The sequence below is a fragment of the Gemmatimonadota bacterium genome, assembly GCA_026705765.1.
Classification (GTDB): domain Bacteria; phylum Latescibacterota; class UBA2968; order UBA2968; family UBA2968; genus VXRD01.
This window is the reverse complement of record JAPPAB010000007.1, coordinates 1-57671: the sequence shown is the minus strand read 5'-3', so window position 1 is coordinate 57671 and position 57671 is coordinate 1. Positions and strand designations below refer to the sequence as shown.

The 57671-nt window shown below is 51.8% G+C and carries 45 protein-coding genes; 27 read left to right on the top strand and 18 right to left on the bottom strand.

Annotation, left to right across the window (positions count from 1 at the left end; genetic code table 11):
* Window position 1 precedes the first annotated feature (1 nt).
* The 3 genes from OXH16_00930 to OXH16_00920 all read left to right on the top strand — a co-directional run bounded on the left by OXH16_00930 (window position 2) and on the right by OXH16_00920 (window position 6445).
* On the top strand, window positions 2-1030 hold the full coding sequence (locus tag OXH16_00930) for a cobalamin-independent methionine synthase II family protein (GenBank protein MCY3679929.1): 1029 nt from the start codon (window positions 2-4) through the stop codon (window positions 1028-1030).
* A gap of 87 nt (window positions 1031-1117) precedes the next feature.
* Window positions 1118-5815 carry an FG-GAP-like repeat-containing protein gene (locus tag OXH16_00925; protein ID MCY3679928.1) on the top strand — a complete coding sequence of 1566 codons (4698 nt, stop codon included), beginning with the start codon at window positions 1118-1120 and terminating at the stop codon, window positions 5813-5815.
* Between the two features lie 6 nt (window positions 5816-5821).
* Window positions 5822-6445: an L-threonylcarbamoyladenylate synthase gene (locus OXH16_00920; protein MCY3679927.1), complete on the top strand. Its 624-nt coding sequence runs from the start codon at window positions 5822-5824 to the stop codon at window positions 6443-6445.
* Between the two features lie 55 nt (window positions 6446-6500).
* Here the strand turns inward: OXH16_00920 and OXH16_00915 are convergent, their stop codons facing one another.
* Both OXH16_00915 and OXH16_00910 read right to left on the bottom strand, forming a co-directional pair.
* Window positions 6501-7700 carry an alginate export family protein gene (locus OXH16_00915; protein MCY3679926.1) on the bottom strand — a complete coding sequence of 400 codons (1200 nt, stop codon included), beginning with the start codon at window positions 7698-7700 and terminating at the stop codon, window positions 6501-6503.
* 98 nt (window positions 7701-7798) lie between these two features.
* Entirely contained in the window at window positions 7799-9973 is a 2175-nt protein-coding gene (locus OXH16_00910; GenBank protein ID MCY3679925.1) for an ATP-dependent RecD-like DNA helicase, read from the bottom strand.
* A gap of 572 nt (window positions 9974-10545) precedes the next feature.
* On the opposite strand from OXH16_00910, the gene OXH16_00905 reads away from it, so the two are divergent.
* Entirely contained in the window at window positions 10546-11166 is a 621-nt protein-coding gene (locus OXH16_00905) for an arylesterase (protein ID MCY3679924.1), read from the top strand.
* 7 nt (window positions 11167-11173) lie between these two features.
* On the opposite strand, the gene OXH16_00900 is transcribed toward OXH16_00905, so the two are convergent.
* Window positions 11174-13735 (bottom strand): FtsX-like permease family protein, encoded by a 2562-nt coding sequence (locus OXH16_00900; protein ID MCY3679923.1) that lies wholly within the window; start codon window positions 13733-13735, stop codon window positions 11174-11176.
* Between the two features lie 81 nt (window positions 13736-13816).
* On the bottom strand, window positions 13817-14506 hold the full coding sequence (locus tag OXH16_00895) for an ABC transporter ATP-binding protein (GenBank protein MCY3679922.1): 690 nt from the start codon (window positions 14504-14506) through the stop codon (window positions 13817-13819).
* Between the two features lie 99 nt (window positions 14507-14605).
* Between OXH16_00895 and OXH16_00890 the strand changes: the two genes are divergently transcribed.
* The 10 genes from OXH16_00890 to OXH16_00845 all read left to right on the top strand — a co-directional run bounded on the left by OXH16_00890 (window position 14606) and on the right by OXH16_00845 (window position 24473).
* Window positions 14606-15790, top strand: coding sequence for a CinA family nicotinamide mononucleotide deamidase-related protein (locus tag OXH16_00890; protein MCY3679921.1), 1185 nt, complete (start codon window positions 14606-14608; stop codon window positions 15788-15790).
* A 24-nt stretch (window positions 15791-15814) separates the two neighbouring features.
* Window positions 15815-16858, top strand: a complete 1044-nt coding sequence (purM, locus tag OXH16_00885; protein MCY3679920.1) for a phosphoribosylformylglycinamidine cyclo-ligase — start codon at window positions 15815-15817, stop codon at window positions 16856-16858.
* A 74-nt stretch (window positions 16859-16932) separates the two neighbouring features.
* The gene (locus OXH16_00880) at window positions 16933-17808 is read left to right on the top strand and encodes a TauD/TfdA family dioxygenase (protein MCY3679919.1); all 876 of its coding nucleotides are present in this window, start codon (window positions 16933-16935) and stop codon (window positions 17806-17808) included.
* A gap of 9 nt (window positions 17809-17817) precedes the next feature.
* The gene (locus OXH16_00875; protein MCY3679918.1) at window positions 17818-19260 is read left to right on the top strand and encodes a sulfatase; all 1443 of its coding nucleotides are present in this window, start codon (window positions 17818-17820) and stop codon (window positions 19258-19260) included.
* Complete coding sequence (locus OXH16_00870; protein ID MCY3679917.1) at window positions 19257-20507, top strand: mandelate racemase/muconate lactonizing enzyme family protein; 1251 nt, start codon at window positions 19257-19259, stop codon at window positions 20505-20507. Before OXH16_00875 ends, OXH16_00870 begins: the two co-directional genes overlap by 4 nt.
* A gap of 23 nt (window positions 20508-20530) precedes the next feature.
* The gene (locus OXH16_00865) at window positions 20531-21745 is read left to right on the top strand and encodes a hypothetical protein (GenBank protein ID MCY3679916.1); all 1215 of its coding nucleotides are present in this window, start codon (window positions 20531-20533) and stop codon (window positions 21743-21745) included.
* A 41-nt stretch (window positions 21746-21786) separates the two neighbouring features.
* Window positions 21787-22545, top strand: coding sequence for a hypothetical protein (locus OXH16_00860; GenBank protein ID MCY3679915.1), 759 nt, complete (start codon window positions 21787-21789; stop codon window positions 22543-22545).
* 35 nt (window positions 22546-22580) lie between these two features.
* On the top strand, window positions 22581-23939 hold the full coding sequence (locus tag OXH16_00855) for an SAF domain-containing protein (protein ID MCY3679914.1): 1359 nt from the start codon (window positions 22581-22583) through the stop codon (window positions 23937-23939).
* Complete coding sequence (locus OXH16_00850; GenBank protein MCY3679913.1) at window positions 23939-24268, top strand: hypothetical protein; 330 nt, start codon at window positions 23939-23941, stop codon at window positions 24266-24268. The genes OXH16_00855 and OXH16_00850 overlap by 1 nt, the downstream gene beginning before the upstream one ends.
* A complete protein-coding gene (locus OXH16_00845) occupies window positions 24249-24473 on the top strand; it encodes a type II toxin-antitoxin system HicA family toxin (protein ID MCY3679912.1) in 225 nt (74 codons plus the stop codon). The genes OXH16_00850 and OXH16_00845 overlap by 20 nt, the downstream gene beginning before the upstream one ends.
* Window positions 24474-24587: 114 nt before the next feature.
* On the opposite strand, the gene OXH16_00840 is transcribed toward OXH16_00845, so the two are convergent.
* From OXH16_00840 to OXH16_00820, 5 genes are all read right to left on the bottom strand, one after another.
* Window positions 24588-25487: a dihydrodipicolinate synthase family protein gene (locus OXH16_00840; GenBank protein ID MCY3679911.1), complete on the bottom strand. Its 900-nt coding sequence runs from the start codon at window positions 25485-25487 to the stop codon at window positions 24588-24590.
* A 30-nt stretch (window positions 25488-25517) separates the two neighbouring features.
* Complete coding sequence (locus OXH16_00835; GenBank protein MCY3679910.1) at window positions 25518-28187, bottom strand: TonB-dependent receptor; 2670 nt, start codon at window positions 28185-28187, stop codon at window positions 25518-25520.
* 163 nt (window positions 28188-28350) lie between these two features.
* Window positions 28351-29250, bottom strand: a complete 900-nt coding sequence (locus tag OXH16_00830; protein ID MCY3679909.1) for a creatininase family protein — start codon at window positions 29248-29250, stop codon at window positions 28351-28353.
* Between the two features lie 33 nt (window positions 29251-29283).
* A complete protein-coding gene (locus tag OXH16_00825) occupies window positions 29284-31647 on the bottom strand; it encodes a hypothetical protein (GenBank protein MCY3679908.1) in 2364 nt (787 codons plus the stop codon).
* 20 nt (window positions 31648-31667) lie between these two features.
* Window positions 31668-32714, bottom strand: a complete 1047-nt coding sequence (locus OXH16_00820) for an alanine racemase (GenBank protein MCY3679907.1) — start codon at window positions 32712-32714, stop codon at window positions 31668-31670.
* A gap of 225 nt (window positions 32715-32939) precedes the next feature.
* Between OXH16_00820 and OXH16_00815 the strand changes: the two genes are divergently transcribed.
* Window positions 32940-34019: a Gfo/Idh/MocA family oxidoreductase gene (locus OXH16_00815; GenBank protein ID MCY3679906.1), complete on the top strand. Its 1080-nt coding sequence runs from the start codon at window positions 32940-32942 to the stop codon at window positions 34017-34019.
* Here OXH16_00815 and OXH16_00810 read toward each other — a convergent pair.
* The 3 genes from OXH16_00810 to OXH16_00800 form a co-directional block, all read right to left on the bottom strand.
* The gene (locus OXH16_00810; protein MCY3679905.1) at window positions 34016-35335 is read right to left on the bottom strand and encodes a metallophosphoesterase family protein; all 1320 of its coding nucleotides are present in this window, start codon (window positions 35333-35335) and stop codon (window positions 34016-34018) included. The two genes, OXH16_00815 and OXH16_00810, sit on opposite strands and share 4 nt — an antisense overlap.
* A 33-nt stretch (window positions 35336-35368) precedes the next feature.
* The gene (locus tag OXH16_00805; GenBank protein MCY3679904.1) at window positions 35369-36682 is read right to left on the bottom strand and encodes a metallophosphoesterase family protein; all 1314 of its coding nucleotides are present in this window, start codon (window positions 36680-36682) and stop codon (window positions 35369-35371) included.
* 91 nt (window positions 36683-36773) lie between these two features.
* A complete protein-coding gene (locus OXH16_00800) occupies window positions 36774-37523 on the bottom strand; it encodes a phytanoyl-CoA dioxygenase family protein (protein MCY3679903.1) in 750 nt (249 codons plus the stop codon).
* A gap of 212 nt (window positions 37524-37735) precedes the next feature.
* On the opposite strand from OXH16_00800, the gene OXH16_00795 reads away from it, so the two are divergent.
* Window positions 37736-38902: an ATP-binding protein gene (locus OXH16_00795; protein ID MCY3679902.1), complete on the top strand. Its 1167-nt coding sequence runs from the start codon at window positions 37736-37738 to the stop codon at window positions 38900-38902.
* Here the strand turns inward: OXH16_00795 and OXH16_00790 are convergent.
* Window positions 38897-40243: an adenosine deaminase gene (locus OXH16_00790; protein MCY3679901.1), complete on the bottom strand. Its 1347-nt coding sequence runs from the start codon at window positions 40241-40243 to the stop codon at window positions 38897-38899. The genes OXH16_00795 and OXH16_00790 overlap by 6 nt on opposite strands.
* A 187-nt stretch (window positions 40244-40430) precedes the next feature.
* Between OXH16_00790 and OXH16_00785 the strand changes: the two genes are divergently transcribed.
* The 10 genes from OXH16_00785 (at window position 40431) to OXH16_00740 (ending at window position 51480) form a co-directional block, all read left to right on the top strand.
* Window positions 40431-40661 carry a hypothetical protein gene (locus OXH16_00785; GenBank protein ID MCY3679900.1) on the top strand — a complete coding sequence of 77 codons (231 nt, stop codon included), beginning with the start codon at window positions 40431-40433 and terminating at the stop codon, window positions 40659-40661.
* 168 nt (window positions 40662-40829) lie between these two features.
* A complete protein-coding gene (locus tag OXH16_00780) occupies window positions 40830-41957 on the top strand; it encodes a membrane dipeptidase (GenBank protein MCY3679899.1) in 1128 nt (375 codons plus the stop codon).
* 1 nt (window position 41958) lies between these two features.
* Entirely contained in the window at window positions 41959-43044 is a 1086-nt protein-coding gene (locus OXH16_00775; GenBank protein ID MCY3679898.1) for a membrane dipeptidase, read from the top strand.
* 12 nt (window positions 43045-43056) lie between these two features.
* Window positions 43057-44514, top strand: coding sequence for an arylsulfatase (locus OXH16_00770; protein ID MCY3679897.1), 1458 nt, complete (start codon window positions 43057-43059; stop codon window positions 44512-44514).
* Between the two features lie 14 nt (window positions 44515-44528).
* Window positions 44529-45008: an EVE domain-containing protein gene (locus tag OXH16_00765; protein ID MCY3679896.1), complete on the top strand. Its 480-nt coding sequence runs from the start codon at window positions 44529-44531 to the stop codon at window positions 45006-45008.
* 63 nt (window positions 45009-45071) lie between these two features.
* Entirely contained in the window at window positions 45072-45665 is a 594-nt protein-coding gene (locus OXH16_00760) for a peroxiredoxin family protein (GenBank protein ID MCY3679895.1), read from the top strand.
* Between the two features lie 124 nt (window positions 45666-45789).
* The gene (locus OXH16_00755; GenBank protein MCY3679894.1) at window positions 45790-46965 is read left to right on the top strand and encodes an oxygenase MpaB family protein; all 1176 of its coding nucleotides are present in this window, start codon (window positions 45790-45792) and stop codon (window positions 46963-46965) included.
* Between the two features lie 167 nt (window positions 46966-47132).
* Window positions 47133-49415: an MMPL family transporter gene (locus OXH16_00750; GenBank protein MCY3679893.1), complete on the top strand. Its 2283-nt coding sequence runs from the start codon at window positions 47133-47135 to the stop codon at window positions 49413-49415.
* A complete protein-coding gene (locus OXH16_00745) occupies window positions 49412-50221 on the top strand; it encodes an outer membrane lipoprotein-sorting protein (protein MCY3679892.1) in 810 nt (269 codons plus the stop codon). Before OXH16_00750 ends, OXH16_00745 begins: the two co-directional genes overlap by 4 nt.
* Window positions 50221-51480 carry a hypothetical protein gene (locus OXH16_00740; GenBank protein MCY3679891.1) on the top strand — a complete coding sequence of 420 codons (1260 nt, stop codon included), beginning with the start codon at window positions 50221-50223 and terminating at the stop codon, window positions 51478-51480. The genes OXH16_00745 and OXH16_00740 overlap by 1 nt, the downstream gene beginning before the upstream one ends.
* A gap of 80 nt (window positions 51481-51560) precedes the next feature.
* On the opposite strand, the gene OXH16_00735 is transcribed toward OXH16_00740, so the two are convergent.
* The 5 genes from OXH16_00735 to OXH16_00715 form a co-directional block, all read right to left on the bottom strand.
* The gene (locus tag OXH16_00735; GenBank protein MCY3679890.1) at window positions 51561-52880 is read right to left on the bottom strand and encodes a sulfatase; all 1320 of its coding nucleotides are present in this window, start codon (window positions 52878-52880) and stop codon (window positions 51561-51563) included.
* Between the two features lie 76 nt (window positions 52881-52956).
* A complete protein-coding gene (locus OXH16_00730; protein ID MCY3679889.1) occupies window positions 52957-54774 on the bottom strand; it encodes a DUF3604 domain-containing protein in 1818 nt (605 codons plus the stop codon).
* Between the two features lies 1 nt (window position 54775).
* Window positions 54776-56089, bottom strand: a complete 1314-nt coding sequence (locus tag OXH16_00725) for a sulfatase-like hydrolase/transferase (GenBank protein MCY3679888.1) — start codon at window positions 56087-56089, stop codon at window positions 54776-54778.
* Between the two features lie 23 nt (window positions 56090-56112).
* Window positions 56113-56520, bottom strand: coding sequence for a VanZ family protein (locus tag OXH16_00720; GenBank protein ID MCY3679887.1), 408 nt, complete (start codon window positions 56518-56520; stop codon window positions 56113-56115).
* 13 nt (window positions 56521-56533) lie between these two features.
* Window positions 56534-57274: a hypothetical protein gene (locus tag OXH16_00715; protein ID MCY3679886.1), complete on the bottom strand. Its 741-nt coding sequence runs from the start codon at window positions 57272-57274 to the stop codon at window positions 56534-56536.
* A 12-nt stretch (window positions 57275-57286) separates the two neighbouring features.
* Between OXH16_00715 and OXH16_00710 the strand changes: the two genes are divergently transcribed.
* The coding region (locus tag OXH16_00710; GenBank protein ID MCY3679885.1) for a tRNA (pseudouridine(54)-N(1))-methyltransferase TrmY at window positions 57287-57671 on the top strand (385 nt) is incomplete at its 3' end.

The following is a 57671-nucleotide window of genomic DNA, read 5'->3' as shown; positions in this document are numbered from 1 at the left end:
TATGTCTGAAAACCCGAATACAATTCTCACCACCACTGTTGGGTCTTATCCGTTACCCGACTGGCTCGTGGCAGCACCGAGTGAAACCGCTGTTGTAGATGCCACGCGCGTTATCTTTGATACGCAGCGCCAGGCAGGAATTGATCTGCCTACCGATGGCGAACTCTACCGATTTGACATCAACCATCCCGAAACCAATGGCATGATCGAATATTTTGTGCGTCCTATGGGCGGTACGCGCGCCGATTTTGGGCGTACTGAGGTCGAGGCGTTTCGCCAGAGACAATCCATGGACTTTCGCGCCAAACCTGCAGCGGTTGTCGATGAGGCCCTCTCAGAGGGGTCACTCAATCTGTTATCCGACTGTTTGCGCGCGGCAACCGTCGCAGGTGGTCCCTTCAAATTTACGCTTACCAGTCCCTATATGCTTGCCCGCACCTTGCTCGACAATTACTACGGCGATTTTGAAGCTCTGCTCCTGGGGGTGGCCGATGTGTTGGCCGATCAGGTACGCGGCCTGCCATGCGCCTGTGTACAGGTCGATGAAGCCAATATTCCGGGCAATCCTGGGGACGGGCCTATCGCTGCGAAGGCGATTAATAGGGTACTCGATGCGGTTGATCCCGATACTGAAAGAGCTGTTCACTTTTGTTTTGGAAATTACGGGGGGCAGACCATCCAGCGCGGTACCTGGCGCGCGCTTATCGATTTCCTCAATGATCTGCACACCGATCACCTCGTCCTCGAACTCGCCCATCGCCCCGATGATGATCTGGTTGCTCTGAAAGAAATTGATCCGCGTATCAAACTCGGTATTGGTGTGGTTGACATCAAAGTCAATCATGTTGAAACTGCCGAACAAATTGCCCGACGCCTTGATCACGCCGAAAAAGAACTCGGCCCGGGACGCATCGCATTTATTCATCCCGATTGCGGATTCTGGATGCTCAAACGCTCGGTAGCAGACCATAAAATCGCAGCCCTTGCGCAAGGCAGAGATCTCTATTTGGGAAGTGTGATCCGCAGATGACGCAGATGAACGCGGATGAAAAAGGGGTGAAGGGTGAGGCAACTAAAGCATAGGCAGGCAGTTGTATCCCGTTCCGTACATTCTACCATGCGATATATTTATATATTTTTTTTTAGTCTTCTGATCTCGGAAGCAGGTGTTTTCGCTCAGGCACGAGGCGAGATTATCACCATTGCCGGTGGTGGCCTGGAAGATCGCGATAATGTGCTGGCAACGGATGTTGCGCTCAATCGTCCGCTTGGGATTGCACTCGATACACGAGGTCATCTCTATATCGCGGATACGGATAATCACCGCATTCGACGAGTGGATGCTCTAACGGGTATCATCACTACAGTAGCGGGTACTGGGGAACCGGGGTTCTCGGGTGATGGGGGGGCGGCGACAATGGCATTGCTCAATACTCCCAGGGCTATTGCGGTCGATAGCGCGGGTAATATTTATATCAGTAGCGGTGGTGCGAGTGAAAGTGATGTTCACAATCGACGCATTCGGCGTATTGATGCTTTTGGTATTATCACTACGGTCGCGGGTACTGGCGAAGGTGGTTTCAATGATCTGGTACCCGCGCTGCAAGCCACGTTCCACGAAATTGTCGCACTGACGATGTTGGGCGATATAGCTCTTCTAATCTCTGATGCCCTCGATGAGAATGGACAGGGCAACAACCGCGTGCGGCAATTCAATCTGGCGAATAATACCATAGGCACAATTGCGGGCAATGGCAGTGCTCAGGCGTCGAATATTCAGGATGACGGGTTGGCAACTCGGGCGGGTTTAACCCCTGGACAATTGGCTGTGACGGGTAATGGCGATCTCTTGATTGCGGATTTTAATAATGGACGCATTCGCCGCATTAGCAGGGCAACGCGAGATACGACAGTTGTTGTCGTGATCAATACTGTAGCCGGGCGGGGAGCGACCTCTGCGGAAAATCTGTCAGAGGACCTCTACAAGGGCGATGGTGGACCGGCGACAGGTGCTTTATTTTTTTCTCCTTCGGGCGTTGCTATTGATGGAACTGGCAATATCTATATCGGCGATACGGGCAATAATCGCATTCGCGTGGTTGAAACGGAAACGGGCAATGTGTTGACTATCGCGGGAACGGGTGTTGCGGGTGCAGGTCCTGAAGGTACACTTGGTCTTCTGTCTGATCTGGGGCAGCCCACACATTTGCTGATTGATGGCGATGGGGACCTCATCTTTATCGATACTTTCAACAATCGCATCCGGAAACTGCGCGATCCTGGGTTCCGAATGCCTCTTTTCAACGCTATTTCCACGGATATCATCTTTGGTAGAGTTAGCGTTGGTGATCCGGCTGTGCGCCATTTGCGCGTTGAAAATCGAGGCAATTTGTCCGTTCGCATTGAAACAGCTATTTCCGATAACCCCGGGTTTCGCGTTTTGTCGGAATTGCCCTTCGAAGTCGGCATCGGGCAAATCGCTGAACTTGAGATTGTATTTGATCCTGTACAAACAGGTGTGGCAAGAGGTGTTATCACTATTACCACCAATGACTCGCGCACACCTTCTGCCACGGTCAATGTGCGGGGATGGGGAGATGCCGCCAATATCGGACTTTTTCCATCCGATGTTTTAATTTTTGATCGCACCTCTATTGGGCAATCTCAAACCTTGTCGGTACGCATTTCCAACCTCGGTGCTGGCGTGCTGGTGGTTCCCAATGCTACTACGACCGACTCGCAATTTGTTGTCGAACAAACAGATGTCCTCCGCATTGAGTCTGGACAAAGCCAGCGACTTCCCATTATTTTTCGCCCGCAGTCCGAGGATCTCCAACAAACCGTGCTGACCATTTTTAGCAATGCGCCAGGAACTCCTGCTGTTAGACTTCAATTACAGGGCATTGGGCAAAGTGCCCAGCCAGGCGGATTTGTCGATGTGTCAACCAACATAGGTTTGGGGGATACAGGTGCGGGATTTGGTGCGGCCTGGACAGATTTTGACAACGATAATGATCCCGATTTCTATCTCGTACGCAGCAGAGAACCCAATCGCTTATATCTCAACGACGGTACGGGGTTCACAGATATCGCGCCAGCACTGGGTATCGACGATTCCGGCGATGGCAGTGCTGGGATATGGGGGGATGTGGATGGCGATGGAGATCTCGATCTTTACGTCACCAAATTTGGCGAACCCAATCGCTTATATCGCAATGACGGTGTGAGATTCACAGATATTGCCACCATTTTTGGGGTTGACGATTCCGGGGACGGGTATGGCGCGGCCTGGGCAGATTATGACCGCGATGGGGATCTCGACCTCTATGTCGCTAATTTTGGCGCGAACCGCTTTTACCAGAATAATGGCAATGGTTTTTCCGAGCGTGCCGATAGTCTGGGCATAGGCGATATAGAGAGTGGGATTCAACCTACCTGGGGCGATTTCGACAATGATGGGGACCCGGATTTGTTTTTGGCGAATAGCGGACCCAACCGCCTTTTTCGAAATGATGGCGAGCAATTCACATCCGTAGAAAATGTTTTTAGCCCGGTTGATACCGGGCCGAGTTTTGGCGCGACGTGGGGCGATTTTGACAACGATGGAGACCTCGATCTGTTTATCCCTTATTTTGGTGCGGATAATAGATTTTATACCAATGAAGGCAATGGCGTGTTCAGAGATCGCGCACCTGAGATGATGCTCAATCACGATGGACGAGGCAGAGGTGCTGTATGGGGCGATTTTGACAGCGATGGTTTTCTCGATCTCTATGTGACAAATAGCGGTCAGCCCAATTTGTACTACAAAAATGAGAATGGTCTTTTTGTAGAGATGTCCGATTCTTTGGGCGTTGCCCTGAATGCCGATAGCCGCGGTGTTGCCCTTGCCGATTACGACAACGATGGGAAACTCGATTTGTATGTTGCAGTGCAGGATGGCCCCGATGCTCTTTTTCGCAATCGCGAGGCTGATGGCAACTGGATAGCAATTCGGCTTCGCGGCACAGATAGCAGCACCGATGCGATTGGCACGCGCCTCAAAATTGAGTTCAAAGATGGGGGTGGCAATAATCGCCAGGCCGTTCGAGAAATTACAGGAGGTGCTTCCTTTTTATCGCAGGATGTGCTCTTGCCCACATTTGGCGTGGGCAAAGCCGAAAAAATCGAAGTGCTCTCCCTGCGTTGGCCCAGTGGTATTGTGCAGCAATTTCGCAGTGATAGAGACGATTTATCGGTCAATCGCGTTATAGATATTACCGAACAACCATCTCTACCCCCTGCTCGCGTTTTTTTGTTTGCAGGCGCAGACAATTTGCTGGCCAATGGCATCTCCGAAATTGAACTCACCGCACAGATCGTCACGATAGACAACAGACCTTTGCCCACCAGTGATCAGGCGGTTAAATTCCGCATTGAGAGCGGTAGTGGTCTCATCATTTCTTCTCAGAGGTCAGAAGCAGCGGGCGGAGATTCCGTTGCGGTGCGAGATGGCGTGGCGTATGCGCGTTTTCGAGCAGGGCGAGATCATGGGCGCGTTGTCATCGTTGCCGAAAGTGCGGGTCTGGAATCCGGGCGCGTTGAGATAGAACTCCTCAAACCTTTTGGAGAAGATGCCCTGACCATTCGCACTATCGCCGGTTCGGGCGATGAGGGCGGTGGGTTTCAAGGCGATGGCGGCGCAGCTATTGAGGCACTTCTTCAGCGACCACAAGGCGTATTGGTCGATCCGTCGGGCAATATTTATATTGCGGATACAGAGAATCACCGCGTTCGCTTCGTGAGTGTGGAAACAGGTATTATCCAGACCATTGCGGGGACAGGAGTAGCGGAAGATCTCGCTGCGCCTCGAGGTATGGTTCTTCACGGCGATTTGCTGATCAGCCAGATGGGCAATCACGTTGTGAGCACGATGGAAGATGAGATATTGTTCGCCTTTGCCGGAATTGGAATTGGTCAGTTTGGTGGCGATGGGGGGCGTGCTTTGGACGCCAATTTGAGAAGTCCCACAGGGCTTGCAGTTGATCAGCGTGGCAATATCTATATCGCGGATACGGATAATCATCGCATTCGCAAAGTCGATGCCAATGGCATTATCACGACGGTTGCGGGCAGTGGCGATCCAGATCAAGGTGCATTTTTTGGCGATGGTGGCTTGGGCACACAGGCGCGCCTAAATCGCCCCAGTGCTATTGCTATTGATCAGAGGGGTAATGTTTATATCGCGGATACGGATAATCACCGCATTCGCAAAGTCGATTCTCGCGGTGTTATTGCGACGGTTGCGGGAATGGGACAGAGTGGGTTTGCTGGCGATGGCGGTGCAGGTACGCAGGCGCAACTCAATTCTCCGAAGGGCATTGCCGTTGATGCGCGGGGATATCTTTTTATTGCAGATACAAATAATCACCGCATTCGCTTGCTTGATTTGAACAGCGGTCTGATCCAGACTGTCGCGGGCACGGAAGTGGGGCAACACGATTTCGAAGAAGGTGGTGCCCTCGCCATAAGTCTCAATGCCCCGCATGGCTTGGCTCTTAGTCCAACGGGCACCCTGTTAATTGCGGATGCGGCAAATCACAGAATACGAGAGCTGTCCGTTCTATTTGATTTGGCCCTCTCATTGCCTGCTGTTCCGCGGGAAAAATCCTTCGATTTCAATGCCGATGGTCGGGTTGATTTCAATGATTTTCAGATCTTTGTCAATGCTTTTGACTCTGTCGATACGCGCTTTGATCTCAATGCCGATGGTCGGGTTGGTTTCGGCGATTTTCTGCACTTTGCCAGGGTTTATGAAGTGAGAAGTGTGAAGTGAGATGCCATGATCGCACTGCCAACACCTCAAAATATCAATCAGGCTGCCGATATTATTAAAAACGGCGGCCTGATTGCCTATCCGACCGAGACCGTGTATGGCCTGGGGGCTGATCCCCACAACGATGAGGCTATTCAGAAAATTTTCATTGCCAAAGGGCGCGCGGAGGACAAGGGGTTTATTCTCTTGATTCGCGGTGTAGATGATCTTTCAAGGCTTGTTCGCGCTGTATCTCCGATAGCTCAAATACTTATCGAGGCATTTTGGCCAGGACCGCTTACCCTTGTTTTTCGCGCCAATCCCGATCTTTCTCCCGCCTTGCTCGGCGGACGCGATACAGTGGCTCTCCGCCATTCGAGTTCGCCCATTGCTACCCAGTTGCTCACTGAACTCGGCGGTCCCCTTACGAGTACGAGTGCCAATCGTTCTACAGAGCCTCCGGCGCGTTCGGCTTATGAGGTGGAGAACGCACTGGGCGATCATCTCGATCTCATTCTCGACGGTGGACCTTCCGACAGTACGCTTCCTTCTACGCTTGTCGATGTTTCTACCGACCATGCAATTCTCCTGCGCGAAGGTGCTATTCCTGCCCAAAAACTCAGGGCGCATATTCACCTTGAAAAAAAATAAAAGGCGAGAAGAAAAATCTCCTCGCCTGATCGCAAATACGGGAAACAATATTTGCTTAAAATGAAACATTGCTCATCACATAAGCCCAGTGCATGTCCTCGTTCAATCGACCCAATGCCTTGATGGCATCTCGCGCCAGGGCAATTGTATAACCGGTGACAAAGGTTACATTTTCGCTGTATTGATATGAAAGTGTTAAATCGAGTTCATCTGCCAGATGACCCGATTCCATATTGCCTTTTTGGGCGAGGAAGAACACATGTCCGTCCGCTGCCAAACGCAACTGCTCTTCCCCATCCAGTGGTACGGATACTTTTATCGCAAAGTCCTGAAGGCCGAGATTTTGAGTGTGGACGGGAATGTTGAGAAATAAATCGGCAAATCCGTAGTATTTGTGATTGGTTGCAAAGAGCGTATCGAATGATTTCCATTTGCTGTCTTTCTCATTGCCATCGCCAGACAAATAATCATACCACAGGGTCAGGCTACCTTTGCCCAGTGTTGTACCCAGTCTGCCACCAAACATAAATGCCGAGCCATTCGGCCCACGCCGTTCGCCTGTTTGGAAAGAGCCTTCTGCGCGGTAGGTCCAGTTCGATTTTTCGCCGTAAATGCGTGCGCCGAGTGTCCATAGCCGCGTATTATCACTTCTGTTGAAGCCTTTGGGAGATACGTGGTGGTAGATGCCGTAAAAATCTGCTGATGTGTTCGTTCCCGATGCAGTAGCATACAAAGCGGCCAGATAGGCATTGCCGTTTATACCTTCGGCTGTGGTATCGGATAGGCGAACGCCAACGCCTTGAACTGTGCCCCATTGGGGTCTGGCGGTCGCGATAACGCCATCGAAGGCACGTCCTTGTTGTGCCCATTCAACTGCGCCGATTATTCGTTGCCCGCCCAATCCTATCGCTTGGCGTCCAATACGAAGGGATAGGGCTGTGTCGCCCATATCATTGATATCCATATACGCTTGATGAAAGTCGAAATTGTCGGCATTATAATCGGTGAATGTGTTGCTTTCTTCGCCCCACAGCCGCACATCTTGCAATTGGATAAACACATTTACATCTTGATCTAAATTCGCTGTGATATTCAGCCGGGCGCGCATGGATGTGAATACGTCGTGCCCATTGCCAACGGGATTTCGAAATTCCGTGCGAGGCCGAACTTGCCCTCCAAACTCGATATCTGTGGCTTCAACACTACTTGCTATAACGACAATTATCGCTATACCAACCAACCATCTCGACAGCATATTAGCCTCCTGGATACAAATCTTTCAATCGGAGATCACCTAAGTATAATATACGATAAACATTTAGACAATATAAGCTATAAAAAACAACCTGCTTATCACAGCAAAGTTCCCTGAACGGGTTCTTCGACAATTCCAGTTCGGATGCGCTGAGATAGGGTTGTGTGTCGCTCTGCAACCCGGTTGTTGCGAACAGCCATTCCCAGAGCCTGTTTTGTGCCTACGAGTATGACCAGTTCTCGCGCCCGCGTAATGGCTGTGTACAATAAGTTGCGCTGTAACATCATATAGTGTTGCGTGGTCAAGGGCATTACCACGGCGCGAAATTCTGCACCCTGGCTTTTGTGGACACTCATGGCATAGGCCAGCACCAATTCGTCTAATTCCGAAAACTCGTATTCTAAGACGCGGTCCTGAAACCGCACGCGCAATATATCGTCCTCTATTCCCTGGACGCGCCCAATATCACCGTTAAAAACATCGCGGTCGTAGTTATTTCGCACCTGCATTACTTTGTCGCCCACCCGAAAGCGGATACCGCCCCGCGTCATCTCCTGTCCTTTGGGATTCAACTCGTCTTGCAAGACTCTGTTGAGATTGTTCGCGCCGGTCTCCCCTCGATACATCGGGACGAGTACTTGAATATCTTCAATACCGTCCAGACGATATGTGCGCGGCAAACGCGAGGTACACAATCCACAAACCGTCTCTACGACCTGATTGGGTTCCGAGACTTCGAGAAAAAAGAAATCCGCATCGCGATCATTCTGTAAGTATGGCATTTCGCCGCGATTGATCGCGTGGGCATTGGTAATGATGCGGCTCGTTTGTGCCTGCCGAAAGATCTCGTTGAGTTCCACGACTTCGACAATGCCAGATGCAATGACATCCTTCAACACATTTCCTGCGCCAACCGATGGCAACTGATCGACATCGCCTACCAGGACCACCGAAGCACTGATTGGTACAGCGCGCAATAGACTGTTCATCAGAACCGTATCGACCATGGATATTTCATCGACAATCAGGGCTTCGATCTCCAGGGGATTCTCAAAATTTTTCTCAAACACCATTTCAGATGGGCTAAATTTTAGCAATCTGTGGATGGTTTTGGCCTCATGCCCGGTCGCCTCAGACATCCGCTTGGCCGCGCGTCCTGTTGGCGCTGCCAGTGCGATTTTTTTGTTTCGCGCCTCTAAAAGTGCGATCAGCCCTTTAATAGTCGTTGTTTTACCCGTTCCCGGCCCCCCCGTCAATACCAGCAAATTGTGCGATAATGCCTTTTCTAAGGCTAATTTTTGACGGGGCGCGAATGTGACCCCGTCGCGCTGTTCTATGGCTCTGATCTCCGCCGGGATATTGCCCAGTTCAATGCGTTGTACCTGGGATAATTGATAGCACCGCGTTGCCGCGCCCTGTTCGGCATAGTACAAATGCGGCAAATACACCCGCTTGTCATCTACCACAATTGATTCTTCGGAGAGCAATTGCGCCACGCACGGTGCGATTGCATCAATAGGGACATCGAGTGCTTCGGCACACGATTCAATGAGCGCTTCTTCGGGCAAGAAAACATGGCCTTCTTTGTCTGCGGCTTCATTGAGTACATGCAAAAGACCGGCCTGGATGCGCCGGTCTGAATGTGCGGGTATGCCCATTTTTTGCGCGATGCGGTCTGCCGTCAAAAAGCCAATGCCCCAAACATCTACAGATAGGCGATAGGGATTTTCCCGAATCAATTCAACGGCTTTCTGCCCGTACTTCTTCCATATTTTTACGGCGTATCCCGTGCCCACTTCGTGCGATTGCAAGAATAGCATGACATTGTGGATCTCGCGCTGGTCTTCCCAGGCTTTGATAATCCACTTTGCGCGTTTTGCTCCCAATCCCTCGACTTCGACCAGTCGTTTGGGATCTCTTTCGATGACATCGAGCGCTTCTTTTCCAAAGTGATCCACAATCCGCTTTGCCGTGACTGGCCCAATGCCTTTGATCAATCCCGAACCCAAATACCGCCGCATTCCCTCTACTGTAGATGGATGCACGGTCTGGTAGGATTCAATTTTGAATTGTGCCCCATATTGCTTATGGGTTGTCCATTCGCCTTCCAAAACCACGGTCTCACCCGGGTTGATAGACAGCATTTCGCCCACAATGGTCGCCGGACGGTTGTTGTAGGCGGTGGATCCCTCTACCTGCAAACGGGCAACCGTGTATCCATTCTCTTCGTTTTGAAATGTAATGCGATCTACAATTCCGCGAAGCTGAGCCATGTAAAACCTCGGCGAACATGTTCTCCCATCACACAATCGGAGTGGTAGAGGAATTATACGACACTTGCCGCGGTTTTACAAGTTGTATCAAATTTGCAGTACACAAAATGTATAAAATCCGTATATTGTTGAAACACAACATTTAACGGCTACGTCACAACGGAAAGAGGTTGGCCCAAAAGCTATTGACACACCGCCTGTACCTGTCGGTGTGATCTGGGGTCCTCGCGCCGTCCCGCCAAGAACTCGCGCGAGGGCCTTTCTTTTTTGGTACACGAGATGGTTGCCCTTGGGCCAACCGCGTCACAACTTAAATTTTTTTGTGAAAAACAAAAAGCACCTACTCGTCCCTTCACCAAATCGTCAAATTTGACGCAAGGAACAAGCAGGTGCCTCGTGGACTGGTATGGCAACGCTGCTGAAACGCTGTGCGTTTCGAAAATATTGTTTTTTTCACAGGCCAGTCGGCGAAAAATATAGCCAATCTTATATTTGAGGTCAAGGGGGAAAATGGACTGGAGCGGGTAGAAAAGTTATAGCCTGATTTTAATTGCGTATAAATGAGGAGAAAAATGAAGCGTTTTCTTGTCGTTGTTTTACTCGGATTGATATGGACGGCTCATGCTGAAGAGGACCGCAAGACGGTTTTGTTTTTGGGAGATAGCCTGACTGCGGGTTATGGTCTGGATAAAACGCAGGCTTTTCCCGCGCTGATTCAGGCAAAGATCGATTCGCTCGGGTGGGCGTTTGATGTGGTCAATGGTGGTCTGAGTGGCGAAACATCGGCGGGTGGGTTGCGGCGGGTCAACTGGTTGCTGCGGCGAAAAATCGATGTGCTGGTGCTGGCATTGGGGGGCAACGATGGTTTGCGGGGGATTCCCACGACTGAAATGCAGCAAAATTTGCAGGGGATTATAGACCGCGCAAAAGAGAAGTATCCAGATATTCAGATCATACTTATGGGTATTGAAGCACCACCAAATTTGGGAGATATCTATACGACGGCTTTCCGTGCGGTGTTCCCTGCTCTATCTGAAAAGAATCGCGTGCTTTTGATACCCTTTTTATTGGAAGGTGTTGGCGGGATTCCAGAGCTGAATCTGCCAGACCGCATTCATCCCAATGCTGCGGGACATCGGATTATAGCGGAAACCGTGTGGCGCGTGCTTAAACCGGTTCTGGAAAAGAAGTGAGAGGGCCTCACACTTCGCTTCGCAAAATTTCGAGTGGAGGGCGGTCGGCTATGCCGCGGCTGTTGAGCATGCCGACAAAGATAGTGAGCGCGGTGACGAGGGCAAAGACGCCGACAATGGCCGCAGTGGGCAGGGCAAAGTGAATGTCGAAAATAAAGACGGTGACAGCCCAGGCACCGCCAATAGAGAGTATGAGTCCAGTCAGGGTAGCGAGTGCGCCCAGGAAGGTATATTCCAGCAAGAGTATGCGGCGAATCTGTTTTTGAGATGCCCCCAAAGTGCGCAGCAAAACGGCTTCACGAATGCGTTGATAACGGCTGGTGGTGACTGCGGCAGTTAGCACAATGAGTCCGGTAATCACACTAAAAAGTGCCATGAAGCGCACGACAAAGGCGATTTGCGAGAGTACATCGTCAACGGTTTTGAGAATGAGGCCAAGGTCAACAGCCGAGACATTGGGATATTTCTGAACCAGTGTGCGTTGCAACATAGCGGATTGTTCCGTGGTGTTGATGCGCGTGGTCAAGACGTGAAACTGGGGGGCTGTTTCGAGTACGCCTTTGGGAAAGACGATAAAAAAGTTTGGCTGAATGCGTTGCCAATCAACTTCTCGCAGGCTTTGTACTGTGGTCTGAACGGGCACACCCTGGATGTCGAAGGTCAGGGTATCGCCGAGCGAGACGCGAAGCGAGCGGGCAATGTCGCGCTCAAAAGAGATGGGGATGGGTTCTTCTGTTCGTTCTGCATCGATCCAGGTGCCGCCTACGAGACGTTCTGAATCGAAGAGGTGATTGCGATAGGTCGAGCGGTATTCGCGTTGTATTGCCCAGCGTCGCACGTCGTGTATTCTGCCGTAGGAACGCGCCTCTTGACCTTTGATGCTCTTCAGACGCATGGTGACGATGGGAGCGTGGTGAATGACGGGTAGGCTCTGTTTGCGGAGCAACGCGCTTACGCCTTCAATCTGATCGGTTTGCACATCGACGAGCACAAAGTTGGGGCGGTTGTCGCTCCCCGCGATAGCAATTTGAGCGAGTAGAGCGTGTTGAACAATATAGAGCGTGGTGATGAGAAAGGTCCCGAGGCCCAGCGCGAGCATGAGAATTACGGTTTGATTGTGTGGGCGGTAGAGGTTGGCCAGACCCTGTCGCCACACGTATTGCCAGGTTGTGGGAAAGAAGCGGCGAACGGTTTTGATGATGAGCCACGATGCGCCTATGAGCAGTCCAAAGGCAATGCCAAATCCGATGGCAATGCCAATACCAATGAGGATACTGCTGGTTTGCAAAATGCCCAATCCCGCGACAATGAGACAGATCCCGCCGATGGTCATCATTTGCAGAGGATCTATTTTGGATCGCACATTTTCAAAAGATGCCCGCAAGGTGTGCAGGGGCGATGTTCGACGTATCGGCAATAGGGGGAGCAGGGCGAAGAGTAGGGATAGGCTCAGGCCAATGCCTGTGCCCTGAATAATCGCCCAATAAGAAAATTGAATATCGAGTTCGATGGGGAGGATTTGTGCGAACACACCGGGCAAGAGATATTGAATACCCACACCGAGGAGAGAACCGCATCCCGTGCCAATAAGACCCAGTGCGATGGCCTGGATGGCGTAAATGCAGAGGACCTGATTCGATTGCGCGCCCATGCAGCGCAAGATGGCGACGGTTGTTATTTTTTGGCGCGTATAAACGTGAATGGCACTGGCAACGCCGATACATCCGAGCAAGAGGGCGGCAAAGGCGACCAGACTGAGGAAGATATAGAGATTATCCAATATGCGATTGAGGCGTCTTTGACGGCTGGCAACGGTTTCGGTACGCAAATTTTGATCTCCGCGATAGGGGCGAAGTTCGCGCTGGATAGATTCGATTCTCGTGCTGCCGTCAAACTTAAAATAGGCCTCATAAGACGCCAGACTGCCAAATTTGATGAGGCCCGTTTTATCGAGATGCGATAAAGGGATGTACACACGCGGTGCCACTGTGGCAAAGGCCATGGCCTCGCCCGATATGTTTGTGATGCGTCCGCCTATGACAAAGGTGTGGTTGCCAATTCGCACGGAATCGCCGACCTGAACGCCAAATTGGACGAGCAAGCCGTCGTCGAGTAGCGCGTGATGGGTACGCTGAAAGGTCTTCGACGCTTGTAGTGGATTGGTTTCAAATGTGCCGTAATAGGGAAAGTCGCCTTGTAGCGCGCGCACCTGTACCAGGCGGGTTCCGCCGTTTTTGGGAAAGAAGACCATTGAGGCAAAGCGCACTTCTCTGGATTGCTCCCCACCCCATGAGTTGAATAAGGAGTCAACCGCAGGCGCAAAAGCGCGCTGGCTGCTGACGCGCAAATCAGCGCCCAAAAGTGTGCGCGCTTCGCTTTCGACAACGCGTTGCAGGTTATCGCCCAGGGCGCGAATAGCTACGAGGCCACCCACACCGAGCAATATGCAGGAAATAAAGAGCAACAGTCGGCGGCGATACGTGCGGCTATCGCGCCAGGCCATGCGCCAGGTCCAGGCGTTGAAGAGTGGGCTGGAGGTCTGATTTTTAATGCTGGTGATTCGATCCATGAGGCAAATTAAGAATTAAGAATGGGGCTGTTTGGGTGAACTGACCACTGGTTTTGGGTGGCGGGGTATCCTGTTCATCCTTTAATCCTGCACATCCTGATCCACTTTGCCACCTTGCAGATGGATGATGCGCTGCGTACGTGCGGCGATATCGTGATCGTGCGTGACGAGGATGAGGGTTGTGCCCGCTTCGCGGTTGAGGTCAAAGAGCAGATTGGCAATGGTATGGCTGGTGTCGGCGTCGAGGTTGCCCGTAGGCTCATCGGCAAATAAAATGCGCGGTCGGTTGATAAAGGCGCGTGCAATGCCCACGCGCTGTTGTTCGCCACCCGATAGCTGGGTGGGATAATGGGTCAAGCGATCGCCCAATCCCACGCGGTCGAGCAATTCTCCCGCTTCGCCAAACACACCGTTTTTACCGCGTAGTTCGAGGGGAACCGCGACATTTTCAATGGCGGTGAGGGTGGGGATGAGTTGAAAGCTCTGAAAGACAAATCCCACGTATTCATTTCGCACGGCTGCGCGTTGATCTTCGTCAAGGCTGTCGAGGGCCATGCTGTGAAGGGTGACTGTGCCCGATGTTGGGCGATCAAGGCCAGCACACAGACCAAGTAGCGTGGTTTTTCCACTGCCCGAGGGTCCTACTATCGCACAGGTTTGGCCTTTGGGTATGGTAAATGTGACGTTGTCTAAAACGGTGAGCGGATGCCCTCCGCTCGTGTAGGTGCGGGTGAGGTTTTGAACTGCGAGTGCTGCGTTTGGATGGCTCAACTGATTACTCCTTGCGTCTCTGGTTGTAATTCTTACCTTTGTGAGACTTCAAAACATAACATAGAGTTCCATTATGTGCAAAAAATGAGTGGAGGAGACATGCAAGCTGAGATTGTGATGATTGGAACGGAGTTGTTGTTGGGTGAAATTGTAGATACCAATGCCACGATGTTTGCCAAAGCGCTGCGCGATATTGGAATGGATTTGTTGTATAAAACGACTGTGGGAGATAATGAAGATCGGATTGCCGGCGTTTTGGATATTGCGCTGGATCGGTCAGATGTGATTCTGACATCGGGAGGGATTGGTCCTACGGTAGATGATATGACGCGGCAATGCGTGGCGCGTGCAACGGGACGCAAGCTCGTTTACAGTAAGGTATTGGAAAATCAGATTGCGTCGCGGTTTCGCAATTTTGGCCGTGAGATGGCAGATAATAACAAGCGACAGGCGTATATTCCCGAAGGCGCTATGCCATTGGAAAATCCCATGGGCACAGCGCCCTGTTTTTTGAGTGAAGATGCCCAAGGGCGCGGCTGTGTGATTTCGCTTCCGGGTGTGCCGAGAGAATTGGATTATATGTTGCACAAGGTCGTGATTCCGATTTTGATTGATCGCATGGGCGGTCGCAAAATTACCAGGGTGCGCGTGTTGCGAACCTGTGCGGTGGGCGAGAGCAATATTGATCGCACAATTGGAGATTTGATGACGGGAAGCAATCCAACGGTAGGATTGGCGGCACATGCAGGGCAGACGGATGTGCGCGTGGCGGCGAAAGCAGATACAGAGGAGGATGCCGATGCGTTGATTGCGCCGATGGAAGCGGAACTCAGAAAGCGGTTGGGAGTTGCGATTTACGGTACGGGGAAGGAGACAGTAGCCGAGGTCGTGGGCGGTTTGTTGAGGGAAAACGGGCTGACAATTGGGGTGGTAGATACGCTGACAGATGGTCAGGTCGTGCGGGAGTTCGAGGAGAATGGCGCAGGTGATGTGGTGATTGCGCAAGGGGAGGCCAATATGGACGGTCAGGATGATCCTCGCGCTTTGACGGAAGCGATGGCTCAGGAGGTTGCGCCCGAAGGTGGCGTGGGGCTGGCAATGGTTGGTCCTTATGAAGGTGGTGCGACGTTTATGGCTGTTTATGGCTCTGATCCGCGAGCGCGAACATGTATTGAGAGCCGCCGCTTTCAGGATTCAGATCATATCCGCCGATGGTTGGTGATTCAGGGGTTGGATCTGGTGCGCCGGGCGGTGTTGGGCAAGTTGGCTTCGCCAGCAGATTGAGTTTGAACAAATGGGAGGACTGTAGTGCAAAACGATGTGTCTTTATCTTATTCGAAGAGTGGCGTCAATATCGATGAAACAGATGCTGTTAAAAGAGATATGGCTTCAAATATCGGGCGCGGGGATTCGAGAGTGCTCAATAAATTGGGGGCCTTCGGCAGTCTGGTTGATGGCCGTTTTGAGGGGTATGATCACCCCATTCTCGTGCTGAAAACCGAGGAGCCTGGTTCAAAGCAAAAGTTGGCGTTTGAACACGGAAGCGTCACGTCTATTGCCTATGATCTGGTCAATCATTTGATCAACGATATTATTGTTATGGGTGCTGATCCTTTTTATGTGCAAGATTGTATTGTCTGCGGCAAACTCGATCCCCCTGTAGTCAAAGCACTCGTTGGTGGGATTGCCGATGCTTGTGAGGCACAGGGATGTACTTTGACGGGGGGAGAAACATCTGTTCAGCCAGGGGTTGTCGAAGATGGGGTGTATATTTTAAGTGCTTCGGCTATTGGGGTTGTCGATAGGGACAGTATTATTGATGGTTCTGCGATTGAGGAGGGGGATGCGGTTCTCGCGCTTGCTTCCAATGGGCTTCATACCAATGGCTATACACTTGTCAGGGCGTTGTTGAAGAATAAGCCGGAGTTGATAGATCGGGATATTCAAGGGGTGTCTTTTCTCGATATGATTTTGCGCCCACACCAGTGTTATTATCAACCTCTAAAGGGTCTATTTAAGGAAGAGAGTTTGAAGGGTCTAGCACATATTACAGGTGGCGGTATCCAGGATAATTTATCTCGCATTCTTCCCGAGACCTGTCAGGCTGTGATTGATCTCGGACTAATCCAGGTTCTCCCCATTTTCAAAACGATTCGCGCCGAGGGCCTGGTTCCAGAAGACGATATGCTGCGGACTTTTAATATGGGTGTGGGGATGACGCTTGTGTGCGCCCAGAATTCTGTGGCGAGGATTAACGCACATCTGCAAAGTGCGGGATGCCATGTGTATCCAATCGGGCGCATTGCCAAAGGCGAGGAAGGCGTTGTGTTCACGGGAAAAGTTCGGTGGTGAAGGGATAGGATATGAGATCTAAAACTTTAGAACGAGCGGTTCCCTTTGCGTGGGATAATTGAGAAAGGACATACATGGACACACCATATCGCATCATTGACGTAAAGCCCCTATCTGGGGCACTCGGCGCTGAAATTGAAGGCGTTGATATTGCGTCGGAGATCAGTGAGGAACAATTCGCTGAAATTCATCGGGCCTTTGCGGATTTCAGCGTGATTCTCTTTCGCAATCAGTCCCTCACGCAGGAACAACACATCGCATTTGCCCGACGCTGGGGGGATATCAATGTCAACCGGTTTTTTACGGGCGTAGCGGAAAATTCCATCATTGCCGAGGTGCGAAAAGAACCCGATCAGGAAACCAATATTGGGCGCAACTGGCATACCGATCATTCTTACGATACCATTCCCGCACTCGGCTCGATTCTCTATGCACGCGAGGTTCCCGAGTTTGGTGGCGATACGATGTTTGCCAGTATGTACAGAGCGTACGAAACCCTCTCGCCGGGGATGCGGAAGACGCTTGAAAACTTAAACGCTCTACACTCCAGCCGACATGTTTTTGGAGCTATGAACGGCAGAAAGCCCGATCAAAGCGGTCGCATTGGCAATCCCGAACTCGCCACGCAGGATGCTGTTCATCCCCTGATCATAAGGCATCCCATTACAGGTCGCAAAGCACTTTACGCAAATCCCGTGTTTACGGTTCAAATTGAGGGATGGACAAAAGAAGAATCCCAACCTCTGCTTCAGTATTTGTACCAGCACGCTTCCCACCCGGATTTTACATGCCGCATTCGCTGGGAAAGAGATACTCTCGCTATCTGGGATAACCGCGCGACCTGGCATTGCGCTCTCAATGATTACCAGGGACAGCGACGCCTCATGCACCGCATCACGATTGAAGGTGTGCCGTTGAAGCGGTGTACAACTGCGACAGCAGTTCATTAGGAGTAGCTCATGCAAACGCGCCGCGATTTTTTATGTACTACCTTTACGAGTACTGCTGCTGTACTCGCCGCAAGTGCATTTCCCTCATCGCTTTTCGCACAACAAAAACCCAATGTGCTCTTTATTGCTGTGGATGATCTCAATGATTGGATTGGCTGTTTGGGGGGACACCCTGATTCTGTAACGCCAAATTTAGATCGCCTGGCGAGTCGTAGTACCTTATTTACCCGTGCGTATTGCAATGCGCCTGCGTGCAATCCTTCGCGTGGTAGCCTGGTGACTGGCAAATTGCCCACGACAACGGGGGTGTATGAAAATGCCCATTCATTCCGGCAGCAAGATCCGGATGCCGTGACTCTGATGCAGCATTTTATGGGCAATGGATATTATGTTGCGGGTAGAGGTAAGATCACGCGGCAAGGGAGACCTGCTGATGTGGTATCCTATCACGACTATGTTCCCCAGGGACGGGACCCACTGCCTCCCAATCCTCCGCTGAATGGTTTTTCACAAGGCAGGTTCGATTGGGGACCAATAGATGTGTCAGTGGAGGAAATGGACGATTGGAAAGTGGTGCAGTGGGGCAAGGAGGTGCTAAATAAAAAGCATGACAAACCCTTCTTTTTGGCCTGTGGACTCTACCGCCCGCACCTGCCGTGGTACGTGCCCCGAAAGTATTTTGATTTGTATCCTCCGGATGAGATCACATTGCCCAATATAGACGAAAACGATCTCGACGATGTGCCTCCCATCGGGCGATCCTTTGTCACGCGGCGGGATGATCACAAAAATGTGACTGAGACGGACAATTGGCGGAGGGCTGTTGCGGGGTATCTCGCCTGTATTCGATTTGCCGATGATATGATCGGGGAATTATTGGATGCACTCGACAATAGTTCTTATGCCGATAACACGATGATTGTTCTGTGGGGAGATCACGGCTGGCACCTGGGCGAGAAACTCCATTGGCGCAAATTTGCTCTTTGGGAAGAGGCCACGCGCGTGCCTCTTATGATTTCAGCACCGGGTATGGCACCCGGACGATGCGACCGCACGGTCAGTCTGGTCGATCTGTATCCAACATTTATTGACGTTTGCGGCTTGCCTCAAAGAGATGGTCTGGATGGTGTGAGCTTAAAATACCTGATGGAGCAGCCAGACCGAGAATGGGATCGTCCCGCGCTGACCACGCATATTCGAGGGAATCACAGTGTGCGCTCTGAACGCTGGCGATATATTCGCTATTCAGATGGAACAGAAGAACTCTACGATCACGAAAATGACAGCCTCGAATGGACAAATCTCGCAGGAGATGCGCAGTATAAGGACATCATAGATGCACACGCAGCCTGGATACCCAAAGTGGAAGCACCTACCGCAGAACCTCTGCGCCGCCAGTACGGATTGAGCGATGGACAATCCCTCTCAAAACCAGGAGAAAATCCGTCATGAAAATCGCAAGTGCAACCCGTCGTAGCCTCAATATTCCCTTTTACTGCAAACGGGTCGAACGCGCCATGCACCGCGCGCAGACTCACGACGAACGGGTCTATCTCTACCGCATTGAAACCGACGAGGGTATCGTGGGCTATGGAGATAGTCTGTCTGTTAGTGATGTACATACACTGATCGGTCAGAACCCCTTCCAGATCATGCACAACGACGCCATCGGTTTTGGTCCACAGCTCGCTGTTCTGGACGCTGTTGGAAAGGCCGCTGATGTGCCCGTTCATGCCCTGCTCGGCACCAAATTGCGCGACCGATGCCCCATCTCCTGGTGGGACATTGACATGTCACCTGCCGACTGGGTCGCAGAGGCCAGAGAATCTCTCAAACGCGGGTACACTTCTTTTAAAATGAAAGCCCGTCCCTGGCGAGACATCCTCCAACAGGTCGAAGTCGTCGGCAAAGTCGTACCCGCAGATTACAAATTCGACATAGATTTTAACGGTTTTCTGCTCAACCAGGCAAAGGCGGAAATTATCCTCCAGCAGCTCGACAATCACCCCAATGTCGGCATCTACGAAAGTCCCTTCTACCTTTATGGCGATCTCACCGGCGCGCGAATTCTTCGCGAACGCGTATGCAAACCCGTCGTCGAACACTTCCGGGAAGAATATTTGCTCGCCCACGCCTGCGATGGATTTGTCATTGGTGGCGGCGTTACAGAAGTCCGCCGGCAGGCCGCACTCGCCGCTGCTTTCAACAAACCTTTCTGGTTGCAACTGGTCGGCACTGGAATTACCACTGCCTTCGCCGTACACCTCGGCTCTGTCCTCTCCCACGCCCAGTTGCCCTATATTACCTGTCACGAACTCTGGAAACACGATTTGCTCAAAAAACGCCTCGACGTGATCGACGGTCACATCCAGGTCTCCGATGCTCCTGGCCTGGGCATTGAAGTCGATGAAAAAGCTGTCGAAAAATACGCGGTCGATCCCGATACACCCACACCTAAAAGGCTCTACCGCCGCAAAAAACGCATCCTGCGCATCTCGTGGCCCGGTGCGGCCAAACAGAAACGCATCTGGGAATTTACCGATGAAGCCATCTACCAGAAGACCTTCTACGCAGGTAGCATCCCCGGATTTGAACGCGGTGTTACCCTGGAAGTCATTGAAGACGACCACAGCGCGACTTTTAAAAAAGCCCATGCCACGCTGGCAAAACGCGAGGCAACTATACCCGCCCTGATGTGAATTAAAGTTAGGAGGATTCGATCATGAAAATCATCGACATCGACATCATCCCCATCTACCCCAAAATCGCCGACCGGAATGCCGATCAGAAAGCCCGGTTTTTCAATATAAACCATCGTACCATTTTTAAAATTACGACTGACAATGGCATTGTGGGCTATGGTGATGCACGCTGTGAGGCCCCTTCTAAATCCATTGTAAATCACCTGATCGACCGCGATCCGTTTGACTTTATCAACGCCGATCTCAACAGTGGCCTGATGGGCGCACTCTACGATACCATGGGCAAATACCTTGAAATTCCCGCGTACAAACTCATGGGTCAGAAGATACGCGACCGCGTACCCGTAGCTGCCTGGACCCGCCCTGCCTCCCCGGAAGACCTGGCCAAAGAGGTTCAGCGAGCCGTGGAAGAAGGGTATATGATCTTTAAAATCCACACTTGCGCCTATTACGACGTGTACGAACAAACCAGAGCTGTTGAGGAGGTTGCTCCGCCCGGTTTCAAGATGCATTACGACTTCAATCACAATCGGCCGCTTGCCGCTGTCCTGCGCATCTTACAGGAACTGGAAAAGTCCCCCGTCGTAGGTATGATCGAAGATCCCCTGGTCTTATCCGATGTCGAAGGCTGGCGCCTTCTGAGAGAGAAAACCAGTTTGCCGCTGCTCATGCATGTCCCTCAACTCGGCGGCGGTCAGGAGATTATTCGCGGTTGCGCCGATGCCTACATGATCGGCGAAGGCGGCATTGGCTCTACCCTCGTGCGTGGATTTGCTACTGCCCTGGCCAATGTCTCCTCTGTCATCCAACTCACAGGCGGTACCCTCACCAAAGCCCTGGCTCTGCATATGGGCGCCGTGATTCCCAACGTGGCTCATTCTACCAACCTGGACGACCAGTACGGTGAAGACGTTGTCAAACAGCGCATCGAAGTCGCAGGCGGTTCCTCTCCGGTACCCAAAGGCCCCGGCCTCGGCGTAGAAGTTGATGAAGACGCACTGGCCAGATGCGCCGCCAACAAACCCACTGTTATTCCCCCCACTATTGGCATCCTGCATCTACCCGACGGCCACAAGCTCTATACGAGAGGATTCCCGAACGTTGCTCGCCTCACTGGTTTCCCCGAAGGCAACATCCGGGGCATTCGCCTGGATGTCTGGGAAGACGACGATTCCGACGAGTTCAAACAAACTCTGCAACGCATCGAACAGCAGGGGCCGTTTATGGAAAAATAGATGTTCTGTGTGGCGTAACCCTTCTATCAGGTCTTTATATTATGCACACCAGCACCCTATTAGTCTCTCGGGACTTTGAATATTGGCAATCTGGCGAAAACGGCCTCACTTGCGTCGATTTTGAGACCTTCTGTCCGGACTACCACGAATTGGACCGCACGGGAGTCATCTCTCCCCATCTCGAAGACGGCATACTGCACGCCGGATATGCACTTCTGGCACTGACTACCGCCTTTTACGATATCTGGCGCGCACGCACGGATGATTTTTTTATCTATCCCCAGCACTTTGCCATCCTGGACATCACCAGAGAAGGCGTCAACACGGGATGCGGGCGCCTACCACTTGAGAAAAATACGCTGGGCGGTCCCTGGGGCAACTTAGACGTCTGGCCCAACTCAAAATGGATTCCCGCCCAAGGCAGCGTTTCCGGCATGCTCAAGAAAGCATTTGACCTTCAGATCAACCGCCTATTCTGGCCCGAAGACTTCCGCCCAAGCCGCGAAGAAAAATCTCTACCTGCTTATGCGGTCAAAATGCTCCGTACCCACTTGAAAGCTGTCTATTATTACAATACCTCCGAACCCAATATCGAAATCCATTCCGCTCAAAACGTGCAAGATCTCCTTCAGACGAGCCTCAATAGACTGTCCGACATAGATGGCCTATCAATACAACACTCTCTTCAGAGACATGTTCTCGAAAACCCACCGACCGATCATCGTTATGTCGAACAGTATCGCAAAGTAGATCTGGATCATTTTCTCAACGACATGGCGGATTGCTTTGAAAATGCCTGATTGAGACTCGCATAATTTTCTCCTGGGGGAATTCTTTGGCTAATGGTCAACTCCTATACCTGCTAACCGCCCGCGCCGAGTCTAAAAATCCTCTTCGCGTGGGCCTCATCGGCGCTGGAAAATTCGGCACCATGTTTCTGGCACAGGCCCGTCGCGTTGCGGGTCTGCACGTCCTGGGTGTGGCCGATCTATCCCTGCACCGGGCGCGAGAAGCCCTCACGCGTGCTGAGTGGTCGCCCGAACAATTTGCCGCAATCGACTTTGATCACGCCCTCAAAACCGGCGCCACCCATCTCACTGATGACAGCGAGGCCCTCATCCGGGCGGATGGTCTGGACGTTCTGGTCGAAGCCACTGGCAATCCTCTCGCGGGCATCCACCACGCCCTTCAGGCTATCGAACACGGGCGACACCTGGTCATGGTCAATGTCGAAGCAGACGTTCTGGTCGGTCCCATTCTGGCTCAACGTGCAGCATCTGCTGGCCTCGTGTACACCCTCGCCTATGGCGACCAACCGGCTTTGATCTGTGAACTGGTTGAATGGGCTAAGACCAATGGCTTCGACATTGTCTGCGCTGGCAAGGGCACCAAATACCGGCCCGAGTACCACACATCCACTCCTGATACTGTCTGGGAGCACTACGGTTTCGATGCTGAAACCGCTGCAAAAGGCGGTCTGAATCCCCATATGTTCAATTCCTTTTTGGACGGCACAAAATCCGCCATTGAAATGGCCGCTGTCTCAAATGCCACTGGCCTGAATCCCCAGCCCGAAGGCCTGAAATTCCCGCCCTGCGGCATTGACCAACTGCCCGATATTTGCCGGCCTCATAGCGACGGGGGGCAGCTTTCTCACAAAGGAACCGTCGAGGTTGTCTCCAGCCTGAAACCAGATGGAATCCCTGTAGATCGGGATCTGCGCTGGGGAGTTTACGTCACCATTGAAGCTCCCGGCGACTACATCCGCCGCTGTTTCTCCGAATACGGCCTTCCCACTGATTCCACTGGGCGTTACACGGCCATCTACCGCCCCTACCACCTGGTTGGCATGGAACTCACCACCAGCGTCTTGCGCGCTGGCTTACGCGGCGAAGCCAGCGGCGCGCCCGTTGTTTTTAATGCAGACGTTGTCGCCACTGCAAAACGCGATCTCTCCCAGGGAGAAGTCCTTGATGGCGAAGGCGGCTACCGGGTGTACGGCAAACTCAGGCCTGCTAATCAGGCTCGTACATCTAACGCCCTGCCCATAGGCCTGGCTCACGATCTCAAGCTAAAACACAAAATCGCCGCAGGGCAATCCATACACCAATCCGACGTCGATTTGGACGAAAACAACGCCATTCTCCGTCTCCGCCGGGAAATGGTACAACGCTTTGTGGAAAGGAGCGAATAATGAACAATGAACAATCGCTTTTGCCACCGAAAATTTCATTTTTTGAAAAACGATTGACAATAATTCTTGCTCGAGATGACGCGATGGTATGCGCTTTCTGTCCCGAATTGGATTTGGTGACTGAAATGGCAACGCCCGATGAAGCGCTGGAAGATATGCTGGAAGCCATGCAGGATTATGCTGAGGAATATTTAGAGGACTTAGAAATTTATGAAAACAGTCCTAATCGCGCCCATCATTTGCCTTATATCCAGGCGATTGATGCATGTAAAGATGTCTGGGATATTCGCATGCTAATTGAAATTCACCATGGCCGTGTACAGGTTTGATCAATTTCGCAAAGTATTGCGCGTTTTGGGATTCGCAAAAATTCGATCTCGGAAACACGAGACTTGGCGCAAAGTGCTCGTAAACGGAACGATTTTGCGCGTTCGCATTAGCCACAAACATGGACGAGATATTCCGCGGTGGCTATTTTATGAAATGCTGCGGCAGGCGGGAATTAATGAAGAAAAATTTCGGAAATTGATGTAGAATGGCTCCTCTTAAAAGATCCAAGCCCTGCTCGGTACCAAATTGCGCGTCCGGGAAGACTGTTTGCACGCCTTTTATCGAATCAAAGTCATCAACATGAAGGTGCATTCCTATCTATGACGCCTCTGTGCGGAATAGAGGGCGAAGTTTTTTGAGGATGGCGTCGAGTTCGCGGTGGTCGTCGTCGTCCAATTGTGTGCTGCCGGGCGCGCGCATGCCGCTCGTTTTGAAGATGCCTCGACGAATGAGTACTTCTTTAACCAGGCGGAGACCGAGGATCTGGATCAGGTTGGTGAGTGGCAGGAGTTGATCGAAGAGATCGCGTGCTCTGTCTTCATCGCCTGCTTGAAAGGCATCCCAGATATCGACGTGAATATCGACAACCGGGGCGCCGGGCATAAAGCCGCTGGCGCCTCGTCGCATTTCTGAGATCATCCAGCGGCACCAGGCCCCGCCAAAAACGCCCTGACAGTGATCACCTGCTTCGGCGACAATGGCGCTGATGTGATGTGCGCTGGGGTTGGCTTCTTCCTTGACGTAGATGAGGTGCTCGACTTCGGTGAGCAGGCGCACGAGTGCGGGAGGTTGCATGCCTGCACCTGCGTTCTGGATGAAAATGGGCAATTGTCCCGCGCTGGAAATGGCCTCGAAGTAGCGGAGGTTTTCATCGGGTCCACCGCTGCCCATATAGGGGGGCATGGCGATGACGGCATCGGCGCCTGCGCGCCCGGCATGGGCGGCGTGTTCGGTGGCTGTGGAGATATTGGTGCCGGCCACACCGACGATGACGGGGATGCGTTTGTCGGTTTTTTTGACGACGATTCCGACCAGGGTTTGTCGCTCCCGGTCAGAGAGATATTGAAATTCACCACCGAGCACGGGAAAGACCAAGCCGCCTGCACCGGCGGCGATGCAAAAGTCGATTTGCCGTTCAAGGCTTTCGATGTCGAAGTCGCCGGATTCGGCAACGGGTGTTTGTAATACGGGCAAGATACCGCGGATGGGATCGCTCACGGAGGTCTCCTGTGTTAGAACTGTTGGATGTTAATAATCGTACGATAGCGAAATATTCCAGCGGCGCGATAGGCCGAGGAAAACGCGGGCGCTCGCTGCGTCGTGATTGTTGCCGTCATCTGCATCGGACACGTAGCGTTCGTCGAGCAAATTGAAGACGTGCAATTGCAGTTTCACTTTGCCATTGCCAAATGTATTGCCGGGCAGGGTGTAGCCCGCATGCAGATTTACCAGGTTGTAATTTGGGAGCTGCCAGGACTGTTTTCGGTCGCTGGCATCTGTTCGGTTGGCGGGATCAAATTTAGCGTAGTGATCCATAAAACGCCGCAGATTCAGCGAGGCGTAGAGGCCGCGTGTGGGAAATACTGTACCGCTCAGTGCAAGGGTTTTTTGCGCCGAGTCACCCACTTTTAGCCCTTTGGCATAGACTTGAAAATTGCCGATAACCGATGGGTCTTCTTCGGGCGAAAATGTGACATTGGCATCGTTGAGCCATTCCCAGTTGCCCAGCGATAACATGCCGCGCACTTCCAGCATGGAATGGGGACGCGCTTTCAGGTCGAACTCTATACCTGTATGCCGCGCGTCAATGCCGTTTAGCAAAAATCGGAAGCTCTGGTCGAGTTTTTCGCTGTAAATGCTCTTGGGCCACGAGCGGTCTATCCATCTGGTGTAATAGAAATTTGTGTTTGCTGTCACTACGCCGCGTTTAAAATAACCGGTGCCCAACTCAAAGGAAGCGACTTTTTCATTGAATGTGGGATCGTAGAGGCTGTTGTCGTAGTGATAAACAGAGTCGAATTTGGGGGCTGTTGAAAGCCAGCCGATGTTGGCATATATATTGACCGCGGGGGTTGCGTTGTAGTTGCCGCCCACTTTTACGGTGTAGCCTTTGAAGTTCTCCCAGTCTGTCTGGTCCCAGTCGCCGTTGATCTTTGCGCGGAAATAGTCGATGCGTTTATAACCTGTTATGGATGCAGATGTGCTCAAAAATGTCGTAAAGTTGTTAAATCGACCTTCGAGTTGTGCAAAACCACCGCCCCAGCGCGTGAGGCCGTCGTTGTGGTAGGAGACTTTGTCTCCGAGTCGCTTGACGGAGGTCGTGGCGTTTCTGTCCCATGGAAAGACGTAATAATCGGCACCGAGCAAATTGCGTACTTCGCGCCAGTGTTGCCCTCTGTAATAGCGCAAATCTATGCCAAAGGCCAGCGTGTAGATGTCGCTCAAACGGTGTTCAGCTGTGCCCAAATACCCATACCAGAAGTGCTGGTTGACTGAGTTTCGGATGACGGTTCTCGCCGCAATTTCACTGCTGCCCACTTCACCTGCACCTACCAGGTCGGGATGGGCTTCCGACGCTGTTTGGGTGTTCAATTCATCGGCAACGCGTTGCCAGTTGATGCTGCCATCGGGTAACGAGCGCGGGTTGGTGCCCAAACGTCCTGTGCCGCCGCCTTTGCCGCGCGAAAAATAAAATACGTTGGACAGGATGAATTGTTCGTTGGGTGTCCAGTACCAGTTTAGATTGATCTGGGGTTTGTGGTAAAAATTCTCGCGTTCCATGATGATGCCACTATCGCGTGCGTCGTGTACCTGGCCGTTGTAGTACTCCTGGTAGGATGAAAATGGCGAGCGTCCCCAGTTTGGATTGTAGTCGATGCCGTAGGTTCTCGCATCCGCAACATCAATGCCCAGGGATCGGGCGTAATCGGCATCAAAGGTTGCGATGGATTGCTTGTAGAGTCGATGCCCGTGGCGTTGTGGCGCGCCTACGACAAACAGGTCAATTTTTTGTGTCTCAGATGCTAAAAAGCTCAGTGCGCCAAAATAGGACCACGCCGATGTCCAGGCCTGATCGGGCAGGCCATCGCCGATTTTGCGCGTGAGGCCCAGGGTGAAAGCGGTTTTGCCGTTCATCAAACCCGATGAAAAATTGACTGTGGTTTTGTAAAAGGCGTTGTTTCCCGCTTCCTGTTTGATTTTGAACCCGCGCTGTTGGCGGGCGATGTCGGTGACAATGTTCATGGTGCCACCCACTGAGGCTATTGCCAGATTTGAGGCTCCCAATCCGCGCTGGACCTGGATTGATGACGTGACATCGCTCAGGCCATCCCAGTTGGACCAATAGACCCAGCCGTTTTCCATATCGTTGACTGGCACGCCGTTGATCATGACGGCGACGTTGCGCTGGTCAAATCCCCTCACATTGATGCGAGAATCGCCTGGGCCTCCACCTTGCTCGGTTGCATAAACACCCGGTGTATCATTCAAAATCATCGGGAGATCGCGCGAGCCGAGTTTGCGCTCCATATCGGCTTTTGGAACGTCTGAGAAGGCAACGGGCGTTTCGCGCAATTTGGCCCGGTCGGCAACGACGGTGACTTCTTTGCCTCGAAATGCTTCGGGCATGAGTTCTATAAATAACTCGGCAGCATCTGGTTCTACAACGACGGTGCTACGATATTCTTTGTATCCTACAAAACTTATGACGAGTGTATAGCTGCCTTCACCGATTCGGGTGATCTCAAATTGTCCATCGAGATCGGTGGCAGTTCCTCGCCCAGCACCTTCTAAATACACGTTTGCGCCCGGCAGGGCTTCGCCGGTTTCGGCATCGCGGACTTTGCCTTTTAATTCGGCGGCAGACAGGGTTGAGAGGGGTAAAAGGGATAGAGCAAAAAACATAATCAGTTGCTTCATATTGTACCTCCTGAAAAAATGGGACACATACGCTATGTGTGGCGTATTGGACGATGTTGTTGTGCTAATATATACAATCTTCTATTGACAACAAGTGCGATTGGGTAAAACAGCTCTGCAATGAGATACGGCCTGCGTTGATAATGCGCAGGCCGTTTTTATTTTAGAATTCGCGGTCTGGCACTTTCCAGTTGGCGTACCAGACAGAGTCTTCCGGGAGTGTGGCGTCGTCCGACCAGGCTGTTTGCATGGTGCGGAAGTTGGGCAGTTCGGGACGGATAACGGTTTCCCAGATGTGTTCGACCTGGTCAAAGGTGCATAGTTTTTGCGTGGGTTTTTCCGATTCATACGCGGCGAGTAATTCTCTAACTTTGTTGCCGAGCCATTCGATTTCGTCATTGACCATGCGTTCGCCAATCTGGCGATTGGATTCGCGGACGTTTTGGCCCATGGCAAAGTGCGGACCGGGTTCGCTTTCGGGCGGCAAACGCGAGATATCGACACAGTCGGGTTCAATGGCCCATAGAAGTGAGGTTTCGACCTTTCCCGCGTGGTCGCCACCGCTGTTGTTGTCATTGTCAAAGCCGGGTTGGTTGGCTTCAAAGTCGGGCAGGCTATACAGGCGCAGGCCCACATGGGGCTGGATGAGTTCGCACAGGGTTTTCAGGTCTTGCCAGTTGGGGCCGTAGTGCCCGGTGAGGAGGATGGCCGCGTGAAAGCCGAGGGTGTCGGTCTGGCGGATGTGATAGCAGATATTTTTGAAGTGTTGCCAGGGCGGCATGCAGGTTAGCCAGGATCGTTCAGGCTGGCCAACCGAGCGTTCTGACCAGAGGGCATAGCCCCCAATTTCGTGGATATGCCAGTAGTCGGGCGGGGCGACGATGCCGCCGTGTTTGTGCGCGGCGCGAACGGCAATGCCGTGGGCTTTGAGGGCGTCGAGTCCCACGGCATTTTGCGGGCCGTGTGGTTCGCACAGGCCATAGGGGAAATAGACGACTGGGCAGGCTTCGAATGCGGCTTCGAGTTCATCGGGGAACATGCGTTCCCAGCGTACGTCTCTCACGGGGCGTGCTCCTTTTGAAAAATTGGAATGAAGTTATGATTCCAAATCGTGGTGCAGTTTTAGTTTGGCGATGAATTCCGGTGTGAGTGTGGTTCCTGAGTTTTTGAGATGGTCTATGACATCATTCCCAAGTGCTGTGTTGAGATGGTAGTGTTGTACAGATTCGTTGATTTGGATGAAGCCCAGGCGGTTTATCAGGCCCGGGTTCATTGTGCCGTTGACGATGGGCGCGTGAAGGGTGCAGTTGGTGAAGCGCGTGCCCAGTGTGCTTTGCAAAATATAGAATTGCTCTGGTACTTTTTTTACGTCGGGTTGGAGGCGACATTCGGTAAATACGAGTTCGCCCCGCAAGTTGGGTGCAGTTATGGTGTTCAGGCTGCACCGTTCAAAAGTCGTACTGGCAATGCAGTTGCCCAGGTATGCGCTAATATTTTCACAGTCGGTAAATCGCATTTTGGGATAGAGGGCGAGTGCATCGGCATAGTCGGTCGCCGATTCTCCACCGATCAGGATGTGTACCTGTTCATCATCGTCGGCAATTTCTTGAGTAAATTTTTCGAGTTGGACATTGTCGCAGATGATGGTGCTGTTGGCGTGGAGTTGCGTGCCATCATAGCTGCCGTTGCGGCGCAGGTCGTAGTGGTGTGGATTGGGTATGCGGATGAGGCGAACGCCCTGTTTTCTGCCTTCGACGGTGATGTTGCGAAATTCAATGCGATGGGGAAAGAAGAGGCGGGCATTGTTTTTGGTTTTGGAAAAGGAAACGGTGTCCAGGAGCCAGCACGGTGCATTTGATTTGGATGCAGCGCTGTAATCGATGAGCAGGTTTTCGATTGTGACCGTGCGTGCAAAGCCTATGGGATACTGGTAGTCGAAATCGGCCGGGCGACAGGATAGGACAGAAACACTGCCATTGCCACTGGGCATTAGCCGGCAACCGCGGATGCGTATGTGTCCGTCCCATTTGGCTCCATAGTCGCGCCGGAAATTGACGAATTGGTTGCCGTGGCGCGTGGTGTTTTCGATTACCAATTCACCGCCTCCTGTCAGGGCAATGCCTTTGAAGCCAATGGTGCAGTTGCTGATGTAGAGGTTCCAGCAGTGGAAATGCACGTCGATGCGATTGAGACGACAGTTTTCAACGCGGAAGTTTTTGTTGAGGTTGGTGCCAAAAACACCCCAGGCAACCCAGCCGCCTTCTGCTGTGATGTTGCGAAAGGTGCAATTGAGCATCCGCGCACCGCCAATACCATAGGTGCCCGCGCCGAGGACTTTGCCTTCTTCTTCGCGATTTTTTTCCCAGGGCATTGCGCGGATATTTTCCAGTGTGACGTCGTAAACACCACTGAATACGTAAAAGCCGCGACGGGGGTGCATGGAGATATCGCGTTTCCCTTTTTCCAGGCCCATCCATTGTTCACGGATGATGGTGCGGCTGCGTTTTATGGAGATGCCGTGGTGGTGATACCGCCAGGATCTACCGCTGCCACTGTCGCCAGAAAAGTAAAATCCGCCGCCTTCGACGATGAGGTAATTGTCGTTGCAGGGTATGGCGGTTATGTCGGTGAAGTTTTTGAATTCCCAGGCTATATCGCCAATGATACGGCCTTCTTCTTCGACATAGAATAGTTCTTCGCGCCCCCATCCCGCCTTTGAATAATTGCCTGCCCGAATGCCAATGCGATCGTCATCATCTTCAGCGATGATGAGGTGGCCTGCATATTGTGCCAGTTCGGGAATGAGTTGTACGCCGGGCTTTAATTTTTTCAATAAAGCCGCTTTGATGGTTTCGTCTCGCGTGAGTTTTTTGGGGGGGTGATCGTTGAGAATTTCAAAGCGCGGCTCCCTCTGGCTGTTGTACTGTTCATCGATGTGAAAAGTGGTTTGCCCCCAAGAGACGTTGGTTTTGATGGGTATGTCGTTGGTTTGCAAGATCCAATATTCGCCGCTTAAATTCACGATTGGGACTTTGCGCGCATTGGCGTATTTATGCGCCAGGGTTATTTGTACGCCATCGTCGTTTTTACCATCGCCGATCGCGCCAAACATTTTGTAGTTCACGGCTTTGTTTTCGTGTAAGATAGCGACTAATCCATTGTCCAGCGCGATGATGTCGGCATCATTTGGCTGGATATTTGCATCTGTTTTTTCGATGTGATACAGGGCTGCGCCGCCATCGCCGGGTATGTAAAAACCCGCGGTTTCTACCCATTCGCCTTCGCGGGTTTCAGGCGAGGATTTCATAGCTTGAACGGTGGCGTAGCGCGTTATGGTTGCACTGTTTGTTGTGTTCACGGCGACCTCCTGAGACAATGCGTGCTGTGTGAGGACAATGCCACTGATACCAATGCCAGCAATTGCTTTGCGTCTGGATAATTTATTTGGTTGTTCAGGCATGATTTTTCCCTATATGTTTTTTATTGCACTTTACCGCGTCCAGCAACTTTCCATACGTGTTCTACATTGCCATTTCGCACGGCATAGACTTCGTCGTGGAGGTTGGTGGTCATGCCCTGGTGCAAGGGGATGACGGAGAGGCGGTCGCCTACGGTGAAGGTGTGGTTGCATTCTGAGATATCGACGTGACCGTGTTCGACGGACATGCCGTAGATTTTGGCATTGGGGTGTTCGACGATGTATCCATAAGGGATGGGGGCATAACTGGTGAATGTTTTTTGCCCGCCATCGATGATGACGCGGTCGGGGGCAGGTGTGCTGACGATGGTGACTATCATGCGTTCGGCACAGGTGATGGGGTTGGGGGGATTGTTTTCGCGGTTGATGCGGCGCAGGCCTTCAAAGACGTAGGATCCAATGCGGGTTTCGGTGCAGCCAATGGCTTTGGAAACTTCGGCAGAGCCCGTGCCACCTCCGCTGATGGTGTTGGCCGCGATGCCCGCGCTTTGAAGCAGGTCGCGCGTTTGGTCGATGAAGGCTTTGGCGCGTTCGTTGCTGGGATAGGTCATGATGCCCTGGAACTGAAGGCCGGGCATGTTTGTCACTTTCTGCGCGAGTTCAAGCGCGGCTTTGGGCGATTGTACGCCGCAGCGATTTCCTCCGGTGTCGCATTCGATGAGGATGTTGATGGTGACATCGTTTTCTGTTGCACCATCGGATAGACCGCGCGCGGTGATTTCCGAATCGACGGCGACGGTCATGGTGGCGCGTTTGCACAGTTCGGCGAGGCGTTTGACTTTGATGGGTCCGACGATATTATAGGGGATGAGGATGTCGGGAATGCCCGCTTCAACCATGGCTTCGGCTTCGCCCACTTTTTGGCAGACAATGCCAATGGCTCCCGCAGCGAGTTGCATTCTGGCGATTTCGGGGATTTTGTGCGTTTTGGTGTGTACACGTAGCGGAATGTCGAATTTGTCGCATGCCTCCTGGGTTTCCCGAATATTTTTTTCGAGGATATCGAGGTCGATGGTGAGCGCGGGCGTGTCGAGGTCGTGTATGGTCATGGCAATATTGGTTATTAAAAGGTGAAAGATGGCGTTGTGCGGGAATAGGCAATGTACGTTGGTCTGAACAGGGCGTCAAGCGGTTGTGAATATGTTTGGTCTTGCCGATAGTGCATTGACAATGTGCGGGTCATTTTGTTATTTGAGAGGAGGTCTCACACAGAGACACAAAGACACAAGGGGTTGGGTGGTCGGGCTGAATGCTAATTTAACTGAGGAGGCAAAATGGCAGATAAATTGAAGGTGGGTATTGTCGGAGTGGGAGGTATTGCGCGGACGCATATTCCAGGGTGGCAGGCTTCGGAACACGCCGAATTGGTGGCTGGAAGCGATATTAGCGAAGATGTGTTGAAGAGTTGGGGTGAGCAATATGGTGTGAAAAAGCTGTATGTAAATCCCGAAGATTTGTTTGCCGATCCAGAGATCGATATTGTGGATGTGTGTACACCAAATAATTATCACGCGCCACTATCTATCGGCGCGCTGGATGCGGGTAAACACGTGATTTGCGAAAAGCCACTGGCACCCAGTCCTCAATTGGTGAAAGATATGATTGCAGCGCGAGACCGATCGGGCAAGTTGCTGATGTGCGCGCAGTCGTCGCGGTTTGCGGGGTCGTCTCTGGCGATGAAGCGGGAATTGGATACCGGGGTGTTGGGCAATGTCTATCACGCGCGATGCTGGATGTTGCGGCGGTCGGGTGTACCCGCGCGACCGGGCTTTATTATGAAAAAGCACAGCGGCGGCGGGCCGTGTATCGATATTGGTGTTCACGTTTTGGATTTGACGCTGTGGTTGATGGGCAATCCCAATCCCGTAGCTGTGACGGGTGTGGCGAAGGCGGAGTTGGCACATCAAGAGGGTGCGTTCAGTACGATGGGGCGCAGTGGTGGCGCGATTCCCAAAGAATTTGACGTGGAGGATTTTGCAGCGGCTTTTGTGCGGTTTGAAAGTGGGGCTTCGCTTATTCTGGAGACGAGCTGGATGTTGCATCAGGGTCCCCCGTCAGAACGGCAGATATGGCTTTACGGTACGAAGGGTGGAGCGCATTTGCCCAGTTGTGAGATTTATTATTCGGATTCCAAAACGCAGCAACATAACAAATACGCATTGCGAGATACGGGTGATCTCGCCAAAGCGCACGCGCTGGAATGCATGACGTTTGCCGAGGCGATTACAGAGGGTAAGCCGTCACCAGTGCCGGCCGAGCAGTCGCTTCAGGTGATGGCGATTTTAGATGGGATTTATCGCAGTGAGGAGGAGGGGTGTGAAGTGGATATAGCGGGAGATGCAACCGTTGATTAATAAACTTTGTCGTCTTTGTTTTTCTTTTCAAGGGTATTTTCCCATCGGCGTTCGGGGGTTTGAGGAACGCGATCGATGAGTTTGTTGGGTTTGCCCTCCTGTTTGACCAGATCAAATGCATCGTAGAGTTCTCCCACTGCGGTCATTGCGCGGTAGTGCAGGGTGTCGCCTGAGACGGTGATGATCTGGTAAAGCTGTGTGTTTTCCGCACCGCGCGTCATCCAGCGGTCTTTTCTGAGTTTGAGTTGTTTGGGACCGCTGACCGATACGACGTACACGGTACCTTTGGTTGAGTCGCGCACGGTTACGCCGTTGCCGATGTTGTTCCCCCGGGCATACGTGTGGTTGTGACCTTGAAGTACCATATCGATGGCGTATTTGTCAAAGAGAGGTTTCCACGCTTCGCGCTGGTCTTTATTCGCGGGGCCCTGGGTTGCGGAATAGATGGGATGATGAAATGTGACAAAGGTCCATTTATTGGGGTTGTTTTTGAGTACTTGTTCCAACCAGGGCGCCTGTTCTTTTTGGCGTCCATTGGAATTGAGCGAGATGATGCGCGCACCCTGATAGTCTGTGTAATAGGTGGTTTCTTCAAAGCCTTCGGGACCATTTTCGGGCAGGGTGAATTGTGGACGCCATAGAACAGATAGGCGACGTTTGCTCACATCTTGATAGTTAGAGTATTCGTTATTCCCCGGCGTAGGAATGCCGGGGATTTTTGCATGGATCCAGTCGCCAGATTCAAACCATTCATGCCAATCGCTGTCTTTGTTGGGATAATCGACGAGGTCGCCTGCGTGGATGATAAAATCGGCGTGGGGTGCGTCGAGTACAGCGGTCCGGATGGTGCGTGCCCACAGGGATAGCAGGTTGTTTTGTGCATCGCCAAGGTAGATGAAAGTGAATTCATCCGGTTCGGCTGAGGCCGTGCGAAATTGATACCAGGAACTCCAGATTTTGTCGCTGCCCACGCGATAGGCATAGAGGGTATTGGGTTTGAGACCCTTGAATGTGACCGAATGAAAATGGGCGACAAGTCTGTTGCGTTTCCATTTTTCAGTGCGCGCTGTTTCGCTTCTGGCCCATGTGGTAAAATTGGCCGAGGCATTGGCTTCTGCGATCTGTCCTTCGGCTTGTGTGATGCTCGTGTCGGTGCGCCATGTGACCGATGCCGTGGTGGTGGGGTCTCCCGACCAGGTGAGTACTATGCGGTCGGGGATTTTTTTAGGCGCGCGATCTACGGCCGCACGGTGATATTCGTTTGCATATCCTGGGACTGTGAATAGGAGCAGAAGGATGAGACAGATCAGACGCATGGTGGTCTCCGGGCGAGAATTTTTATAAGACCACTAATAAACTTTGTCGTCTTTGTCTTTCTTTTCCAGGGTATTTTCCCATCGGCGTTCGGGAGCTTGAGGCGCGCGATCAATGAGTTTGTTGGGTTTGCCCTCCTGTTTGACCAGATCAAAAGCGTCGTAGAGTTCGCCCACTGCGGTCATTGCGCGATAGCTCAAGATGTCGCCAGAGACGGTAATGACCTGATAAAGTTGTGTGTTTTCCGCACCGCGCGTCATCCAGCGGTCTTTTCTGAGTTTGTATTGTTTGGGACCGCTGACCGATACGACATAAACTGTGCCTTTGGTTGAGTCGCGCACGGTTGCGCCGCTGCCGATGTTATTTCCTCTGGCATACGAGTGGTCGTGCCCCTGGAGCACCAGATCGACGGCGTATTTATCAAAGATGGGTTTCCACGCTTCGCGCAGGTCTTTATTGTCGCGACCTTCAGACGCCGAATAGACGGGATGATGGAATGTGACAAAGGTCCATTTATTCGGGTTATCTTTGAGCACTTGTTCCAACCAGGATGCCTGTTCTTTGTGGCGTTCATTGGAATTGAGCGAGATGATGCGCGCGCCCTGATAGTCTGTGTAATAGGTCGCTTCTGCAAAGCCCTCTGGCCCATTTTCTGGCAGGGTGAAATGCGGACGCCATAGAACAGATAGATGGCGTTTGTCTCCATTTTTATAGTATTCGTGATTCCCCGGCGTAGAAATGCTGGGGATTTTTGCATGGATCCAGTCGCCAGATTCAAACCATTCTTCCCATTCACTGTCCCTGTTGGCGCGATTGACGAGGTCGCCTGCGTGGATGATAAAATCGGCATGGGGCGCGTCGAGTACGGCGGTTCGGATGGTGCGTGCCCACAGAGCGAGCAGGTTGTTTTGTGCATCGCCAAAGTAGATGAAGGTGAAGTCATCCGGTTCAGCTGAGGCCGTGCGAAATTGATACCAGGAACTCCAGATATTGCCACTGCCCACGCGATAGGCATAGAGGGTATTGGGTTTGAGACCCTTGAATGTGACCGAATGGAAATGGGCCGTATTTCCATTGTGTTCCCATTTTTCAGTGCGCGCGTTTTTGCTCCAGGACCATGTGGTAAAATTGGCCGAGGCATTGGCTTTTGCGATCTGTCCTTCGGCTTGTGTGATGCTCGTATCGGTGCGCCATGTGATCGATGCTGTGGTGGTGGGGTCTTCCGACCAGTTGAGTACTATGCGGTCGGGAATTTTTGAGGGAATGGAATCTACGGCAGCACGGTAATGCTCGTTTGCATAAGCCGGGACTGTGAATAGGAACAGAAGGATGAGACAAATCGGGCGCATGGTGGTCTCCTGGTGAGGATGTGGGAACGATGTTTCTCTTACAAAGATATACAATACGTTCCAAATTAAAAAGGCGAAACGCAACTCTTATTCAATCAATTTCAAGAGAGATTTCGTTGTTGAGTTGTTCGCGTTCGGAGCGAGAATCGGTTGTGGCATAGTGGAGGATGAGCGCTTTGCGCCATGTGTTTGTGTGGTTTATTTCGCTGTGGTGCAGGGTGCAGCCGTGGTGAAAAATGACGGATCCTGCGGGCACGGGACAAGCGACGGATTCGGGGAGTTCGATATTTCTCGTATCGGGTATGTGATGCACGGGGCGGTCTGGGTCATGGGTGATTTCGAAGATGCCGTGTCTGTGTGAGCCGGGCACATAACGCATACAGCCATTGGTATCTGTGGCCTCGTCTAAGGCAATCCAGGCGGTGACGAGACCATTGATGGGTTGTACGCGAAAATAGCTCTGGTCCTGGTGCGCTGGTTTTGCCTGACCACCCGGTGGTTTGAGCAGCATCTGATCGCGAAAAACGCGAATGCGCGGCCCGATCAAGCCGCGTACGAGTGCGAGTAGTTTGGAATGTCTGGCAATGGGGTGATAGGTGTGGTCAAAGCGCACGACAAATGCGAGAACGCGCACACTGTGATTTTGCGCTTCTGGATTTGATTTGTCTGTTACGGTATTGCCTTCAAGGCCAATTGAGATGCCCTCGGGTGCGCGATCCGGGTCGGCTACAATCTCGTCGGTGCGCTGTATGACGTCGGCGAGTTCTTCTTTTGCAAAGAGGTTTTTTACGACGAGGTAGCCATGGGTGTCGTAAAATGTTTTCATACTGGGTTCAAACACTGTGTTCTCCTTTGACGCGGAAAATACAGCTTTAAACACAGTATGTCAAGCGTGTGAATTGGGGGCTGGAGACCTGAGTTTTTTTCGAATTTCGATAATGATACAGTAGTGTCCGTTTTCGAACAGTTGAATATAAATAATCTATGTCTTGACATTAAACTATTTTGAAGTAAATTCTAAAATAGTTCAACTAATTTGGAGGAAAGTTCAAAATGGTACACTATTCCCGGCGCTTAAGAATTGATTTGCCCAGCCGACAATCGGCTTTTTTGTGGGGACCGCGAAAAACAGGTAAATCCACATATCTCAAACAGGTGTTTCCCAACAGTCTGGTATATGATTTCCTGAAGACGGATTTGATGCTGGATTTCAACCGGCGACCAGCCATGTTGCGCGAGCAAGTTCTCGCGCAGTCTGAAGCATTATTGGCGCATCCGATTATCCTGGATGAGGTTCAGCGTGTGCCGCTTTTATTGGATGAAGTGCATTGGCTGATAGAAAATAGGGGACTGCGTTTTATTTTATGTGGTTCCAGTGCGCGGAAGCTCAAGCGGGGACGGGCCAATTTGCTCGGTGGACGCGCCTGGCGATATGAAATGTTTCCATTAGTGACAGATGAGTTGCCTGACGGCGATATAGATCTCTTGAGGGTTTTGAATCGTGGCCTGATTCCCGATCATTTTGCCAGCACGCAATATCGCCGTTCTCTAAATGCTTATGTGCAAGATTACTTAAAAGAAGAAGTTTTTGACGAGGGGTTGACGCGCAATATTCCGGCATTTTCCAGATTTTTTGATGCGATGGGATACTCTCACGGCGAGTTGACTAATTTTTCCAATATTGCCCGAGAGTGTGGCGTGAGTTCCAAGACTGTAAAAGAGTATTATCAAATTCTCGTCGATACGCTTTTGGGCAAAATGGTTGAACCTTTTAAGAGACGACAAAGCAGGCAGGTTATTTCCAGAGCGCCCAAGTTTTATTTATTTGATGTGGGTGTGGCTGGTGTACTTGCAAAACGGCATTTGGAGGATGCCCAGGGCATAATTTTTGGCAAAGCGTTTGAGCATTTTATTTTTTCCGAATTGATGGCACACGCTTCTTATAGTGCATTGTATTACGATGTTCATTTTTGGCGAACGAAGTCGGGGTTAGAGGTTGATTTTGTACTGGGCAATGGCGAGGTGGCAATTGAGGCCAAAGGTACAAGCCAGGTAGATAACAGGGTTCTTCGACCTATGCATGCATTTATCGATGAATTCGCACCCAGGAAAGCTATAGTTGTTTGCAATGAAACGGCAGAACGCGTTGTTGGCCCAATTCGCATTGTGCCCTGGAAAGTGTTTCTACAATCTCTATGGGCAGGTGATGTGATTTCATGAAGGGCGCAGGCTTCCCAATTGAAATCGGCGGGGATCACCCAAGCGTTTGTCCAGAGCCTCGGGTGTCCAGTTGGTGTGGGTGAGTGCCCAGTCGATTTCGCTGGCGATTGGGCTGTCGAAGATGCCGGGGTCGTCTGCGCCGATGACGAGGTTGACATTTGATTTGAGAAATGTGTGGATGGGGTGATGAGCGGGATCAGGCACGCCGCCGATGCGGAGGTTGGAGGTGGGGCACGTTTCGATGACTGTGCCGAGTTTTGTGAGGCGGTTGAGAACAAATTGCTGGCGGTTGCGGATTTCTTCGAGGCGTTGGGGATTATAAGGGCGCTCGACTATTTCTTCGGGTGTTCGGTTTTTCAGGGTTTGTCGTTCGGTTTGGAGTGCACTGGCGTTCACTTCGATATCGAAAGCCGAAAGTTCAGAGGCGTGCGTGAGATCGTAGGCGATCTGATCGAGGCGTTCGCTGACCCGTTCTTTTGCATGTGCATTGGGGCGACGCGCAATCGCGACTGCCGGGTCGAGGCCGAGTGCTATGGCATGGCCCAATCGTCTGGCGCCCATTTCAGCGGCTTCGTGACACCAGCGTATCGCGCTTTCGAGCGATTTGTCGAAATAGCTTTCGCCTACGTGATAGGTGATTTCGAGGGCGCGGTCGGGGTGTTGTTGGTTGTTTTTGTGTACATGTTGGAAGAGTTCGCGGTTGTCTTTTGGGGGATAACCTTCTTCGATGTCGGCAAAGTCAATGCCGACGATGGTGGGTATGAGTTCGGGGTTTTCGTCCAGGAGTTCTTGCACCCATTCGTAGTCTTGTTGCGCGGTCGAGCGGCGCAGGGTGATGATGTAGCGCGCGGTTGTGTTGTTTTGCGATGCGTTTGAGAGAATTTGGGCATTTGTGCTGTGAAAGTCGATGAATCCCTCTCGCGTTTCCCCACCACCGCTACAACGGTATTCGATAAAGGTGATACCTTCTTTGCGATGCCGATCGTGTGCTTTGAAAAACGCCTTGATCAGGAGTTCCTGTCTTTGGGGTGGGTGTCTCAAAAGGCTGCTGATGATGTTGAATTTGGCTTTAAACCGGCCAAAGTCGCCCCCGTCTTTTTCGGTATAGATGTAGTGTTCTTTAAATTTGGCAAGTCCCACGGTTGGATTGGAGATGGCATCGCGATAGAGTGCGATGGGATCCGGACGAATACCATAAGCTTCTTCGTAGGCGTCTGTAAAAGGCGTCCAGTCAATGTCTTCGTAAAGGTCTTTGCCGAGTTCTATGAGGTCTTCGGCGGTCAAGCATCCGCCTGGGTGGACGTGGAGTTCGCAAGTTTTGGCTAAGTGGAGTGGGGACATGTATTATTCCTTTGGATTCGCGCGTTTTGAGCCTATTGAATCTAAAAAGTTAAGAGAATTTACAGGGTGAGACAAGTCCCTATTTACAGATTAAAAAATGTCTCAATTTAGGGCAATTCCCCGCTTGACGCGGCTTGTTATTTATGATATTTTATGAAGTGAAATAATCGCGCAAATGGAGGCTTACATGACCGCACAGTTGTTGATTTTTATGGGTGCAATGGTTTACCTGGGTTGGGTATTTGTTCGGTATTGGAAACGTCGCAATCGCAAAGAGGGTTCGTTTATCGAGGTGGTTGAAGATAAGCCCGTGAATAAGCCGTATAGACAGAGACGTGTGCAAAAGAAAAAAGAATCTGATGACGACCGCGAGTGGCGCAAGCGCGTGCAGGACGAAATTGAAGATATGACAAAATAAAGTCGCGGGTCGAAAGCTATTTGTTCTCAGCATTTAGGGTACACTTTTTGCGTTATACTAAAAAAACTCCATCCAATTAAGATGGGGTTTTTATTTGTACTTGCACTTGAGCGATTTGCGTGCTACGTTATTCGTGAGCGAGCAAATCTTTGAATTGGGATATTGGATATGCGCGAATATTTGATTATTGATGGGCATCTCGATATGGCGTTTAATGCACTGTTTTATCGCCGTGATCTCACGCAGTCTGTATATGTGTTGCGCGAGCGCGAAGACAGTATGGTGGGAGGATTGTCGAACCATCCGGATTCGCTGGAGAAACGCCTGGGGCCACAGCCCAAACGGTTTACGCCAACTGTTTGTTTGCCCGAGATGCGAAAAGGGCGCGTGGGGATTATGCTTTCGACCATTATGTGTCGCGTGCAAAATCCACAGGATAATACGCACAATGCGGTGCGCACACAGGATGTGGCCTATGCGAGAGGCCAATCTCATCTGGCGTATTATCGGGCGCTGGAACGGTGTGGCGAAATTCGGTTTATCAAGTCTGTTGCAGATCTCAATGCCTGTGTTTCTGACTGGGAGAACCCATCGGACGATATGCCCGTGGGGCTTATTTTGTCGATGGAAAGTGCCGATCCGATTCTGGGGCCCGATCAGGTGGGCGAATGGTATGAAGCGGGACTGCGCTCGGTGTCTTTGACTCATTTTGGCGCCAATACGTATGGGCATGGCACGGGTACGGTGGGTGGGCTATATCCACCGGCTTACGCGCTGATGGATGCGCTGGCTGAGACCGATATTGCGCTGGATTTGACGCATGCGGCAGACCTGACCTTCTGGCATATTCTCGATTATTGGAAGGGGCCAGTGCATGCCAGCCATTGCAATTGTCGCGCTTTGGTGCCGGGGCAGCGGCATTTGTCGGACGATATGATCCGCGCGATTACGGACCGGGGAGGCGTAATCGGGATGGTTTTTGCCGAGCAGATGTTGTCTCCGGCATGGAATTGGGACGATCAGAGTACGCATTATACCACGGCAACCCGACCAATGAAGGCAGTACTCGAACACATCGATCACATCTGCGAACTGACAGGTAGCACAGATCACGTGGCTTATGGTACAGATCTGGACGGTGGATTTGGGTTGGAGCTTTCGCCCACAGATTATCATACGATTGACGATTTGCAGCGGTTTCTAAATCTGATGCGCGATCACGGCTATGGAGAAGACGACGTGAAGGGGTTTGCGCATGGGAATTTGGTTCGATTTTTTAATACAGCCTGGGGATGACATGTCCGATCATACTTACTTTATTGTCGATAGCCACTTAGATCTTGCCTTTTGCGCTATTCAGGTCAATCGCGATCTCACGCAACCCGCGGCAACTGTGCGGGTACACGATTCGGAACTGACTACGCGCAGTTTTGGGTCGTGTACAACCACGTTTCCCGAGTTGCACAAGGGGCGTGTGGGGATTGTGTTTGGCACAGTGATGTCGCGTATTGATACCAATGATCGCTGGACGCGTACGGGGATGTGGGATCAGACGCAGTGTTACGGTGTCGGGATGGGGCATTACGCCTTTTATAAGGCGATGGAGCGGCGGGGGATTATCCGGCAGATTCATACGGTTGAGGATCTGGACGCCTGTGTTGCGGCGTGGGCACAGCCTGCGGCAGATACCCCTATCGGGTTGGTGCTGGCGATGGAAAGCGCCGATCCGATTCTGGATCCCGACCAGGTGTCCGAATGGCGCGATCTGGGCTTGAAAATGGTGAGTATTTCGCATTATGGCGTGAGTTCTTATTGTCACGGAACGGGGACGGAAGGGGGATTGCTGGATCGGGGCAGGCCGTTGCTCGACGCACTCAAAGCCGCGGGGATTATTGTGGATTTGACACATACAACCGATCAGGCTTTCTGGGAAATTCTCGATTATTACGATGGGCCGGTGGCTGCAAGCCATCACAATTGTCGGGCTCTGACGCCGGGGCAGAGGCAGTTGACAGATGATATGATCCGCGCAATTGTAGAACGCGGCGGAGTTATTGGCGCAGCTTTTGATGCGTGGATGCTCGATCCAGATTGGAAGCGGGGCGTGCCGTGTTATGAGCAGACCACAGAGGCGACGCTTGATACAATAGTTGATCACATCGATCATGTGTGTCAGCTTGCTGGCAATGCAAATCATTCGGGTATTGGGACGGATCTGGATGGGGGGTATGGCCAGGAACAGTCGCCGCGAGATTTAAATACAATTGCCGATTTGCAGAATCTGGTGCCTATTTTTGAACGGCGCGGATATTCAGAAGAGGATATTCAAAAGGTGTTGTCGGGAAATTGGGTGCGGTTGTTGAAGTCGGTGTGGAAAAGGTGAAAGGATACAAATATGTCAGAGCGACCAAATTTGTTGTTGATTACAACAGATCAACAGCGCGGAGATTGCCTCGGGTGTGATGGGCATCCGGCACTGGAGACGCCGTATCTCGATGAATTGGCCGAGCGGGGGGCGCATTTCCCCCACGCATATACATCAGTGCCATCGTGTACGCCTGCACGTGCGGGGATTATCACGGGGATGGATCAATGGAATCACGGGCGGTTGACAATGACGGGAAGCCATCCGCTGGAATATCCGGCGACATTGCCGGGGGAACTTGCAGCGGCGGGATATCACACGCAGGCTGTGGGTAAGATGCATCATGCCCCGCAGCGCAGGCTATACGGTTTTCACCACATGGTGCTGGATGAAAGTGGCCGGCGGGCGGGAAACTTCATCAGCGATTATCATCTGTTTTTTGATCAGCACAAGGAAGGTGCTTACGGGTATCGGGATCACAGTATCGATTGGAATTCATGGATGGCGCGTCCCAGCCATTTGCCCGAGCATTTGCATCCGACGCACTGGACGGCGAGTGAGGGAATTAAATTTTTGCAGCAACGCGATCCGACCAAACCGTTTTTTATGTGGCTTTCATTTGCGCGTCCTCATTCGCCCTATGATGCGCCCCAGGCGTATTGGGATATGTATATCGACAATGACAATATTCCCAAAGCCGCTGTGGGAGACTGGGCTGCAGAGTTCGACAAAAAAATCGCAGATGTCAATGCACCGCGTTCGCACCGTTCCGATGCGGAAACGCACAGGGGGCGGGCGGGATATTACGGCAATATCACGTTTATCGATCACCAGATTGGGCGCGTGCTGTACGAGTTGCGCCATCGGGACCCACAAGCATACAGTAATACCCTGATTATTTTTACATCTGATCACGGCGATATGATGGGCGACCACCACCACTGGCGGAAGACGTATGCATACGAAGGGTCTGCGCGCATTCCATTTATTGTGAAGTATCCCGATACATGGCGGGATGTGGAGCGAGGGATGAAGTACGATCATCCGGTGGAGTTGCGCGATGTGATGCCCACATTGCTCGATGCTGCCGAGGTCGATATACCGGCGTCTGTAGATGGGCGGTCTCTTCTGGATATTGCGCGGGGGGATGATGAAGGATGGCGTGCGTTTGTGCAGGGCGAGCATACGACGTGTTATACGAGAGAACACGGCATGCAATATGTGACCGATGGGCACGAGAAGTATATCTGGTTTCATCACACGGGAGAAGAACAGTTTTTTAATCTGGATGACGATCCATTGGAATGCTGCGAGTTGTCCAAAGACCCGGCGTATGAAACGCGCATTGCGATGTGGCGCAGGCGATTGGCAGAGGTGAATGAAAATCGGGGCGATCCGAGGGGGCAAAATGGGGAACTCGTGCCGCAGCCCGATGGCGCGCTGAGCTTGTCGCCAAATTATCAGAAATGGAAAGAAGCCGCACAATAAAATGCGAGGATGCTATGGCCCAAAAATACTGGCTTGTAAAGTGCGAATACGATGTGTGCTCTTTTGAAGAATTGAGCAATCGTCCCAGTGGGATTGGGTACTGGCGGGGGGTGCGCAATTATCAGGCGCGCAATTTTATCCGCGACGAAATGCAAAAAGGCGATCAGGCACTTTTCTATCAGTCGAATTGTAAAAATCCCGGTGTTGCTGGTATCGCGAATATTGTGCGTGCTGGATATCCCGATCCCTCTCAATTCGATGCGCGTCATGAGTATTACGATGAAAAGGCCTCGAAAGAAGATCCGCGCTGGTTTTCTTTTGATGTGCAATGGTCAAAAGCATTTGAGCCGTATATTAGCCTACAAGACCTCAAGAATAATCCCAAGCTCAAAGATATGAAGGTGGTTCAGCGCGGACAGCGGTTGTCAATTCTGCCGGTGACAAAGGAGGAGTTTGAGATTGTGTGCGAGATGGGTGGGCATTTGGCGAGATGAGAAGGCCAAAGTATAAAAAATGAAATTCTTCAAAGACTATTCGTTGCAGATAAAAGGTACATCATGCCGCGTAAAAACAGGGTTCTCAGCATTGGTGATATTGCCCCCTTATTTACCCTCCCTTCGCATCAACGACAAGACGTATCGCTCGTATCGTATCGAGGTAAAGAACATGTCATTCTGACGTTTTTTCGGGGGACCTGGTGAAAAAGAAGCCGTCGTCAGTTGGCGATAGTGCAAGAACATATAGATGTTTATACCGAACGCAATGCGACATCTATCGCTATCGCAGCAGGACAGCAACTCTGTGAACTGCGCGAATACGCCGAACGGAGTGGTATCACCTATCCGCTTCTGGCGGACGAAGATCGAAGTGCCATCAAAAGCTATGGGGTCTATCACTGGTTTGGTCTGGCGTTTGCTCACAATCTCATTTACAACACTTTGCGTCCAGCGGGATTTTTTATCGACAAACTCGGCTATTCGTTATATAACTGGCTCGGTCTGCCAGATCACAGCCTCGTTCACAGTATTGCCCGTCCAGCGACGTTTATCATCGATAAACTCGGCATTATTAGATATATGTATATTGGTTCAAATCAGTTTGATTTAGCCGAACAGGAAGAGATTCTCGAACACTTGAAATTGTTACCATAATTCAGATTAAAAAATAAATAAGACTTGACAAAAAATAGGTGATGTTCAAATATTTTTTTATAAGATTTAAACAAAGGGTTTTGCTACCTGATCTCGAGAATTTTGATCAAAATGAGGTGATAGAGTGCAGATACCTTCTTCATATCAACCCGGGTATGAAAAAGCACTTCTGACCGATCCCGATCTCGCCAAAACGTACATCCAGCACACGCTGATTGGAGATCCCGATGCCGATGCCCTGATCAATGGATTAGCCGACATTGACGAGAAGCAACAGGGCGAATTCATCAGGGCTGGGATGGACCTGGATGAGGAAAAACTGCGTGATGCGCCTCAGGAATTACGGGCGTTTTTTGAGAAGGTCGGGACGCCGCCCGCGTGGTTTGATCCCGAGTCAGTATATCCCGGATGCCGTGGCTTCCAAGCCTATTCAGATCTGTTTCTTACCTCGTTTGTCGTGGATATTATTGTACAGGGTTTCACTACGCTGATCAGCCAATCGTTTTTCACCACAGGAAGGCTGACCGATCAGGGGGTGCGGCGGCTAAAGCAAAATATACTTCACCTCTTAGAGATTATGTTGCCGGGTGGCCTGGAGCGATATGGCGAGGGCTGGAAACTGTCTGTCCGTCTGCGGCTGGTGCATGCACAGGTCAGGCGGCATCTTCTCGCTTCTGAGGTGTGGGACTATGAAGCCCACGGCATGCCGATCAGTACTGCCCACATCGCGCTCGCGTCCTGTAATTTCTCCGGGATGCTGTTGCGGTCAGCCACGCGAATTGGCGCACGTCTAAACGATGAAGAGCGCGACAGTTTTATGCAGATATGGCGCTATACCGCTCATCTGATGGGTGTGCCCGAGGCACTCTTGTTCAGCAATGAGACCGAAGCCTGTGAAATATACCGCGTGGGTTACATCTGCGAGCCGCCTCCCGGCCTGGAAGCTATTGCTATGGCAAACTCGGTGATTGCCTCGGCTCCTTACGTGATCGGTATTAAAGACGAGAAAGAGCGAGATAATCTATCTGGTTTTGGATACCGCCTTTCCCGAGCGTTGATTGGAGACGAACTCGCCGATCAACTCATGTTCCCCAAAAGTCGGACATCTGGCCCCGGGACACTGGTATATTTGCGGCTGAGGCGCAGAATCCAGGATATCCTCGATGTCCTGCTATGGTGGAGACCGGGGCATCGTACCCGAAGCTTCATGGCCTTGCTCGACGTATCTACGCTCGAAGAACATAAAATCAGTTACCGATTGCCCGACAAGCTACACGCAGACGAGGCGAAGCCGTGGTGAGGTATGACGGTCTTTATCCACCAATATATAATGAGGGAAATCAGTTAAATATCTACTATGAGGGAAATCAGTTAAATATCTACTTTTGGCGGTGTCGATAGTGCCAAGCATTCGCTCGGTGAACTCGCCGCCGCACTTAATCCGAAATGGTCGAAGGAGTGACTCTTTTGCAATTAGAACGCTACACCGCTGTCATTTTGCGCTATCGATGGTTGGTTGTTGCGCTTACGACACTGGTCATGCTGACACTGACGGCAGGTGTTCGTTTCATCACCGTCACGAACGATTACCGCATTCTGTTTGGCGAAGACAATCCACAACTCCTCGCTTTCGACGCTCTGGAGAACACGTATTCGGCCTCCAATACAGCACTGATTGCCATTACGCCCCGAAATGGTTCGGTGTTTACCCGCGAGGCACTTGGCGCGGTTGAGGAATTGACCGAAGCCGCGTGGCGTGCGCCTTATTCCAGCCGCGTCAATTCCCTTACCAATTATACCCATAGCGAAGCCCTTGATGACGATTTGGTGGTCGCTCCGCTCGTTGACGACGCATCTTCTCTGAGCGATGACGATGTGGTGCGTATCGAGAAGATCGCGCTGGACGCAATCGAAATTGCCGGGCGTCTGGTGTCTCATGATGGGCGCACTGCCGGGGTGGCTATTAATTTTATCCTGCCCGAAAATCACGACCAGGCAGTAATCGAAATTACCGATTATCTCGATTCGGTCCTCAATCAAGCCCGTACGAGCCATCCGGATATCGATTATTACATGACTGGCGATGTGGTCATGCATCGGACTTTCGCCGATGTCACGAAGAACGACATGGAGACTCTGACACCTATTGTGTTTCTCATCATTGTAGGTGCCACAATTATTCTCCTGCGCTCGATTTTCAGCACTTTGGCCATTGTTGCCGTGATCGTGTTTGTCATCAATACGACTATGGGATTTGCCGGCTGGAATGGCGTGGTATTCAGCCCCACCAATGCCGGTGTGCCGATTATTGTCATGGTGATCGCCATCGCGGATTCGATCCATGTTGTCACGAGTGTTTTACTGGGTATGAGGCGCGGTCTGGACAGAAATGCGGCGATTGTTGAATCAATCCGCATCAATGCCTATCCGGTATTTATTACCTCGGTCACGACGGCGATTGGATTCCTCAGCCTGAATGCCTCAGATTCACCGCCTTTTCACGTTTTGGGCAATTACGTGGCATTTGGCGTCTTGTGCGCGCTTGTGTACACTATGACGCTATTGCCGGCATTGCTTTCGATTTTGCCCTTGCGCGCGTCTCTTGTGCAGTCTCACGGGACGGCTTTTTTTGACCGCTTTGCTGACTTTGTCATCGCTCGGCGAAAATTTCTGCTCTGGTTTGTCACTGCGGTTGTCGTCGTTCTGATACTCGGCATTTCCCGCATTGAGTTGAGCGATAATATGGCGCAGTATTTTGATGATCGATACGAGTTCCGGCGCGATACGGATTATATTATTGACAATCTGACTGGTCTGGATAAGCTGGAATATTCGCTGAGTGCAGGACGCGAAGGTGGTATTACCGATCCGGAGTATCTGCGTCAGGTTGATGCTTTTGCCGAGTGGTACCGGGCGCAACCCGAAGTGACCCATGTCCAGGCTTTTTCGGACATTATGAAACGTCTGAATAAAAACATGCACGGCGATGATCCCGCCTTTTATCGCTTGCCCGAAGACCCGGAACTCGCGGCGCAGTATCTGTTGCTTTACGAGTTTTCACTTCCGTTTGGTAGCGATCTCAATGACCGGATAGATGTCGCAAAATCCGCTACGCGCCTGAGTGTCGTGACCGGGAATGCGTGGTCTCGAGATCTGCGTGAGCTCGATAAGCGCGCACAGGTCTGGCTCCAGGCCAATGCACCCGCTTTTGCATACGAAGCATCGGGCCTGAGCATTGTTTTTGCCCATCTGTCCCTGCGAAATATCAATAGTATGTTGCGCGGTACGATCACTGCGATGGCACTTATTTCGTTTATTTTAATCTGGATTTTCAAAAGTGTTCGGGTCGGTCTCCTCAGCTTGTTGCCCAATTTTATCCCCGCGATTATGAGTTTCGGCCTGTGGGGCTATCTCGTCGGCCATGTGGGGATTGCCTCTTCGGTGGTGATTGCCGTTGTTTTTGGAATTGTCGTGGATGACACGATTCATTTTTTGAGCAAATATCTGAAGGCCCGACGCGAGGGTCTTCCCGCTCCCGAGGCCGTGCGCTATACTTTTAACACGGTGGGCCATGCGTTATGGACGACGACCGCAGTGTTGTCCGTGGGATTTCTTGTGTTCGCCACATCGGGATTTGAGGTGAGTTGGGCACTCGGCCTTTTGGTCACGATTACGATTGTCTTCGCGCTTGTTGCCGACTTCTTGCTCCTTCCCACGCTACTGATTGCTATTGATCGGAGAAATTCATGATACCAATACGACCAATACATCTGTTTTTCGCGCTTTGTCCAATTCTTTTGATTTATCTCGGTGTGCCAATACCCGCTCGTTCTGAAACTGCAGAGGAAACCGGGTTGAAAATCGCTCAGGATTCTCACGCTCGCGAGAAGGGTTTTGGTAATTTTACGGCTCAGCAAACCATGGTGTTGCGCAACAAACACGGGCAAGAGAGCCGGTGCCAACTCCGGGTAAAGGTTCTCGAAGTCTCCGAAGATGGCGACAAGAGCCTGTTTGTGTTCGATGAACCGCGCGATGTCAAGGGAACGGCGTTGCTTATTCACGCTCATCGGGAAAGCGCGGACGACCAATGGCTTTATTTGCCTGCTCTGAAGCGCGTCAAGCGCATTAGTTCGTCTAACCAGTCCGGTTCGTTTATGGGGAGTGAATTTGCTTATGAGGACCTGACTCCTCAGGCTGTGGAGAAATTTACCTATCGCTATCTGCGCGACGAGGCATATGGCGATTTGACATGCACGGTTACAGAACGCTTTCCCGCGGATAAGAAATCGGGCTATAGCCGCCAGGTGGTCTGGAGGGATAAGGACGAGCTTCGCGTCTGGAAAGTGGAGTATTACGATCGCAAGAATGCCCATCTGAAGACACTTACTCTGGGAAATTACGCGCAGTATCTGGAACGTTACTGGCGTGCTGGTGAGATGACGATGGTCAATCATTTAACTGGAAAAAGTACTGTCCTGACGTGGACGGATTTTGAGTTTCAAACAGATCTGGATGATCGCGATTTCACGCAAACCGGGCTAAGACGGGTGCGTTGATGCTACGCCGTATCTCTTTTTATCTCGGTGCCGTCTGGACTTTGGCTCTGGTCTTTGCTGCTGGCGCACATGCCGAAATTGGGATTGACCGCGATTTTTCCGGGCGCGTGAATGTCGAAAGCCGATGGTTTCCCAAATCCGGTGCTTTTTCCGGTCAGGGGGCACATGCCATCGGTTTTGTTGTAGTACCCAACCTCTATCTCGCAGACGCTGAGGGTAGGAGTTTCACGCTATCGCCATTTTTTCGCTACGACAACGCGGATCCACGCCGCACCCATGCCGATCTGCGAGAAGCCTATTTTCTGGTATTCGGAGAGATCGGCGATGGCGAATGGGAGTTGCGCGTGGGTATTGATCAGGTCTTCTGGGGCGTTACTGAATCGCAACATCTGGTGGATATTGTCAATCAGATCGATCTGGTGGAACACCCAAACGGAGAGGCGAAGTTGGGGCAGCCGATGGTCAATATTACCTGGTCCAGCGATTGGGGAGTAGTGGAATTTTTTGTTTTGCCGTATCACCGGGTGCGCACGTTTCCGGGCGAATCTGGCCGCTTGCGCCTCTCGCTCGTGGTGGAAGATGAACGCGTCGAGTATGAGAGCGAGGGGGAGGCGTGGCATGTGGATTTCGCAGGACGGTATAGTCAGAGTTTTGGCGCTTTCGATGTTGGTTTGAGTGTGTTCAATGGTACGAGCCGAGAGCCTTTTCTGATGCCGGGCGTGAGTAGTAATGGAGCACCGGTATTGGTGCAGCACTACGATCAGATCCGTCAGTTTGGGCTGGATGCACAACTGACTGTCGGCTCATGGTTGTTTAAGTTCGAGGCTATTCAGCGCGCGGGTGCTCGAAATTTGCTGGGTATGGAAGAGGATTATGTGGCTTCCGTTTTTGGGGGAGAATACACGTTTTATTCCGTATTTGGTTCGGCCTTTGATGTCAGTTTGCTCGGCGAATGGAATTACGATGGGCGGGGGCGAAATGCGACGCCGAGTCGCTCGCCCAATACGCTCGAAAACGACTTCTTTTTTGCTACGCGCCTCGCGTTCAACGATGTTCAGAGTACTGAAATTGTCACGAGTTTTTTGGGGGATGCGGGTCGTTCTACACGCGCACTATCTGTCGAATTGGACCGGCGCATCTCTGATCAGTTGTCTCTGAATATAGAGGCGATTCATCTTCTCTCTATTGACAAAGCAGATATCCACTACGATACGCGCCGCGATAGTTTTATTGATGTGAGTCTGATGTACAATTTTTAGTTGTTGCACAATCTCTAATTAAAAAACAAAATCCCCGCCCGGGATGATCAGGCGGGGGTTTGTTTGTATAGAAGGAGCGATCACATTACGCCAGGTTCCATACCCGGTTCGCCCGCGTGATAGGACGCCAGGCACCAGGGGTCTCGGGTTTCTTTGCGGAAGGTGCGAACTTTTTGTCGCATGGATTCGGCGATGTCCTGAACCTCGGGGTCGTCGATGATGTTGGTGGATTCCATGGGATCGTTTTCAATGTCGAAGAGGGCTTCGGCATCCTGATGCAGGAATTTTTCCGTGCGGCGTTTGCCCATTTCCAGATTTTCTCTGCGAATGGCCTGCCAGGTGGGCGATGCCCACAGGTCACTGGGCAAAGGGGTGGTGATTTCGGGATAGAGATTGCGCACGTATTTGTATTTGCGTCCGCGCAGAACCCGGTAGGGGTAGTAGTTGGTGACTTCGTGGAAGGTGTGGGAGAAGAATGTTTCGTCAAATCCCTCGGGATGTGATTCGTCCAGGATGGGGACGAGGGACTTTTCGGGCAGGCCTTCAGGGGGTTCAACGCCGCACCATTCAAAGACGGTTGGGGCGATGTTGTTCCAGTTGACGAGGGCGTCACTGACAACGGCTTCGGCATTTGGGCGCGTGATGATGAGCGGGCAGTGATGGCCCGTGTCAAAAGAAGAGGCTTTGCCGCCGGGAAAGGGCATGCCGTGGTCGCTCATGACGATGATCATGGTGTCGTCGGCTCGACCGGCGTCCTGGAGTGCCTGGACGGCCATGCCAATGCCGGTGTCGAGGCGAGAGACGGATTGGTAGTATTCGGCAAATTCTCGTCGGACGTCTGGATGGTCGGGTAAGAAATCAGGGACGATGATTTCCTCGGGTGAATACGTGACTTCGGGGACGCCGGGATAGGTTTGTTTGTTGCCGAAATCGCGGTGGGGATCGGAATAACCGACGTGGAGATAGAATGGTTGATCGTTGTCAATGGTTTCAAAGAATTTCGAGATGTTGTCTGCAATACCGCGCACATTGCGCCCTCCGCCAGCTTCGTAGTTCCAGGGATAGACAGATTCGGGTTGTACGTGGAGTTTGCCGACAACGCCAGTGGTGAATCCGGCAGATTGTAGTGTTTTGGGAATTGACGGCATGTCGAGTTGCGTGTGGAAGTTGTGAATGCTGTGCGAGTGGCCGTATTGTCCGTGCGTGTGGCTGTAGTGTCCGGTGAGGAGGTTGGCGCGGCTGGCTGCGCACGATGGGGTGGTGCAAAAGGCGTGTTTAAATAAGGTGCCTCGCGCAGCAAGTGCATCTACGCTGGGCATTTTGATGACGTCATTGCCATAACATCCGGCAATGGGGCTCCAATCGTCGGCAATGAGTAAGAGGACGTTGCGGTAGGACATAATATCTCCTTGTTGTGATTGCACCCTTTGGGCGCTTCAATGCGGGTGGTTATGTGGTTTTCCATTCGGTTTAATATCATACTTTGTCTAACCAGATCGGGCTGGTCCACGCCCGGTGGCCATCGTGCTGGTAGATGCGAAGGTAGCAGTAGTGAACACCTGAGGGTGAAAAGGTCAGGTGGACGGTATCTCCCAGGATAATGTGCTGTTTTTTGGGTGTAAAGGTTTGGGATATGTCCCCGTTGACCATCAATTCGATGCGGTCTATGTCTGCTGTGCCCAGAACTTCAGCGGTAAATTCGTAGCGATGTGCCCTGACAGTGCTGCCCATGGGATGGGAATTGATCTGAAAATCGATATAGATCCGGGCGCCAGTGGTGGCGTAGCACCGGCGCTTTGAGAATGCATCGAAGATGGTGGGGCGGTCAAGCCGTTCCGCCCACAGGCCGGTAAGTCCCGCGGGTTTGCCAGGTCCCGGTTCCGGATAAGGGTTTGCCGGACGGGAGTCGTGGGTGTCGCTGCCGCTGACAATACCGAGTTTGAGACCCTGAAACTGGATGGCCCGGTTGATTTTGGCTTCTTCAAGATCCACGTTGACATTCTGCTTCTGGTAGATTTCTGCGAGGCATTCCCGTTCGTAAAAGGCGGTGTGAAAGTGCCCTTGAGTGAATCCGCCCCGGGCATGGACGGCGTCGTAGAGTTCTCGGTAATCCTTGCAGTAGACGGTTTCCGGATGGTAGCGCGCCTGGAGTTTGGGGTCGTGGGCTTCGGGTCGATCTTCGCAGAAGATGGGAGAAAGACCGTCCAGATCGGGAAAGAATCCGAGACGGTGACTGCCGTCGGGTGGTGTGGCGAATTCAATGGAGGGAAGAGCAATAAATTCTCCGGGCAGTGTGAAGGAACGCCAGGCATCTATAAGCTGTTCCCAGACTTCGGCGATGCAGGCGCTATACGAAAAAAGCTGTCCGCCCGAGAAGCTCAGATGGGCGATGTCTCTGGCCCAGATAAAATAGTCTGTCAGAGGGCGCTGGTTGAACAGCATGCCGTGGATATCACCCCAGTACAGAGTTAAATCAGAGGGTGTAGTAGTGACTCGCGTGGGATTGCTCTGAGCGTTCAGCTTTCCACGCCTGGCAGAGACTTGGTCCCAGGGGGCCTTCGCAGAGAGGTGGGTACGCGTGGTGTGGGAATTGTCCAGAAATACGCTGATGCTTTCCGCTGCAGTAGCAAGGGTGAGTTCGTCTTTAGAAAAGACGGGATTGCCGTATGTGTCGATGGGGGTGACCTGCGCTGCGATACGCCCTGTGCTCAGCGCGTGCGCTGTCACCCGGAGCGTTTCCACAGATCCGGGCGTAATGGTGAGGGGATTGCTCTTGAGAATGGAGAGGTCTGTATCTCTGGGCAAAAAAAAGTGATACTTACCTCCTGGATGATGAAAAGAAAGGACACCGTCCAGATCTTCGACAAGCCAGAAGTGAAAGGCGTCAATGGCGTTCTGCGGGAGCAGAAACCCGTCCGGATGGGTGCGAAGTGCAATGGTGACGCGTTCTGCGGGTGCAACCCGACCTTTTTTGCACCTGATGTGAACGGCGTGGAGAAACTCGGGCGTCAACGGGTGCGTGTCAAAGGTGCGCACAACGCCGCCTCCCACAAGGGGGACGCCTTCCCAGTCCGTGTCTGGTGGGCCTGTGATCTCGATGCCGTCGTGGGGTTGAAATGCCTGATCCCTGTTGAGGTACTGGCGGATGTCGTAGAAGATCCACAGGTTTCCACCGGCCCGAAATCCACCGTCCGGTGCCCGGTAGTGGAGCCGGAGATCCACGGGACAGCAGACCTGAAGCCTGCCGGCTGCGGTTGCCCAGAATCGGCTGTCGGGCATGTGAATGTCTCGCATCTTACCTTTTTGAACTGTTGTCGCGTTTTCGCTCATTGGCTATGTGTTCGAGCATGCGATGCACGCGGTCGGTTTGTTTAGAGGTAATATTTGTTGTTTCAAAGGGGTCGGAACCGATGTGAAAGAGTTGGGTTTCTTCCGGGATTTGGCCTTCTTCGTAGATCAATTTCCAATTGCCCGTTCGCATGCCAAAAGACGATCCTCTAAAGTTCCAGAAGATAGACCGTTCTTCGGGTATGGCGATGTCGCCTGTGAGCAGAGGCCAGATGTCTTGGCCATCCCATTGAGGGTCGCTATCGGGCGTGTAGTTGATGAGATTGGTCAGGGTTGGCATCCAATCGGTTATGTGCAGGGGGTGGAAGCATTTTCCGGGTTGGAGATGAAAAGGCCAGTTGATCAGGGATGGCGTGCGGATACCGCCTTCGTAGAGTTGAGATTTTTGACCTCGCAGGGGCAAATTGCAGCCCAGACGCGGCATGTCTTCGTGGCGGCCCGGATATTTGTCTGTGTCGTGAAGAGGACCGGCAGGGATGGCGCCGTTGTCCGATGAGAAGATGATGATGGTGTTTTCGCGCTGGCACAGGCGGGCAATAGCTTCGACGAGTTGGCCAATGGCGTGATCCATCTGGCTGGCGTACGCGGCATAGGTTTTGAATGAGCGGTCTTTGTCGTCGTCTGGATCATAGCGCCGATCTGAATAGCGATCTATCCAGTGTTGTGGTGCTTTGATGGGGGTGTGAACAGCGGTGAAGGGGACATAGCAAAACCAGGGGCCTGTTTGCGCTTCGATCCACTGGACAGCTTCTCGAGCGATGAGGTCGGTGACGTGACCGCGCTCTTCGACGAGTTCGCCGTTGCGGTGCCAGGTAACGCTATAAGGGCCTGATTTGTAGCGGTGGTTGTACGGGTCAACGCCGCCGGCCAGACTTCCATAAGCTGTATTGAAACCAAATTGGTTGGGGCCGTATTCGGGAGAGGATCCCAAATGCCATTTTCCAAAGAGGCCAGTTTCGTAGCCCGCATTGCGAAAGGATGAGGCGAGCGTTTCATATCCATCTGGGAGTACAGGGGCGTTGGACGGGACGGTGGCGTGACGTCCAAAGCGGCCGGGATGGCGTCCCGTTAACAAGCATGTGCGGGTGGGGGTACACATGGGACAGACGTAGTGCTGGTCGAGTTCGATTCCCGTGGCTGCGAGGCGGTCGATGTTGGGCGTGTGAATGTGTGAGCCGTGATAGCTGACGTCACCCCAACCCATATCGTCTGCGAGGATGAAGAGGATGTTGGGTTTTTCGATTTTTCCAGATTTGGTCATGTCGGGGTATCCTGTTAAAGAGTCTATAAAATCCACTGTCTGATTTTGCCGTTTTCCCTGTGTTTCGCATACCACAATAATAGGATTATGATTGCGACACCCGTGCCGTCCCATACCACATCAGTCCAGACGCCAGTGCGGCTGGGGACAAAGGATTGATGGTATTCGTCCAATATCGCATAGAGGATGGATATCAGGACGCTCCACAATACACAGGAGGTAAATCGGTTCTTTGTCCATAGAGACCGGAAACACAAATAGGTCAGAATAGCGTATTCTGCTATGTGTGCGAATTTGCGCGCCGCATGGTGTATTCGTTCACTGAAAAAGAAAAATTTTTCTGTATTTTCGAACGATAGCAGGCCACTTGAACCAATAAAAATTAAGAGTAGCCAGATAAATAGAGCGATGCGCCAATGCGTTGTTGTCATGAATTTTTCCACCCTACTGTGCTGCTTTGAGGGCTTGTATTGCATCGTCGGTGGCGTCAATGACATGGGTGCCCGCGGGTACGATAAATTCAAACCATTTGTCTTTTACGTCGGGATTGGTGGTCAAATTGTGAAAGGTCTGTGAGATGATCTCATTGTCTTTGGCATCAAAAAGGCCAACCCGGCGCAACAGACCATCTTCGGGATTGATGAGCAATTGTGCTTTGACAGGGGGATTGGGCAGTTGCGCATGTAAGAGATTGACTTTGGTCTTGGCTTCAAAAACGCGGTGGGGACGATCTTCAAAGATTTTATCTTTGGTGTAGCGAATACTCGTCCATTCCAAACCTCTAAAGGGACGCAGGGGATCGGCCTGATCTGCATCGGCTTCGAGGTTGGTTATGCGATAGACCCGCCCGAGGTTCACCTTGGAGACGATTTTCTCTTCGCGGTCATAGGTCCACATCAATCCGCCATCAGACAACCGCTGTGAAATGATCACCTGGTCTTGTACGGTGTCGAGACGCATGAGGTTGGGGCGCTTAAAGGTTGCACTGGTATTGAGCGTCAGTTCTTGATCCATAACGCGAATGACGGTCGTTTGTTCAGCCTTGCAGGTGGCGATTTCTCTGGCGTTTTTTTGAATTTCGACCATTATTTCATCGGTTTTACTATCCCCTGTTGACATTTTGTTTTCGTTTTCCGCGCTGACCTGAGTTGTGAGGATCAGCATTGCGATCACCCAGCGTTTCATAATTTGCTCCTTATGAGAAATTTTATTCTTCGCGCTCGCAAAGGTCCCACCACACCCGATTTTTCACTGGATGACCTGCGTCGGGTTGGGCGATTGGAGATCGTGGCGCATTGTTTGGCCAACGCGCTTTTTTATTCTCAAAATATACGAACAAATACTGTTGTCCATCTCGTCTTTGATGGGCCTTCGGACCCACCGAAAACCGTGCGCTTTGAAAGCGATCATCTGACCTATTTGGGTGGGTTTGATGAACGCACGCTGGCAGGTGCTGTGCAAAAAGCACTATCTGCTGGCAGGGGTTTGTCACTGGGCGAAGAGCGGCAGGTTGATGATGGTCTGTTTGTAGCAAAAAAGGGATTTGAACGCGTTGTGCAAGATCGCAAGGAAACACTCTATG

Excerpts from the sequence above, each read along its gene's own strand:
- OXH16_00930 (MCY3679929.1), top strand. The coding sequence starts at position 2 with ATGTCTGAAAACCCGAATACAATTCTCACCACCACTGTTGGGTCTTAT.
- OXH16_00925 (MCY3679928.1), top strand. The coding sequence starts at position 1,118 with ATGCGATATATTTATATATTTTTTTTTAGTCTTCTGATCTCGGAAGCA.
- OXH16_00920 (MCY3679927.1), top strand. The coding sequence starts at position 5,822 with ATGATCGCACTGCCAACACCTCAAAATATCAATCAGGCTGCCGATATT.
- OXH16_00915 (MCY3679926.1), bottom strand. The coding sequence starts at position 7,700 with ATGCTGTCGAGATGGTTGGTTGGTATAGCGATAATTGTCGTTATAGCA.
- OXH16_00910 (MCY3679925.1), bottom strand. The coding sequence starts at position 9,973 with ATGGCTCAGCTTCGCGGAATTGTAGATCGCATTACATTTCAAAACGAA.
- OXH16_00905 (MCY3679924.1), top strand. The coding sequence starts at position 10,546 with ATGAAGCGTTTTCTTGTCGTTGTTTTACTCGGATTGATATGGACGGCT.
- OXH16_00900 (MCY3679923.1), bottom strand. The coding sequence starts at position 13,735 with ATGGATCGAATCACCAGCATTAAAAATCAGACCTCCAGCCCACTCTTC.
- OXH16_00890 (MCY3679921.1), top strand. The coding sequence starts at position 14,606 with ATGCAAGCTGAGATTGTGATGATTGGAACGGAGTTGTTGTTGGGTGAA.
- OXH16_00880 (MCY3679919.1), top strand. The coding sequence starts at position 16,933 with ATGGACACACCATATCGCATCATTGACGTAAAGCCCCTATCTGGGGCA.
- OXH16_00875 (MCY3679918.1), top strand. The coding sequence starts at position 17,818 with ATGCAAACGCGCCGCGATTTTTTATGTACTACCTTTACGAGTACTGCT.
- OXH16_00870 (MCY3679917.1), top strand. The coding sequence starts at position 19,257 with ATGAAAATCGCAAGTGCAACCCGTCGTAGCCTCAATATTCCCTTTTAC.
- OXH16_00865 (MCY3679916.1), top strand. The coding sequence starts at position 20,531 with ATGAAAATCATCGACATCGACATCATCCCCATCTACCCCAAAATCGCC.
- OXH16_00860 (MCY3679915.1), top strand. The coding sequence starts at position 21,787 with ATGCACACCAGCACCCTATTAGTCTCTCGGGACTTTGAATATTGGCAA.
- OXH16_00850 (MCY3679913.1), top strand. The coding sequence starts at position 23,939 with ATGAACAATGAACAATCGCTTTTGCCACCGAAAATTTCATTTTTTGAA.
- OXH16_00845 (MCY3679912.1), top strand. The coding sequence starts at position 24,249 with ATGGCCGTGTACAGGTTTGATCAATTTCGCAAAGTATTGCGCGTTTTG.
- OXH16_00835 (MCY3679910.1), bottom strand. The coding sequence starts at position 28,187 with ATGAAGCAACTGATTATGTTTTTTGCTCTATCCCTTTTACCCCTCTCA.
- OXH16_00825 (MCY3679908.1), bottom strand. The coding sequence starts at position 31,647 with ATGCCTGAACAACCAAATAAATTATCCAGACGCAAAGCAATTGCTGGC.
- OXH16_00820 (MCY3679907.1), bottom strand. The coding sequence starts at position 32,714 with ATGACCATACACGACCTCGACACGCCCGCGCTCACCATCGACCTCGAT.
- OXH16_00815 (MCY3679906.1), top strand. The coding sequence starts at position 32,940 with ATGGCAGATAAATTGAAGGTGGGTATTGTCGGAGTGGGAGGTATTGCG.
- OXH16_00810 (MCY3679905.1), bottom strand. The coding sequence starts at position 35,335 with ATGCGTCTGATCTGTCTCATCCTTCTGCTCCTATTCACAGTCCCAGGA.
- OXH16_00805 (MCY3679904.1), bottom strand. The coding sequence starts at position 36,682 with ATGCGCCCGATTTGTCTCATCCTTCTGTTCCTATTCACAGTCCCGGCT.
- OXH16_00795 (MCY3679902.1), top strand. The coding sequence starts at position 37,736 with ATGGTACACTATTCCCGGCGCTTAAGAATTGATTTGCCCAGCCGACAA.
- OXH16_00790 (MCY3679901.1), bottom strand. The coding sequence starts at position 40,243 with ATGTCCCCACTCCACTTAGCCAAAACTTGCGAACTCCACGTCCACCCA.
- OXH16_00785 (MCY3679900.1), top strand. The coding sequence starts at position 40,431 with ATGACCGCACAGTTGTTGATTTTTATGGGTGCAATGGTTTACCTGGGT.
- OXH16_00780 (MCY3679899.1), top strand. The coding sequence starts at position 40,830 with ATGCGCGAATATTTGATTATTGATGGGCATCTCGATATGGCGTTTAAT.
- OXH16_00775 (MCY3679898.1), top strand. The coding sequence starts at position 41,959 with ATGTCCGATCATACTTACTTTATTGTCGATAGCCACTTAGATCTTGCC.
- OXH16_00770 (MCY3679897.1), top strand. The coding sequence starts at position 43,057 with ATGTCAGAGCGACCAAATTTGTTGTTGATTACAACAGATCAACAGCGC.
- OXH16_00765 (MCY3679896.1), top strand. The coding sequence starts at position 44,529 with ATGGCCCAAAAATACTGGCTTGTAAAGTGCGAATACGATGTGTGCTCT.
- OXH16_00745 (MCY3679892.1), top strand. The coding sequence starts at position 49,412 with ATGATACCAATACGACCAATACATCTGTTTTTCGCGCTTTGTCCAATT.
- OXH16_00740 (MCY3679891.1), top strand. The coding sequence starts at position 50,221 with ATGCTACGCCGTATCTCTTTTTATCTCGGTGCCGTCTGGACTTTGGCT.
- OXH16_00735 (MCY3679890.1), bottom strand. The coding sequence starts at position 52,880 with ATGTCCTACCGCAACGTCCTCTTACTCATTGCCGACGATTGGAGCCCC.
- OXH16_00730 (MCY3679889.1), bottom strand. The coding sequence starts at position 54,774 with ATGCGAGACATTCACATGCCCGACAGCCGATTCTGGGCAACCGCAGCC.
- OXH16_00725 (MCY3679888.1), bottom strand. The coding sequence starts at position 56,089 with ATGACCAAATCTGGAAAAATCGAAAAACCCAACATCCTCTTCATCCTC.
- OXH16_00720 (MCY3679887.1), bottom strand. The coding sequence starts at position 56,520 with ATGACAACAACGCATTGGCGCATCGCTCTATTTATCTGGCTACTCTTA.
- OXH16_00715 (MCY3679886.1), bottom strand. The coding sequence starts at position 57,274 with ATGAAACGCTGGGTGATCGCAATGCTGATCCTCACAACTCAGGTCAGC.